This is a genomic window from Streptomyces sp. NPDC088147 (assembly GCF_044741565.1).
GTDB lineage: Bacteria > Actinomycetota > Actinomycetes > Streptomycetales > Streptomycetaceae > Streptomyces.
In genome coordinates, this window is sequence record NZ_JBIUSY010000015.1 from 57,672 (window position 1) to 115,342 (window position 57,671).

The 57,671-nt window shown below is 71.0% G+C and carries 16 protein-coding genes (2 of these 16 cut by a window edge); all 16 read right to left on the reverse strand.

Annotated features, from left to right (window positions below; genetic code table 11):
- Positions 1–11,589, reverse strand: partial view of an SDR family NAD(P)-dependent oxidoreductase gene (locus ACIOGX_RS36570; protein WP_401919051.1) — the 5' portion only. The gene continues 342 nt to the left of window position 1, outside the view; the window shows 11,589 of its 11,931 coding nt (coding positions 1–11,589); the start codon lies at positions 11,587–11,589; the stop codon falls past the left edge of the window.
- Positions 11,586–22,442 (reverse strand): SDR family NAD(P)-dependent oxidoreductase, encoded by a 10,857-nt coding sequence (locus ACIOGX_RS36575; protein ID WP_401919080.1) that lies wholly within the window; start codon positions 22,440–22,442, stop codon positions 11,586–11,588. Before ACIOGX_RS36575 ends, ACIOGX_RS36570 begins: the two co-directional genes overlap by 4 nt.
- Positions 22,443–22,693: 251 nt before the next feature.
- Positions 22,694–34,342, reverse strand: coding sequence for an SDR family NAD(P)-dependent oxidoreductase (locus ACIOGX_RS36580; protein ID WP_401919053.1), 11,649 nt, complete (start codon positions 34,340–34,342; stop codon positions 22,694–22,696).
- A 96-nt stretch (positions 34,343–34,438) separates the two neighbouring features.
- Entirely contained in the window at positions 34,439–36,076 is a 1,638-nt protein-coding gene (locus ACIOGX_RS36585; RefSeq protein WP_356517885.1) for a family 1 glycosylhydrolase, read from the reverse strand.
- Positions 36,077–36,294: 218 nt separating this feature from the next.
- Positions 36,295–37,485: a macrolide family glycosyltransferase gene (locus ACIOGX_RS36590; RefSeq protein ID WP_356517883.1), complete on the reverse strand. Its 1,191-nt coding sequence runs from the start codon at positions 37,483–37,485 to the stop codon at positions 36,295–36,297.
- A gap of 98 nt (positions 37,486–37,583) precedes the next feature.
- Entirely contained in the window at positions 37,584–38,123 is a 540-nt protein-coding gene (locus ACIOGX_RS36595) for a DinB family protein (RefSeq protein WP_356517881.1), read from the reverse strand.
- Positions 38,120–38,626, reverse strand: coding sequence for a hypothetical protein (locus tag ACIOGX_RS36600; RefSeq protein ID WP_356517879.1), 507 nt, complete (start codon positions 38,624–38,626; stop codon positions 38,120–38,122). The genes ACIOGX_RS36595 and ACIOGX_RS36600 overlap by 4 nt, the downstream gene beginning before the upstream one ends.
- Complete coding sequence (locus ACIOGX_RS36605) at positions 38,623–39,924, reverse strand: cytochrome P450 (protein ID WP_356517877.1); 1,302 nt, start codon at positions 39,922–39,924, stop codon at positions 38,623–38,625. Before ACIOGX_RS36605 ends, ACIOGX_RS36600 begins: the two co-directional genes overlap by 4 nt.
- A gap of 17 nt (positions 39,925–39,941) precedes the next feature.
- Positions 39,942–40,823, reverse strand: a complete 882-nt coding sequence (locus ACIOGX_RS36610; protein ID WP_401919057.1) for an alpha/beta fold hydrolase — start codon at positions 40,821–40,823, stop codon at positions 39,942–39,944.
- Entirely contained in the window at positions 40,816–51,087 is a 10,272-nt protein-coding gene (locus tag ACIOGX_RS36615) for an amino acid adenylation domain-containing protein (RefSeq protein WP_401919059.1), read from the reverse strand. Before ACIOGX_RS36615 ends, ACIOGX_RS36610 begins: the two co-directional genes overlap by 8 nt.
- A gap of 61 nt (positions 51,088–51,148) precedes the next feature.
- Positions 51,149–52,189 (reverse strand): HAD-IIIC family phosphatase, encoded by a 1,041-nt coding sequence (locus tag ACIOGX_RS36620; RefSeq protein ID WP_401919061.1) that lies wholly within the window; start codon positions 52,187–52,189, stop codon positions 51,149–51,151.
- On the reverse strand, positions 52,186–53,337 hold the full coding sequence (locus tag ACIOGX_RS36625; protein WP_356517869.1) for an acyl-CoA dehydrogenase family protein: 1,152 nt from the start codon (positions 53,335–53,337) through the stop codon (positions 52,186–52,188). The genes ACIOGX_RS36620 and ACIOGX_RS36625 overlap by 4 nt, the downstream gene beginning before the upstream one ends.
- A gap of 20 nt (positions 53,338–53,357) precedes the next feature.
- A complete protein-coding gene (locus ACIOGX_RS36630; protein ID WP_356517867.1) occupies positions 53,358–53,612 on the reverse strand; it encodes a phosphopantetheine-binding protein in 255 nt (84 codons plus the stop codon).
- A gap of 49 nt (positions 53,613–53,661) precedes the next feature.
- Positions 53,662–54,513, reverse strand: a complete 852-nt coding sequence (locus tag ACIOGX_RS36635) for a 3-hydroxyacyl-CoA dehydrogenase family protein (RefSeq protein WP_401919064.1) — start codon at positions 54,511–54,513, stop codon at positions 53,662–53,664.
- Between the two features lie 16 nt (positions 54,514–54,529).
- Positions 54,530–56,998 (reverse strand): FkbM family methyltransferase, encoded by a 2,469-nt coding sequence (locus ACIOGX_RS36640; RefSeq protein WP_383972762.1) that lies wholly within the window; start codon positions 56,996–56,998, stop codon positions 54,530–54,532.
- 214 nt (positions 56,999–57,212) lie between these two features.
- Positions 57,213–57,671: the end of an aromatase/cyclase gene (locus ACIOGX_RS36645; protein ID WP_356517861.1), read on the reverse strand. The gene runs 498 nt beyond the window's last position; the window shows 459 of its 957 coding nt (coding positions 499–957); the start codon falls outside the window, past its right edge; it ends in the stop codon at positions 57,213–57,215.

Consider the following 57,671-nt stretch of genomic DNA (forward strand, 5'->3'; position numbering starts at 1 on the left):
GGAGAGACGGTTGCGCAGTTCCACCGCCATCAGCGAGTCCCAGCCGAAGTCCCGCAGCGACTTGTCCGCGGGGACCGCGTCCGCGCCCCCCAGACCGAGTACGCCGGACACCTCCTGGCGGACCGAACGCAGCAGTGCGGCGACCTGGTCCTCCGCGGACAGCCCGGCCAGCCGGTCGTGGAACGACTCGGTCCGTGCGACGGCCTCCTGGGCCCGCCGCAGTCGCGGCCGTACCAACGCCCCGAAGAGCGGGGAGGCTTCGTCGCCGGAGCCGTACCGCAGGCCGGCCACATCGAGTTTGATCGGTATCAGCCGGGTCTCCGGGCGTCCCAGCGCGACGTCCAGCAGCCGCATTCCCTCCTGCGCGGACAGGGCCTGCGAGCCCCGCCTGCGCAGCCGGGCGAGCTCTGCCTCGCCCAGGCGGGCGGTCATACCGACGCCCGTCTGCTCCCACAGGCCCCAGGCCAGGCTCACCGCGGAGAGCCCGCGCTTGCGCCGGTACGCCGCGAGCGTGTCGAGGAACACGTTGGCCGCCGCGTAGTTGCTCTGTCCCGGCGCTCCGAGCGTGCCGGCCGCCGAGGAGAAGAGCACGAACGCGGCCAGGTCCAGCCCGGCCGTGAGCTCGTGCAGATGCAGCGCGCCCGAGACCTTGGGGGCGAGCACCCGCGTGAACCGCTCCGCGCTCTGGTTGCGTACGACGCCGTCGTCGAGCACGGCCGCCAGGTGGAAGACCCCGGTCAGCGGGTGCTCCGTACCGATCTCGGCCAGGACGTGCGCGACCTCCGCACGCTTCGACACGTCGCAGGCGAGCACACGGACGCTTTCGGCGCCCGCCTCGGTCAGTTCCGTCACGATGTCCTCGGTACCCGGCGCGTCGGGACCGCGGCGGGAGGTCAGGACCAGGTGCCGTGCACCGTGCTCCACGACCAGACGCCGGGCGACCAGCCTGCCGAGTTCGCCGGTGCCTCCGGTCAGCAGGACCGTGCCCGCACCGTCCAGGGCCTGCGGAACCGTGAGGACCAGCTTGCCCGTCGTACGGCCCTGGGCCATGATCCGGAAGGCGCTGGGAGCCTCCCGCACGTCGAACGCCGCGTACTGGAGCGGTGTGACGGCCCCCTGTCCCAGGAGGGCGACCAGTTCGCACAGCATTTCCTGGATGCGATCAGCACCGCTCTCGACCAGGTCGAAGGCGCGGTAGCGGACTCCGGGGTGCTCCGCGGCGACCTCATCGGCGTCCCGCACATCCGTCTTGCCCATCTCCAGGAACTGACCGCCCCTGGGCAGCAGCCGCAGCGACGCGTCGACGAACTCCCCGGTGAGGGCGTTGAGCACCACGTCGACACCGGCACCGTCCGTGGCTGCCAGCCACTTGTCCTCGAACTCGGTGTTCCGCGAGGACGCGATACGGCCGTCGGTCAGACCGAGCTGCCGGAGTGTGTCCCACTTGCCGGTGCTCGCCGTGCCGTAGACCTCGCAGCCCGCGTGGCGGGCGAGCTGCATGGCGGCCTGCCCCACACCGCCGGCCGCCGCGTGGACGAGAACCTTGTCCCCCGGCTTCAGCGTCCCGAGATCCGTGAAGGCGTAGTGCGCGGTGAGGTAGGCCAGCGGGACGGTCGCCGCCTCGACGAACGTGAGCGAGTCCGGAATGCGGACCATCCAGCGGGCGTCCACGCGCACCTCGGACCCGAAGGTGCCCACCGCCAGGCCCATCACCCGGTCGCCCACGCGCAGGTGGCCGACCCCGGGCCCGGTCTCCAGGACGACACCCGCACATTCCAGGCCCAGCTTCGGGGCATGCACCATGTCGAGTGCGTTGAGCACGTCACGGAAGTTCATCCCGGCGGCCCGCACGCCCACCCGGACCTCACCGTCGGCCAGCGGTTCGCTCCGGTCGACGGGCCGGAAGAAGAACGTGTCCAGCCTGCCCTTCTCCTGGATGTCCAGGTGCCAGGGCTGCTCCCCCGTTTCCGGGACGAGCGTGTCCGGCGAGCCGGTCTTCCGCACCCGCACCAGACGGGGGGCCAGCACGCCTTCCCCCCGGACGACCAGTTCGGGCTCGGTGTCCGTGGCGAGGACCCGGCGCAGCAGCTCCTCGTCCGGCAGGTCGGCACCGATGTCGACCAGCCGGAGTCCCCGTTCGGGGTGCTCGGCCCGAGCCACTCGGACCAGCCCCCACAGCGGCGCGTGCGCCAGGGACCCGATCGTGTCGACCGGGCCGGCCGAGACCGCCTCCCGGGTCACCCAGACGACATCGGTGCCCTCGGAACGAGGATCGTCCAGGAAGGTCTGCAGCCACTCCAGCACTCCGGTGACCACGCTCTGGGCTCGCAGGTCCACGGCCTCCCCGCCGTCACCGGACGCGTCCGGCGCGGTCAGGTCGACGATCACCGTACGGGGACGGCCCTCGCCGAACTCGGGAAGGGCGCCGGCGGGCGCGACGGCATCGGTCCCCAGCGTCTTCGCGACGATGCCGCCCGGTCCGATCACCAGCAGGCCATCGGACTCCTCCGAAGAGGACCGGGGCTCCTCGGGGAGCGTCTGCGGCTGGAACTCGACACGGTAGAGGTGCTCGGTGTCGTGGGTGCCGGCGTTCTTGAGCTGTGCGGCGCCGGCGCGCTTGAGTTCAAGGCCGACTGCGCTCGCCACGGGTTCCCCCGTGGCATCGGAGGCCAGGATCGTCGCAGTCGAATCGCCGGTGAGCTCGATACGGACCCGGAGTTCCCTGCCGCTGATGGCCGACAGCTCCACCCCCGACCACATGAACGGCAGCAGGACCCCGTCGGTGTCCTCCCCGTCGGCTCCGAGGCCCGTTGCCGCGAAGGCGTGAAGGGCCGCGTCGAGAAGCGCCGGATGGATCGCGAAACCGTCGGTATCGGAACTCGCCTCGTCCGGGAGCCGGACGAGGCCGTACGCCGTGCCGCCCTTGCGCCACAGCTCGGTGAGACCCTGGAACGTCGTTCCGTACTGCAGGCCTTGTGCGAACAGCCCCTCGTAGAAGCCGTCGAGGCTCACCCGCTCCGCACCGGCCACCGGCCACTCGCGCAGTTCGGCCACCGCCGTCTCCTGCACCGCGCCGGGCGACGTGCCGGTCAGCGAACCCGTGGCGTGCTTGGTCCAGGGAGCCGAGTGGGACGAACCACCCGGCCGGCTGTAGATCTCCACCGGCCGGCTGTTCCCGTCGGAGGCGGAGCCGACCCGTACCTGAAGGCGGAGCTCCTCGTCGTCGAGCACCAGCGGCTGGGCCAGGGTCAGTTCGGCGACTCCGGCGGCGCCGACGTGGTGTGCGACGGTGAGCGCGAGTTCGAGGAGACCGGTGCCGGGGACCAGGACGGTCCCGAAGACGGTGTGGTCCTTCAGCCAGGGCTGGTCGGTGAGCGAGAGCCGGCCGGTGAACACATGGCCTTCGCCATCGGCGAGTTCGGTCACCGCGCCCAGCCAGGGATGCGGCGAGGTCTCCAGGCCGAGCGATCCGGCGTCGCCGGTGGCCTTCGGGACCGGGAGCCAGTAGTGCTCGCGCTGGAAGGCGTACGTGGGCAGGTTCAGCACAGAACCCTCACCCGCTTCGAGGCCGAGAGCCCGGTCCCAGTCGATGCCGTGCCCCTGGACATGCAGCAGACCGAGGTTGCGCAGCAGTTGGGCGGCGGTGCCGTGGTCACGGGCGAGGGAGCCGACGACAACACCGCCACGTTCCGCACTGCCGTCGGTCAACGGCATCGACAGGACCGGGTGCGCGGAAATCTCCACGAACACCGTGTGGCCGTCGTCCAGGAGCCGGGTGAGGGCACGGTCGAAACGGACCGGTTCCCGCAGGTTGCGGCACCAGTAGCCGCCGTCCAGCTCCGGACCCTCGGTGACCTGGCCGGTGACGGTGGAGTAGAAGGGGATGTCCGCCCGCCCCGGCACGATTCCTTCGAACCCGGATGCCAGATCAGGCAGCAACGGGTCCATCTGCGCGTTGTGGGAGGCGTAATCCACGTTGATCTTGCGGGCGTACACCCCCTGGTCCTGCAATTCCGTGACGATCCGGGCGATCGCGTCCGCCTGGCCCGAAATGATCGTGGAACCGGCCGTGTTGACCGCCGCCACCGACAGGGCCTCCCCGTACGGGGCGAGGGATTCCTCGACCTCGGCGACGGGGCGCTCGATCAGGGCCATCCCGCCCTGTCCGGCGCAGACGAGGACGGCCCGGGAGCGCTGGGCGACGATCTGCGCGCCCTGTTCCAGCGACAGTGCGCCGCTGACCACCGCGGCGACGACCTCGCCCTGTGAATGACCCACGACCGCCGACGGCTCCACACCCAGGGAGCGCCAGAGGGCGGAGAGAGCGACGCCCATCGCGAACAGGGCCGGCTGGACCACATCGACCCGGTCGAACGGCGGGTGCTCTCCCTCCTCCCCCGCCAGTACTTCACGCACCGACCAGCCCGTGAACGGCCTCAGCGCCGCATCGCACGCATCGACCGACTCGGCGAACACCGCACTGGTGGTGAGGAGTTCACGGCCCATGCCGATCCACTGGCTGCCCTGGCCGGGGTAGACGAAGACGACCTTCCCGCGGCGCTCCGCGGAGCCCGTGACCACCGACTCGTGCGTACCACCCTCGGCCAGCGCCGTGAGGCCCTCGACCAACCCAGCGGAATCGGCCGCCACCACACTCGCCCGCGACTCGAAATGCGAACGATGACGAGCAGCCGTCACCGCCACATCCGCCAGCCGGACGTCCTCACGCTCGGACAGCCAGGACGCCCAGCGTCCGGCCTGTTCCCGCAGCGCGGCCTCGTCACGCCCCGACACCACCACCGGCAACGGCCCGCCAGGGACGTCCACCATCTCCGCCGTTTCGACGACCGGCGGCTCCTCCACGATGACATGCGCGTTCGTACCACTCAGCCCGAACGACGACACACCCGCACGACGCGGACGCGCCGTATCCCGTGCCCAGGGCCGTGCTTCCTGCAACAGGGCGAGACCGCTGCCCTCCCACTCCACCAGCGGACTCGGCTCACCGGCATGCAACGTCTTCGGCAGCGAACCATGCTGCAAAGCGAGCACCATCTTGATCACACCGACCACACCGGCAGCCGCCTGCGCATGCCCGATGTTCGACTTCGACGACCCCAGCCACACCGGCCGGTCCGTCCCACGCCCCGGACCGAACACCTCCGCCAGCGCACCCGCCTCGATCGGATCACCCAACGACGTACCCGTCCCATGCGCCTCGATCGCGTCGATATCAGCGGGCGTGAGACGCGCAGCCTCCAACGCGTCTTGAATCACCCGCTGCTGCGAAGGGCCGTTCGGCGCCGTCAGCCCCTGACTGCGGCCGTCCTGGTTCACCGCACTGCCCCGGATGACGGCCAGGACCCGGTCGCCGTCACGCTCGGCGGCCGACAGCCGCTTCAGGACCAGGATGCCTGCGCCCTCGGCCCAGACCGCACCGTCCGCGGCGGCCGAGAACGACTTGCAACGCCCGTCCGCGGCCAGGCCGTTGAGGCGGGAGAACTCCACGAACGGGGTGGGGGTGGACATCACCGTGACACCACCGGCCAGCGCGACTTCGCACTCGCCCTGCCGCAGTGCGGAGGCGGCGAGGTGCATGGCGACGAGGGAGGAGGAGCACGCCGTGTCGATCGTGATCGCCGGACCCTGCAACCCCAGCGCGTATGCCACCCGGCCCGACACCACGCTGCTCGCGTTGCCGGTACCGACGTATCCGTCGAGTTCCTCCAGGCCGCGGCCCTGCTGGCTGCTGTAGTCGGAACCCATCGTGCCGAGGTAGACACCGGTACGGCTCTCGGCCAGTGCGTCGGGCCGGATGCCGGCCCGTTCCAGCGCCTCCCACGACGCCTCCAGCACCAACCGCTGCTGCGGGTCCATCGACACCGCCTCACGCGGCGAGATCCCGAAGAACGAGGCGTCGAACCGCTCGACACCGTCGATGAAGCCACCCTCACGGATGCAGCTCTTGCCGACGGCGTCCGGGTCGGGGTCGTACACGTCCAGGGCGTCCCAGCGCTCCGGGAACGTCCCTATCGCATCGCGCCCGCCCGCCAGGAGCTCCCAGAAGCCTTCCGGGGTGTCGACGCCGCCCGGCAGCCGGCACGCCATCGACACCACCGCGATCGGCTCGTCGGCCGTCCGGTCGGTGTCCGCCGGCCGGGCCGCGGGGACCGCGGCGGGAGACAGCGACAGCCGGTCCAGGAGCAGTCCGGCCACCGCCACGGGAGTGGGGTAGTCGAAGGCCAGTGTGGGCGGCAGCTGAACACCCGTGGCGGTGGACAGACGGCGGCGGAATTCGACCGCGATCATCGAGTCCATGCCCAGCTTCTGGAACACCTCCTGATCGCCGATGCTCTCCGGCCGCATGCCTCCCAGTACGACGGCGGCCTCCTGCCTCACGAGCGCCACGAGTGCCGTGAGCCGCTCCCGCTCCGGGAGCGCGGCCAGCTGGTCACGCAGGTGCAAGCCGAATTCGGGCGCCGAGTCCGTGCGGTGGCGCCGGGTACGCACGAGGCCCCGCAGAAGTGCCTGGACTTCACCGTTCCGGTCCGCCTCGCGCTGGACCGCGGCGAGCAGGAGCCGTACGGGCACCAGGTGTGCCCGGTCCCCGGCCAGGGCTTCGTCGAGTGCCCGCAGCCCCTGGCGTTCGGTCAGTGCGCCGACGCCCTGTCGGCGCATACGGGCGATGTCCGCCTGGCCGAGCCGGGCGGTCATGCCGCTTCCGTTCTGCTCCCACATCCCCCACGACAGGCTGACGGCGGCCCGGCCCTCGTTCCTGAGACGTGTCGCCAGGGCGTCGAGCCAGGAGTTCGCGGCGGCGTAGTTGCTCTGTCCGGGACCGCCCAGGACCCCGGACACGGACGAGAAGAGGACGAAGGCGGACAGGTCCAGGCCGTGTGTCAGCTCCGCCAGGTGTGTGGCGCCCGCGACCTTGGACGCCATGACCCGGTGGAGGCGTTCCTGGTCCTGGTCGGCGAGCAGCGCGTCGTCGGTGACGCCGGCCAGGTGGAACACGCCGGTCCACGGGTGCTCCGGGGCGATGTCCGACAGCAGTGCGGCTGTCTGCTCCCGGTCGGACACGTCGCACGGAACGACGCGGACGGTCTCGGCGCCGGCCTGGGTCAGATCGCGCACCAGGTCGTCGGCTCCGGGCGTCTCCGGGCCGCGCCGGGAGGTCAGCACCAAGTGCCGCACGCCGTGCGCGCGTACGAGGTGGTGGGCCACGAGGTGCCCGAGTTCGCCGACACCTCCGGTGACGAGTACGGAACCCCGCGGGTCGAACAGCGGCTCCCGGCCGTCCGCGGCTGTGGCCGTGGCGGTCCCGGGAACGAGTCGTGGCGTCAGCACATCGTTCTGGCGTACGGCGATCTCCGGCTCGTCGGTCATGGCCAGCGCACGGGCGATTGCTCCGGGGTCGACGTCCTGGCCGCCGAGATCGACGAGGCGTATCGAGCGGTCGGGGTGCTCGGCGCGCACGGCGCGGACGAGTCCCCACACCGTGGCGTTCGCCAGTCCGTCCAGGCGGTCGGTGGCCGAGGCCGCGACGCTGTCACGGGTGACCCAGACGAGCTCGGCGGACCGCAGCCGCTCGTCGGCGAGCAGGCGCTGGGCGGTGCTCAGCGCGCTCAGCGCCGACTTCCGGGCGGCGGTGTACGACGCTTCGGGTGTTCCGTGTTCCGTCGCGTCGACGAGGACGGTGCCGGGGGCGGGCCGGCCCTCGTCGAGGTGGGCCGTCAGGGCATCGATGCCGGTGCAGTGGTCCACCGCCGAACCGTCGACGGGCCCGTCGAGGATCGGGGCGAGCGTGCCCCGGCCGTCGTCCAGCACCCAGGCCGGTCCGGCCGGGGCCGACCGGTTCGGGTGCCGGGGCGGCTGGAACGCGATTCCGTAGACGTGCTCCACCGGCTCGGCGGCGCCGATCTGTTCGGCCGTCGCCTCGCGCAGCCGCAGCGCGTCGACCTTGAGAAGGGGGCGGCCCTCGGCGTCCGCTGCCCGCAGTGTGGCTGTGGAGGTCGTACGGTCGAGATCCACCCGCACCCGCAGTACGTCGCTCCGTACGGCCGGGCACTCGACGCCGCTCCATGCGAAGGGCAGCAGGACGCCACGGTCCCCGTCCTTGTCGTCCGGGCCCGCCTGCGCCCGCAGTGCCGCCAGGCCGTGCAGTGCCGCGTCCAGCAGGGCGGGGTGGATCCCGTACTCCCCTGCCCGCAACTCGTCGGGCAGGCGCACCAGTGCGTAGACGGTGTCGTCTTTGCGCCACAGCTCGGTCAGGCCCTGGAACGCCGGCCCGTACTCCAGTCCCAGCCCGTCGAACTTCTCGTAGTAGCCGTCCAGTTGTATGTTCTCGGCGCCCGGGACCGGCCACTGCCGCAGCTCTTGGCCGTCGTCGTCGGCCCGCTCGGTGCCGTGCTCCAGCAGGTCGCCCGAGGCGTGCTGTCGCCAGACTCCGTCGACGGCTTCCTCGGAGTGGCTGTAGATCTCGACGGTGCGCCCGGAGTCCTCTCGCGCGGGGCCGACCACGACCTGCAGACGGACTGTGCCGCGCAGGACGAGCGGTTCGAGCAGGGTCAGTTCACCGACGCCGGCCGCTCCTGTCCGGTGCGCCGCCGCGAGGGCCAGTTCCAGCAGGCCGGTGCCCGGCATGAGCACGGTGCCGTGGACGACATGGTCCTTGAGCCAGGGGTGCTCGTTCGGCGACAGCTTGCCGGAGAAGAGGTGGCCTTCCCCGTTGGCCAGCACCGCGGTCGCGCCCAGCCAGGAATGCTCGGAGTGCTCCAGACCCACGTCGGTGAGGTCGCCGAGAGCGGATGCCGGCTCCAGCCAGTAGTGCTCGCGCTGGAAGGGGTACGTGGGGGCGGTCAGAGGTGCGGCGCCGGGGCCCGGGGCGACCTGGTCCCAGACGATGTCCTGCCCGGAGACATGGAGGGTTCCGAGCGCCTGTGCGAGCGTGCGGACCTCGTCCGCTGGTCGGCCGTCCCTGGCGTCCGCCCGCTGGGAGGCGATGAAGGTGCTGTCCCGCTCGGAGCAGGCCGCGCCCATCGCGGACAGCACTGCGGCCGGACCGCACTCCAGGTAGCGGGCGACACCCGCCCGGTCGAGTTCACGTACGACGTCCAGGAACCGGACCGCGTCGCGGGCCTGGCGTACCCAGTAGCGCGCCGAGCGCACTCCCTCGCCCGGTGCCAGGCTCTCGTCGGCCCATTCGCCGGTCACCGACGAGACGAGGGGAATGGCCGGAGCCGCGAACCGGCAGCTCTCGGCCACTGTTTCGTACTCGGCGAGCATCGCGTCCATGTGCGGTGAGTGGAACGCGTGCGACACCTCCAGCCGGCGTGTGCGTCTGCTCTGCTCGGCGAAGTGGCCCTCCACCGCCGCCACCGCGGCCCCGTCACCGCTGACCACCGTCTGGGCGGGGCCGTTCAGGCCGGCGATCGAGATCCGGCCCTCGATGCCCCGGAGTACCTCGGCCACCTCGGACTCGGACGCCTCCACCGATGCCATCGCGCCGCCGCGTTCGCACGCCTGCATCAGACGGCCGCGCGCCGCCACCAGCCGTGCCGCATCGGGAAGTTCGAGCACTCCTGCCACATGGGCGGCCGTCAGTTCGCCGATCGAGTGACCGGCCACCGCGGCGGGCTGAACCCCCCAGGCCTGCCACTGCCGGAACAGGGCCACCTCGAACGCGAACAGGGCGGGCTGGGTGAACTCCGTTTCGTGTACGAGCGCCGCGTCCGCGCTGTCGTCGGCGGCGAAGAGCACCTCGGTCAGGGGGCGTGTCAGGTGTGGGTCGAGGGCCGCGCACACCTCGTCGAACGCTTCCCTGAAGGCAGGCAGGGCGGTGTGGAGGGCGCGTCCCATTCCTGCCCGCTGGCTGCCCTGTCCGGTGAAGAGCACCGCCGAGTCGCCCGCACCGGCGTCCCCCTCGGTGACCGCCGGATGTGCCTGTCCCCCGGCGAGGGCGTTCAGCGCCGCCACGAGTTCCGTGGTGTCGGCGGCGACCGCGCTCGCCCGGTGCTTGAAGTGCGTGCGGTGGGCTCCGGCTGTGCGGACCACCTCGGCCAGGCGGATGTCCTCGCGCTCGGACAGCCAGGACGCCCAGCGTCCGGCCTGTTCCCGCAGCGCGGCCTCGTCACGCCCCGACACCACCACCGGCAGCGGCCCGCCAGGGGCGTCCACCGTCTCCGGCGTTTCGATGACCGGCGGCTCCTCCATGATGACGTGGGCGTTCGTTCCGCTCAGGCCGAACGAGGAGACGCCCGCACGCCGCACATGGCCCTCTTCCCGCTCCCACGGACGGGCGTCCCGCAACAGTTCAAGGCCACTGGTCTCCCAGTCGACCAGCGCACTGGGCTCCTCGGCATGGAGCGTCTTCGGCAGGATCCCGTGCTCCAGCGCGAGGACCATCTTCATCACACCGATGACACCCGCGGCCGCCTGCGCGTGCCCGATGTTGGATTTCGACGAACCCAGCCACACCGGCCGGTCCGTCCCGCGCCCGGGGCCGAACACCTCGGCCAGCGCACCCGCCTCGATCGGGTCACCCAACGACGTGCCTGTGCCATGCGCTTCGATCGCGTCGATGTCCGCGGGTGTGAGGCGCGCGGCCTCCAGGGCGTCTTGAATCACCCGCTGCTGCGAGGGGCCGTTCGGTGCCGTCAGTCCCTGACTGCGGCCGTCCTGGTTCACCGCGCTGCCCCGGAGGACGGCCAGGACCCGGTCGCCGTCACGCTCGGCGGCCGACAGCCGTTTCAGCAGCAGGACACCGACACCCTCCGACCAGCCCGCACCGTCCGCACCCGCGGCGAACGACTTGCACCGCCCGTCGGGCGCCATGGCCTTGAGGCGGGAGAATTCGACGAACAGTGACGGGGTGCTCATGACCGTGACGCCACCGGCCAGGGCCAGTTCGCATTCGCCCTGGCGGAGGGCGGAGGCGGCGAGGTGCATCGCGACGAGGGACGAGGAGCACGCCGTGTCGATCGTCATCGCCGGACCCTGCAACCCCAGCGCGTACGACACCCGCCCCGACAGAATGCTCGACGCCTTCCCCGTACCCACATACCCGTCCAGCGCATGCAGATCATGCGCCCGATGATCCCCGTAATCGGAATTCATCGTGCCCAGATACACACCCGTCCGACTCCCCACCAACGACTCCGGACGAACCCCCGCCCGCTCCAACGCCTCCCACGACGCCTCCAGCACCAACCGCTGCTGCGGATCCATCGACACCGCCTCACGCGGCGAAATCCCGAAGAACCCCGCATCAAAACCCTCCACATGCCCATCCGCCAGAAACCCGCCCTCACACCCATAACTCTTCCCCTCCACCTCAGGATCCGGATCAAACAGATCCAGACCCCGCCACCGCCCAGGAAACCCCCCAACCGCATCCCCACCACCCGACAACAACTCCCAGAAACCCTCCGGCGAATCAATGCCACCCGGCAACCGGCACGCCATCGACACCACCGCGATCGGCTCGGTGCGGGCGGCCCGTTCCGAGTCGAGGTCCTTCTCCGCCTTGAGCAACGCAGTCGTGGCACGCCTCAGGTAGGACTCGAGCTTCTCGACGTCGGACGCGCTCATGAACTGACTCCAAACTTGTCGTCAAGGAACTGCAGAAGGTCTTCGGTGTTGTCGGCTTCCAGCTCGACCGTCGTGTCCGGGACGACGACGGTCCTCGCAAGCCCGTCCTTGAGGTCGAGGAAGGCTGATGCCAAGCCCTCCGTTTCCAGTTGCCTGGGCGTCGCTGCCCGCAGCAGTTCCATCAGGACGTCGATCTGTGCCGCTGTCAGGGCGGGCACGGCTCCTGTGCGGGCGGGGGCCCTCCCCGGGGTCTCCGCCGGGGTGAGCCGTGCCAGCAGGAACGTCGCCACGGCGTCGGGCGTCGGATGGTCGAAGGCGAGCGTCGCGGGCAGTGCGACCCCTGTCTCGGCCGACAGGCGGCGTCGCAGCTCGACCGCCATCAAGGAGTCGAGCCCGACTTCCTTGAAGACCTGCTGGGCGTCCACACTCTCCGAGTCCGGCAGGCCGAGCACCACGGAGGCCTCGCGTTGAACCGTCTGGAGCACCGTGCGCCGGCGTTCCTTGTCGGACAGCTGGGCCAGCCTGTCCTTGAGGGCGGCCGCCGGTGCTTCCGAGTCCTGGGCGCGGCGGAGCCGGCCGCGGAGCATGCCTCGTAGCAGCACGGGAACGTCTTCTCCCTTGTCGTTGCCCCGCTGTAGTGCGTCCAGTTCCAGTCTGACCGCCACGAGGTGCGGCTCCGGGTGGGACAGCGCGGCGTCCAGCAGTCGCAGGGCCTGCTCCGCGGTGAGGGCGGAGATGCCCTGGCGTCGCATCCGGGCCAGGTCCGCCTGCCCCAGGTTGTCGGTGGGTCCGTTGCCGGCGGCCTCCCACAGTCCCCAGGAGACGCTGGTGGCGGGCAGTCCCTCGGCACGGCGGCGCGCGGCCAGGGCGTCCAGGAAGGTGTTCGCGGCGGCGTACGTGGACTGGCCCGCGCCGCCGAACACCCCGGCCACGGAGGAGAAGAGCACGAACGCGGCCAGGTCCAGTTCCCGGGTGAGCCGGTGCAGATGGACGGCGCCGGCCGCCTTCGGGCCCAGTACCTTCCACAGCCGCTCCGGGTCCTGTGCTGTCAGCAGTCCGTCGTCCAGTGCGGCCGCCAGGTGCACCACACCTGTCCAGGGGTGTGCGTCCGGCGCCGTGGCCAGGAGCCGCGCGAGCTGTTCCCGGTCCGTCACGTCGCAGGACTCGATCCGGACGGTCGTGGCGCCGGCCGCCTCCAGTTCGTTCACGATGCCGGTCGCGCCCGGGGCCTGCGGGCCACGCCGTGAGGTGAGGACCAGGTGGCGCATCCCGTGTTCGCGGACGAGATGGGCGGCGACCTGGCGGCCCAGTTCGCCGGTGCCCCCGGTGATCAGGACGGTTCCCCGGGGGTCCATGCGGCGAAGCGTTCCGTCGCCTTCGGCCGAACCCCGGACCCGGGCCAGGTGAGCGGCGAGGATCTCCTGGCCGCGGACCACGAGTTCCGGTTCGTCGGCCACCGCCAGTGCCTGTCCCAGAGCCGGTGTGTACGTGTCGATGTCGACAAGGCGGACCGTCCGCTCGGCGAACTCCGTGCGTGCCGAGCGGACCAGGCCCCACAGGCCGGACCGGGTCAGGTCCCGGACGCCGTCCACGGCGGCGTCCTCGGTGTCCCCTGCGTTCACGGCTCCGCGGGTCACCCACACCAGTTCGGCGGCGGCCAACCGGTCATCGGTCAGCAGTCGCCGCAGTGTCGCCAGTGCGTCGGCCGTCAGCCTTCGGACAGCCCCGACGCCGTCGTCGTCCCGGTCCTCCGACGCGTCTCGCGCACCAGCGGGGTCCGAGTCCTCCGTCGCATCAACAACCAGTCGAACGGGTGCTTCCCACCCGTCTGCGACACCGGCAAGAAGAGCATCCACATCAGCCACATGTTCCGTCCCCAATACATTCGAGAGAACACCGTCACCACCAAGGACCAAGGTCCGTACGGCCGCCGAGGGGGCCGTCGGACGCACCGGCCGGAATCCGACCCGGTACAGGTGCTGCACGGGCCGTCCGGACCGGATCTGTTCCGCGCTCGCCTCACGCAGCCGCAGCGTTCCCGCGGTGGCCACGGGCCTGCCCTGCGTGTCCGCCACCCACAGCCGGGCGCTGGACCGCGCGGTGTCCAGGTCGATACGGACCCGGACGGTCGAGCTGCCCTCGGCGTGGAGTTCCACGTCCTCCCACTCGAAGGGCAGCAGCACCCGGCGGTCGGCCTCGTCGAGGTCCCGGACCGCCTGGAGCGTGTGGAGTGCCGCGTCCAGGAGGGCCGGGTGCACCCCGTAGTCCTGTCCCTGCACCCCTTCGGGCAGGGACACCAGGCCGTAGGCCGTGTCGCCGTCGCGCCACAGCTCGGTCAGCCCCTGGAACGCCGGGCCGTACCCCACGCCCTGGGCGGCGAGCCGCTCGTAGAACCCCTCCAGGGAGACCGGTTCCGCGCCGGCCACCGGCCAGGACCGCAGGTCGTCGAAGCCTTCGTCGCCGGTGTCCGCGCCGCCGTCGAGCAGTCTGCCCGTGGCGTGGCATGTCCAGTGTTCCTGTTCCGACTCGGGCCGTCCGTAGATGGCGATGGACCGCTCACCGCTCAAGTCGGCGGCGCCGACCGTCACTTGGATGTGCACTCCGTCGGCGTCCAGGATCAGCGGTTCGGACAGGGTGAGTTCACCGACCCGCCCCGCGCCGCTCTCCCTCGCGGCCACGAGCGCCAGTTCCAGCAGTCCGGTGCCGGGGGCCAGAACGGTGCCGAAGGCGGCGTGGTCCGTGAGCCACGGGTGGGCGGCGGTCGACAGGCGGCCGGTGAGCAGGTGTCCTTCGCCGTTGGCCATCCCGGTGACGGCCCCCAGCCAGGGGTGCCGTGTCGGGGCGAGGCCCATCGAGTTCGCGTCGCCGGCGGGCGGGACGGTCTGTGTCCAGTAGCGCTCGTGCTGGAAGGCGTACGTGGGAAGGGGGACGAGGGTGCCGGTGGGTGCGCCCAGGGCGCGGTCCCAGTCGACCTCGTAGCCCTGGACGTGCAGCAGGGCGAGCGTCCCGTGCAGCTCGCCGAGGCCGCCCCGGCCCCGCTGGAGGCTCGGCACCACGAGGCCGTCCGCATCACCGAGACCGTTCGTCAGCGGCATGACCAGGACGGGGTTCGGGCTGACTTCGACGAAGACATCGTGTCCCGCCTCGATCAGCTTCGCCTGGGCCAGGTCGAGGCGTACCGGCTCGCGCAGGTTGCGGCACCAGTAGTCCGCGTCCAGTTCACGGCCGTCGACGAGGTCCCCGGTCACCGTCGAGTAGAACGGCACGTCGGTCTGCCGGGGGCGCAGTACGGCGAACTCCGCCCGCAGTCCGGGCAGGAGCGGGTCCATGTGGGCGCTGTGCGACGCGCAGGCCGCGTTGAGCTTTCCGCACGCGACGTCGGCGTCGTCAAGCTCGATCAGTACGTCCTCGACCGCGGCGGCGTCGCCGGAGATCACGGTCCACCGGTCGGTGTTGACGGCCGCGATCGACAGGGTGTCCCCGTACGGTGCGATGTGTTCGCGCACCTGGGCGAGGGGCAGTTCGATCACGGCCATCTCGCCACCGCCGCCGTCGGACTGGAGGACCCGGCTGCGGAGCGCCACGATGCGGGCGCCCTCGTCGACGGTGAGTGCGCCGGCGACGACGGCCGCGGCCACTTCTCCCTGGCTGTGGCCGACCACGGCGGAGGGTTCGAGTCCCAGTTCCCGCCAGGCCGCGGCCAGGCCGACGTACATGGCGAACAGGACGGGCTGGACGACGTCCAGTCGCTCGAAGGGAAGGCTTTCCCGGTTTTCGCCGCGCAGCCGGTCGAGGACCGACCAGCCGGTGTGGGGCCGCAGTGCCGTGTCGCACGCGCTGACCGCTTCGCGGAATGCGGGGCTCTGGTCCAGCAGGTCCCGGCCCATGCCTTCCCAGTCGGTGCCCTGTCCCGGGAAGACGAACACGGTCCTGGTCCGTTCGGCGGCCCGCCCCTGGACGAGAGCGGGGTCCGGGGCGCCGTCGGCGAGGGCGCGGAGTGCTCGCACGGCGCGGTCGAGGGTCGGGGCGGTGACGGCGGCCCGGGAGGCGAAGTGTGTACGGTGGCGGGCCGCCGTCACCGCCACATCCGCCAGGCGGATGTCCTCGCGCTCGGACAGCCAGGACGCCCAGCGTCCGGCCTGTTCCCGCAGCGCGGCCTCGTCACGCCCCGACACCACCACCGGCAGCGGCCCGCCAGGGACGTCCACCGTCTCCGCCGTTTCGATGACCGGCGGCTCCTCCATGATGACGTGCGCGTTGGTGCCGCTGAGGCCGAACGACGAGATGCCCGCACGACGCGGACGCGCCGTATCCCGTGCCCAGGGCCGTGCTTCCTGTAGCAGGGCGAGACCGCTGCCCTCCCACTCCACCAGCGGACTCGGCTCACCGGCGTGCAACGTCTTCGGCAGCGAACCGTGCTGCAAGGCGAGCACCATCTTGATCACACCGACCACACCGGCAGCCGCCTGCGCATGCCCGATGTTCGACTTCGACGACCCCAGCCACACCGGCCGGTCCGTCCCACGCCCCGGACCGAACACCTCGGCCAGCGCACCCGCCTCGATCGGATCACCCAACGACGTACCCGTCCCATGCGCCTCGATCGCGTCGATGTCCGCGGGCGTGAGACGCGCAGCCTCCAGGGCGTCTTGAATCACCCGCTGCTGCGAGGGGCCGTTCGGAGCCGTCAGTCCCTGACTGCGGCCGTCCTGGTTCACCGCACTGCCCCGCAACACCGCCAGCACCCGGTCGCCGTCACGCTCAGCCACCGACAACCGCTTCAGCAGCAGAACGCCGACACCCTCCGACCAGCCCGCACCGTCCGCACCCGCGGCGAACGACTTGCACCGCCCGTCGGGCGCCATGGCCTTCAACCGCGAGAACTCCACGAAGATCGCCGGTGTCGACATCACGGTGACACCACCGACCAGGGCCGCTTCGCATTCGCCCTGGCGGAGGGCGGAGGCGGCGAGGTGCATCGCGACGAGAGAGGAGGAGCACGCCGTGTCGACCGTCATCGCCGGACCCTGCAACCCCAGCGCGTACGACACCCGCCCCGACAGAATGCTCGACGCCTTCCCCGTACCCACATACCCGTCCAGCGCATGCAGATCATGCGCCCGATGATCCCCGTAATCGGAATTCATCGTGCCCAGATACACACCCGTCCGACTCCCCACCAACGACTCCGGACGAACCCCCGCCCGCTCCAGCGCCTCCCACGACGCCTCCAGCACCAACCGCTGCTGCGGATCCATCGACACCGCCTCACGCGGCGAAATCCCGAAGAACCCCGCATCAAAACCCTCCACATGCCCATCCGCCAGAAACCCGCCCTCACACCCATAACTCTTCCCCTCCACCTCAGGATCCGGATCAAACAGATCCAGACCCCGCCACCGCCCAGGAAACCCCCCAACCGCATCCCCACCACCCGACAACAACTCCCAGAAACCCTCCGGCGAATCAATGCCACCCGGCAACCGGCACGCCATCGACACCACCGCGATCGGCTCGTCGGAGCCGTGGTTGCGGATCTCGTCCCGGACCGCGCTCGCGGCACGGCCGGCGGTTCCGGTGCCCGCTTCCGGCTGGGAGTCCAACGCCATGCGCTTCAGCAGCAGTTCGGCGATGGCCACCGGGGTGGGGTGGTCGAAGGCGAGGGTGGACGGGAGGGTGAGTCCCGTTCTGGCGGAGAGGCGACGGCGCAGCTCGACTGCCATGAGCGAGTCGAAGCCGAGAACCTTGAAGACCTGCTCCTTGCCGATCGCGCCCGGACCGGACATGCCCAGGATCGTCGCGGCCTCCGTGCGCACCAGGTCCGTGAGCGGGGCCAGCCGGTCGGCCTGCGGCAGTACGAGCAGTCGGCCCCGCAGGTCCGAGGGGGGCGCCTCCGCACGGCCGGCCCGGCGCCGCGGCGCGCGCAGCAGGGAGCGCAGAGCGGCCGGCACGGCCGGCTCCCCTTCACCGTCCAGGGTCCTTTGCAGGCTTGTGAGTTCGAGCTTGACCGGGACGCAGTGGGGGTGGGGGGCGGTAAGGGCGGTGTCGAGGGACGCGAGCGCCTGGGCGGGGGTGAGGGCTCCTATTCCCTGGCGGCGGAGGCGGGCGAGTTCGGCCTGTCCCAGGTTCGCGGTGAGGCCGGTGCCGGCCTGCTGCCACAGGCCCCAGGACAGGCTGGTGGCGGGCAGTCCCCTGGCACGGCGGTGCGCGGCCAGGGCATCGAGGAAGGCGTTGGCCGCGGCGTAGTTGGACTGTCCGGCCCCGCCCAGGACTCCGGCGGCGGAGGAGAACAGCACGAACGCCGTGAGGTCGAGAGCGAGTTCTTCGGAGAGGTCGTGCAGGTGCTGGGCGCCATCGGCCTTGGGAGCCCATACGGAGGCGAGGCGTTCAGGGGTCTGGGCGGTGAGCAGTCCGTCGTCCAGGACCGCGGCGAGGTGGAAGATCCCGGTCCAGGGGCGGGCGCCGGTGGCGGTGAGCAGGGTGCGGACCTGGTCGCGGTCGGCGACATCGCAGGCCCGGATGTCGACGCTCCGGGCCCCGGCATCGGTCAGGGCCTCGATCAGGCTCTGGGCGCCGGGGGCGTCGGGGCCGCTGCGGGAGGTGAGGACCAGGTGGCGGACTCCGTGGGCGCGGACGAGGTGGGTGGCCAGGGCGGTGCCCAGCTCGCCGGTGCCGCCGGTGATCAGGGCCCGGCCGCCGGGGGCGAACGCGAGCGTGTTGGTGCCGCCGGCGGCGCGGGTCAGCCGTGCCGCCCGGATCTCGCCGTCGCGTACCGCGATCTCCGGTTCGTCGGCGACGAACGGCGCATCGGCTGCTTCCCCGGCATGGAGGTCGACCAGGTGAACGGAGCGTTCGGGGTGTTCGGCACGGGCGGTGCGCAGCAGACCCCACAGGGGGGCGTGGACCAGGTCGCCGACTCCGTCGCCGGTGTCCACGGCGTTGCGGGTGACCCACACGAACTCGGCGTTCTCCAGCCGTGGTTCACCCAGCAGCCGCTGGACCAGGGACAGCGCGTCCGCCGTCACCGCCCTCGGGTCCGCGGCCGTCGCCGTGGCATCCACCACCACGCGTTCCGGCACCCCCGCACCCGTGTCCAGCCGTACCAGCAGCTTGTCGAATCCGTCCGGGTCCGCGAGCTCCAGGACGTGGACGGTGCCGGCGGGCTGAGCGGTGAGTCCGGGCAGGGCGCGGAAGTCCATCCGGTAGAGGTGCTCGGCGGCGGATCCGGCGGTACGGATCTGCTCCACGTCGGCCTCACGCAGTTGCAGGTCCGCCCGGACGACGGGCTGTCCGGCGGGGTCGGCCGCCCAGAGCCGCAGGACGCTCTCCCCGTCCAGGTCGATCCGGACGCGCAGCTCGGTGCTGCCCGCGGCGTGCAACTCCGCGCCCGCCCATTCGAAGGGAAGCGGTACGTGTCCCTCGGCTCCTGTCCCGTCCTGCACCGCCGCCATCGCGTGCAGGGCGGAGTCCAGGAGGGCGGGGTGAATACCGAAGGTGTCGGCGTCGAGGCCGTCGGGGAGGCGGACGGTCCCGTACGCGGTGTTGCCCTTGCGCCACAGTTCGGTCAGGCCCTGGAAGGCGGGGCCGTACTCCAGACCGCGCGCCCGGAACGCGTCGTAGAACCCGTCGAGATCGACCGGCTCGGCGCCGGGGACGGGCCAATGGGCCAGTTCGTCGAAGCCGGTGGTCGCGGACTCCGTGGTGGTGCCGGTCAGCTCACCGCTCGCGTGGTGCCGCCAGGGCGCGTCGTCGGAGGCGTCCTCGGAGCGGCTGTACAGGGCGATCGTCCGGCGGCTGTCACCGGACGGGCCGGCCACCACGGCCTGGACGCGGACGCCCGTCTCCTGCGTGATGACGAGGGGTTCGAGGAGGGTCAGTTCACCGACTCCGGCGGCGCCGATGTGGTGTGCGACGGTGAGGGCCATGTCGAGGAGGCCGGTGCCGGGGACCAGGACGGTCCCGAAGACGGTGTGGTCCTTCAGCCAGGGCTGGTCGGTGAGCGAGAGCCGGCCGGTGAACAGGCTCCCCTCGTCGTCGGCCGTCACCGTGACGGCACCCAGCCATGGATGCCCGGCCCCGTCCAGACCGACGGCCCGGATGTCCCCCGTGGACTCTTCGGTCCGGAGCCAGTAGTGCTCGCGCTGGAAGGCGTACGTGGGCAGGTTCAGCAGGGATCCTTCGCCCGGTTCGAGGCCGAGAGCCCGGTCCCAGTCGATGCCGTGCCCCTGGACATGCAGCAGACCGAGGTTGCGCAGGAGTTGAGTGACAGCGCCGTGGCCGCGGGCGAGGGAGCCGACGACAACACCGCCACGTTCCGCACTGCCGTCGGTCAACGGCATCGACAGCACCGGGTGCGCGGAAATCTCCACGAACACGGTGTGACCGTCGTCCAGGAGCCGGGTGAGGGCACGGTCGAAACGGACCGGTTCCCGCAGGTTGCGGCACCAGTAGCCGCCGTCCAGACCTGTCCCGTCGGACACCTCGCCGGTCACCGTGGAGTAGAACGCGATGCCCGCACGCCGCGGCACCAGGCCCTCGAACTCCGAGGCGAGGCCCGGCAGGAGCGGATCCATCTGGGCATTGTGAGAGGCGTAGTCCACATTGATCTTACGGGCGTAGACGTCCCGCTCCTGGAGCTCCGAGACGATCTGGGCGATCGCGTCCGCCTGGCCCGAGATGATCGTGGAACCGGCCGTGTTGACCGCCGCCACCGACAGGGCCTCCCCGTACGGGGCGAGGAACTCCTCCACCACCGCGACCGGACGTTCCACGAGCGCCATCCCGCCCTGTCCGGCGCAGACGAGGACGGCCCGGGAGCGCTGGGCGACGATCTGCGCGCCCTGTTCCAGCGACAGTGCGCCGCTGACCACCGCGGCGACGACCTCGCCCTGTGAATGACCCACGACCGCCGACGGCTCCACACCCAGGGAACGCCAGAGGGCGGAGAGAGCGACGCCCATCGCGAACAGGGCCGGCTGGACCACATCGACCCGGTCGAACGGCGGATGCTCCCCTTCCTCCCCCGCCAGTACTTCACGCACCGACCAGCCCGTGAACGGCCTCAGCGCCACATCACACGCATCCACCGCCTCGGCGAACACCGCACTGGTGGCGAGGAGTTCACGCCCCATACCGACCCACTGCGAACCCTGGCCCGGGTAGACGAAGACGACCTTCCCACGCCGCTCCGCCGAGCCTGTGACCACCGACTCGTGCACGTCGCCCTCGGCCAGCGCCGTGAGGCCCTCGACCAACCCAGCGGAATCGGCCGCCACCACACTCGCCCGCGACTCGAAATGCGAACGATGACGAGCAGCCGTCACCGCCACATCCGCCAGCCGGACGTCCTCACGCTCGGACAGCCAGGACGCCCAGCGCCCCGCCTGCTCGTGCAGGGCCGCTTCGCTCTGCCCGGACAGCACCACCGGGAACGGCCGGCCGTCCGCGGCCACCGTCCCGGCCGGCTCGGCGACCGGCGGCTCCTCCACGACAACGTGCGCGTTGGTGCCGCTGAGGCCGAACGACGAGATGCCCGCACGACGCGGACGCGCCGTATCCCGTGCCCAGGGCCGTGCTTCCTGCAACAGGGCGAGACCGCTGCCCTCCCACTCCACCAGCGGACTCGGCTCACCGGCATGCAACGTCTTCGGCAGCGAACCGTGCTGCAAGGCGAGCACCATCTTGATCACACCGACCACACCGGCAGCCGCCTGCGCATGCCCGATGTTCGACTTCGACGAACCCAGCCACACCGGCCGGTCCGTCCCACGCCCCGGACCGAACACCTCCGCCAGCGCACCCGCCTCGATCGGGTCACCCAACGACGTGCCTGTGCCATGCGCTTCGATCGCGTCGATGTCCGCGGGCGTGAGACGCGCCGCCTCCAGGGCGTCCCGTACCACTCGCTGCTGCGAGGGGCCGTTCGGAGCCGTCAGCCCCTGGCTACGGCCGTCCTGGTTCACCGCACTGCCCCGCAACACCGCCAGCACCCGGTCGCCGTCACGCTCGGCGGCCGACAGCCGCTTCAGGACCAGGATGCCGACCCCGTCGGACCAGCCGGCGCCGTCGGCCTGCGCGGAGAACGACTTGCACCGTCCGTCCGGGGCCATGCCCTTGAGCCGCGAAAACTCCACGAACAGGGACGGCGCGCTCATCACGGTCACGCCGCCGGCGAGGGCGAGTTCGCACTCGCCCGATCGCAGGGCCTGTACGGCCAGGTGCACCGACACCAGCGATGAGGAGCATGCCGTGTCCACGGTGATCGCCGGGCCCTGGAGGCCCAGTGTGTATGCCACGCGGCCCGACACCACGCTCGATGCTTTTCCGGTGCTGACGTATCCGTCGAGAGCGTCCAGATCGCGGCCCAGGTCTCCGTAGTCGGAGCTCATGGCGCCGAGGTAGACGCCGGTACGGCTCTCGCCCAGCGAGTCGGGCCGGATTCCGGCGCGTTCCAGCGCTTCCCATGACGCCTCGAGGACGAGCCGCTGCTGCGGGTCCATCGACAGTGCTTCGCGCGGTGAGATCCCGAAGAAGGAGGCGTCGAAGCCTTCGATTCCCTCGATGAACCCGCCCTGGCTCGAGTAGCTCTTGCCGACGGAGTCGGGGTCGGGGTCGTAGAGATCGAGCCCCCGCCAGCGCTCCGGGAGACCGCCGACCGCGTCACCGCCCGAGGCGAGCAGTTCCCAGAACGCCTCAGGGGTGTCGATGCCGCCCGGGAGCCGGCAGGCCATCGATACCACGGCGATCGGTTCATGCTGCCGCGCCTGGCGCGCCTCGAGATCTGCCGCGCGCTTCTGCAGCGCGCGAATCGCGGGCAGCGCGGCTTCCATCCGGTCCTGGCTTGAATTCGACACCATCGAGCCTCTCTGCATGGCCACCGCGAGCAACAGCGTCCCGGAGCGAAAGATCGGGGACTCTGTCACCCAATCCGTCGCCACTTGAGCCGCGGTCGACGGTTCCTGGACGGCCCGGCACGTGCCGGGCCTGCTGCCGCCTGTCATCGCGCGGAGGGCCCCGGCGATCAGGTGATCGCCGGGGCCCTCCGTGCCTCTCATGGGCTCGACAGGTGGTCTGTCCGCGGCCGTTCGCCGTGGCCGGGAGGGGGTCAGTCGAGGTCCAGCCCTGATGCCTCCAGCAGTGCGTTCAGCTCGGCGTTGATGGCGTCCACCGAACGCTCCTCCTCGGCCGGTGCGATCGGCATCGTGGCGACCGCCGCGGTGCCGGGGGCTTCCTGCCGGGCCAGTTCGACGAGCTGTTCCAGCAGTCCGCTGCTGTGGATCCGGTCGGCGGAGAGCTGTTCCAGGACCCAGCCGAGCACGGACTCGGGGGCCTCGGTCCCGGACGCGCCGGTCGCGGGTGCCTCCGTCGGCAGGTCCATCCGGCCGAGGATCAGCCGGGCGATGTGGTCGGGGGTCGGATAGTCGAAGGCGAGCGTCGCGGGCAGGGAGATGCCGCTCTCGGCCGACAGGCGGCGTCGCAGCTCGACCGCCATCAGGGAGTCGAGGCCCAGGTCCTTGAGGACCTGCTGTGGCGAGAGCGAACCGCCCCCGCTCACGCCGAGCACGGTGGCGACCTCGCGCAGCACCATTTCCGTCACGCGTTCCGGGCGCTGGTCCTCGGGCGCGGCCAGCAGTTGTTCGCGCAGGCCGGCCGGGCTCGTCGCCGTGGCGGCGGAGGGCGCGCGGCGCAGTCGCGGCCGTACGAGTGTGCGGAACAGGGCGGGGACGTCGTGGCCCTGCTCCGCCGCCCGCTGTACCGCCCGCAGGTCGAGTTTCACGGGGACGTGGTTGTCGGCGGGGCGGGCGAGCGCCACGTCGAGGAGGGCCAGGCCCTGCTCGAAGGGGAGCGGGGCGATGCCCTGGCGGCGCATGCGGTCCAGTTCCACCGCGCCCAGGTGCGAGGTCATGCCCACGCCTGCCTGGTGCCACAGCCCCCAGGCGAGAGCGGTGACCGGCCGCCCCTCCGCCCGTCGCCGGGCGGCGAAGGCGTCGAGATAGGTGTTGGCCGCGCCGTAGATGCTCTGGCCCGCCGTGCCGACGGTGCCGGCCGCGGAGGAGAAGAGGACGAAGGCGGCAAGGCCGAGGTCCTGGGTGAGTTCGTCCAGGTGAAGGGCGCCCTTCACCTTCGGGGCCATTACGCGGGAGAGTCTCTCCGCGTCCTGGCCGAGAAGAACGCCATCGTCCAGAATTCCCGCGAGGTGCAGGACAGCCGTCCAGGGCCGGTCCTTCTCAGCAAGACCGAGCACCTGCGCCACGTCATCTCGCCGAGTGACATCACAGGCCACCACACGTACGCATTCCGCACCTTCTTCTTCGAGATCGTGGATGAGTTCGGCGGCCCCGGGGGCTTCGGCGCCGCGTCGGGAGGTCAGCACCAGGTGGCGGACGCCGTGGTGGCGTACGAGGTGCCGGGCGGTCTCGCGGCCGAGTTCGCCCAGGCCGCCGGTGATCAGTACGGTGCCCTCGGGGTCGAGCGGCCGTGCGATGGCCGCGTCGTCCGTGGCGGCTTCGCGCACCAGACGGGCGGCGAGCACCTCACCGTCTCGGACCGCGAGTTCGGGTTCGCCGGTGACGGCGAGGGCGCGGGCGAGCGCGTCCCGGTCCGCGTCGTCCGGGCCGAGGTCGATCAGGCGGAGGCCACGCTCGGGGTGTTCGGCGCGGGCAGTCCTGATGAGTCCCCACAGCGGCGCGTACGGCAGCCCGTCGAGCCGGTCGCCCGGGGCCGCGGCAACGCTGCCCCGGGTGATCCAGACGAGTTCCGTCGATGCGAGCCGCTCCTCGGACAGCAGTTCCTGGAGCTGTGCGAGGACGTACTCGGTCGCCTTGTAGGCGGCCTCGGGCTCGCTGGAGAAGGGGGGCCGGCCGGTCGTGTCGACGACGACCCGGGCGGGTGGCTGCGGGCCGGAGCCGAGCCGGGCGGTCAGTGCGTCGAGGTCGGGCAGGGTGGGTACGCCGAGGAGTTCGGCGAGTTCGCCGGAGCCGGTCAGTACGGCGTCCGCGACCGCGCCCTGCGGGGCGGGGGCCGTCACCGGCTGGAACTCCAGGCGGTGGAGGCCGTCGGCGCCGGCGGTCCGCGCCGAGCGGAGCTGTTCTGCTGTCGCCCGGCGCAGATGCAGGGCGCCGATCCGTACGACGGGCTCGCCCGTCGTGTCGGAGGCCCATACCCGGATCTCCTGGCCGGTCTCGGTCGGCTCGACGTCGACACGGACCCGTAGTTCGCCGCTGCCCGCCGCGTACAGCTCGACGTCCGTCCACTCGAAGGGCAGCAGGGCGCCTTCCGGTTCCTGCTCGCCGTTGGGGGCGGTGACGCCCTTCATGATGTGCAGGGCTGTGTCGAGGAGTGCCGGGTGAAGGTGGTAGTCCGCGCTCGCGGTGGTCTCCGGCAGGCGTACGACGCCGTATGCGGTGCTGCCCTTGCGCCACAGCTCGGTCAGCCCCTGGAAGACGGGGCCGTAGTCGATGCCCTGGGCGCCGAACCGGTCGTAGAAGCCATCGAGTTCGACCCGCTCGGCCCCGGTCACCGGCCATCGGCGCAGTTCCGCGAAGGTGTCTGCCGTGGTGTCCGCGGTCTCTTGCCTCAGTGTGCCGGTGGCGTGGCGGGTCCAGTCGCCCTGTGTGTTCTCGGGGCGTGCGTGGATGGTGACCGGGCGGCGGCCGTCCGGGCCGGGGGCACCGACGGTGATCTGGATCCGTACGGCGTCGTCGATGACCAGTGGTTCGGCCAGGGTCAGTTCGGCGACTCCGTCCGCGCCGGCCTCGTGGGCGGCCGCGGTGGCCAGTTCGAGCAGGCCTGTGCCGGGGACGATGGCCGAGCCGAAGACGGTGTGGTCCTTGAGCCATGGGTGGTCGGTGAGGGACAGGCGGCCGGTGAGGAGGTGTCCTTCGCCGTCGGCCAGCGGGGTCAGTGCGCCCAGCCAGGGATGCGGTGAGGCTTCGAGGCCGAGGGACGCGGCGTCACCTGTGGTCTTCGGGACGGGCAGCCAGTAGTGCTCGCGCTGGAAGGCGTAGGTGGGGAGGTCCAGCAGTGAGCCGGTGTCGGTACCCAGGGCGTGGTCCCAGTCGAGTGGGTGTCCCTGGACGTGGAGCAGGCTCAGGTTGCGTAGCAACTGGGCGGCGGTGCCGTGGTCACGGGCGAGCGAGCCGACGACGATGCCGCCCTGCCCGGCGCTGCCGTCGGTGAGCGGCATCGACAGGACGGGGTGCGCGGAGATCTCGACGAAGACACCGTGGCCGTCGTCCAGCAGTCTGGTCAGTGCCCGGTCGAAACGGACCGGCTCCCGCAGATTCCGGCACCAGTACCCCCCGTCCAGCTCCGCCCCGTCGGCGATCTGTCCGGTGACGGTGGAGTAGAAGGGGATGTCCGCCCGCCCCGGCACGATTCCTTCGAACCCGGATGCCAGATCAGGCAGCAGCGGATCCATCTGCGCGTTGTGGGAGGCGTAATCCACGTTGATCTTGCGGGCGTACACCCCCTGGTCCTGCAATTCCGTGACGATCCGGGCGATCGCGTCCGCCTGGCCCGAGATCACGGTCGACCCCGTCGTGTTGACCGCCGCCACCGACAGGGCCTCCCCGTACGGGGCGAGGGATTCCTCGACCTCGGCGACGGGACGCTCGATCAGGGCCATACCGCCCTGGCCCGCGCACGCCAGTACCGCCCGGGAGCGCTGGGCGACGATCTGCGCGCCCTGTTCCAGAGTGAGAGCGCCGCTGACCACCGCGGCGACGACCTCGCCCTGCGAATGGCCCACGACCGCCGACGGCTCCACACCCAACGAACGCCAGAGGGCGGAGAGCGCGACACCCATCGCGAACAGGGCCGGCTGAACTACGTCCACCCGGTCGAACGGCGGATGCTCCCCCTCCTCCCCCGCCAGCACCTCACGCACCGACCAGCCCGTGAACGGCCTCAGCGCCGCATCACATGCATCGACTGCCTCGGCGAACACCGCACTGGTGGCGAGGAGTTCACGCCCCATACCGACCCACTGCGAACCCTGGCCGGGGTAGACGAAGACGACCTTCCCGCGACGCTCCGCGGAGCCCGTGACCACCGACTCATGCGCACCGCCCGCGGCCAGCGCCGTGAGGCCCTCGACCAACCCAGCGGAATCGGCCGCCACCACACTCGCCCGCGACTCGAAATGCGAACGATGACGAGCCGCCGTCACCGCCACATCCGCCAGCCGGACGTCCTCACGACCGGACAGCCAGGACGCCCAGCGCCCCGCCTGCTCTCTTACCGCGCTCTCGTTCCGGCCGGACAGCACCACGGGGAACGGCCGGCTGTCCGTGGCCGCCGCTTCGGTCGGCTCGGCGAGCGGCGGCTCCTCGACGATGACGTGCGCGTTGGTGCCGCTGAGGCCGAAGGACGATACGCCCGCACGACGTGGGCGCGCCGTATCCCGTGCCCAGGGGGTGAGTTCGTCGACCACTCGTACCGGCAGGTCGTCCCAGGCGATGTTCGGGTTGCGCGGTGAGCTGTGCCGTGTGCCGGGCAGTGCGTCCTTCTTGAAGGAGGCGAGCATCTTGCAGATGCCGGCGATGCCTGCCGCCGATTCCAGGTGTCCGATGACGCTCTTCGCCGTGCCGAGTCCGAGTTCCCGCCTCGGCTCGCGGCCCTCCCCGTATACGGCGGCCAGTGCCTGTACCTCGATGGGGTCGCCCAGTGGTGTGCCGGTGCCGTGGCACTCGACGTAGTCGATGTCCCCGGCGGACAGTCCGGCCGAGCGGAGGGCCGCGCGGATGACTTTCTGCTGGGAGGAGCCGTTGGGAGCGGTGATGCCGCTGCTGGCGCCGTCGTGGTTGATGGCTGTGGCGCGGATGACGCCCAGGACCGTGCGGTGGTGTGCGAGTGCGTCGGAGAGCCGCATGACGGCGATCACGCCGACGCCTTCGCCGCGCCCGTACCCGTCGGCGTCGGCGGAGAAGGCCTTGCTGCGGCCGTCCGAGGAGAGGGCGTGCGAGCGGCTGAGTGCGACGAACGCGCCGGGGTCCGCGAGGAGTTGGACGCCGCCCGCGAGTGCCAGTTCGCATTCGTCGTTGCGCAGTGCCTCACAGGCCAGATGCAGTGCGACCAGTGACGAGGAGCACGCGGTGTCGACGGACAGTGCGGGGCCCTGGAGTCCGAGGTGGTAGGAGAGGCGGCCCGCGTTGAAGCTGGGCAGGGTGCCGGTCAGGGTGTAGGTGTCGGGGGTGGTGTTCTGGCGGTACTTGCCGTATTCGCCGACGCCGGCGCCCACGAAGACACCGGTGCGGGTGTCGCGCAGTTCGCGCGGGCGGATGCCCGCGTTCTCCAGGGAGTTCCAGGCCGTTTCGAGGAGCAGTCGGTGCTGGGGGTCCATCGGTTCGGCTTCGCGCGGGCTGATGCCGAAGAAGGAGGCGTCGAAGTGGGCCACGTCGCCGAGGAAGGAGGCGTGGCGGGCGTATGTCCTGCCCTCGGCGTCCGGGTCCGGGTCGTAGAAGGCGTCGATGTCAAAGCGGTCGGCCGGGACCTCGCTGACCGTGTCGCGGCCTTCGGCGAGGACGTCCCAGAGGCTGTCCAGGTCGTGGGCGTCGCCCGGCATGCGCAGTCCGACGCCGACGATGGCGAGGGGTTCGTCGGTGCGGTGTGTGGTGGGGGTGTCGGAGGTGTCCGTGAGGGCGGGGGCGAGTTCGCCGAGGAGCCATTGTGCGGCGGCTGCCAGGTTCGGGTGGTCGAAGATCAGGGTCTTGGGGGTGATGACTCCGGTGCGTTTCTGTACGCGGGCGCTGAGGTCGACGGCCATCATCGAGTCGAAGCCGAGGTCCCTGAACCCGCGTTCGGGGTCGAGTGATGCGGGTTCGGCCACGCCGAGTACCGCTGCGGCCTCGGTCGCGAGGAGGGCGCGCAGATGGTCCTCGCGGGCGTCCTCGGCGAGTCCGAGCAGGGTGGTGCGCAGTGGGTTGTCCTGGTCGGGCGGGGTGTCGGCGGTGGCGGCGCGTGCTTCGGGGATGTCCCGCAGGAGGGGTCGGCCGCCGTTCTCGGTGTAGGCGGTGGCCGCCCGCGTCCAGTCGATTTTGGCGATCACGGTGGTGCCGCCGTGGGCGAGGGCCGTGTCGAGGGCGTCCAGGGCGCGCTCGGCGCGCATCGGTTCGAGGCCGATGCGGCGCAGTTGGTTCTCGGCGGCGCCGTGGGTCATGCCGCCGTCGGCCCAGGGGCCCCAGCCGATGGAGACGGCGGGCAGGCCTTCGGCTCTGCGCTGTGCGGCGAGGGCGTCCAGGGCCGCGTTGGCCATGGCGTAGTTGGCCTGGCCGATGTTGCCGAGGACGCCGATGACCGAGGTGTACAGGACGAAGGCGTCGAGGTCGCGGTCGCGGGTGAGGTCGTGCAGGTGGGTGGCGGCGGTGAGTTTGGGGGCGGCGGCGGTGGCGAGGGCTTCGGTGTCCAGGCGGTCGAGGAGGCGGTCGTCGAGGATGCCCGCGGTGTGGAAGACGGCGCGCAGGGGTGCCTCGTCGTGGTCGAGGGCGGTGAGGAGTTCGCTGAGCCGGCGCCGGTCGGTGACGTCGCAGGAGACGAGGGTGACGCGGGCGCCCGCGGCCTGGAGTGCGGTGGTGAGTGCGGGGGCTCCTTCGGCTTCGGGTCCGCGGCGGGATACCAGGACGAGGTGTTCGGCGCCGCGTTCGGCGAGGCGTCGGGCGAGGTGAGCGGCGAGGGCGCCGCTGCCTCCGGTGATCAGGATGGTGCCGCGTGGTGTCCAGGGGTGTGCGGTGGCGGTGGGTGGGGTGCGGCGGAGCCTGCGGACGAGACGTCCGGTGGTGCGCAGCGCCACGTGCTCTTCGGCGTCCGGGGTGCCGTGGGCGGCGAGGGTGGCCAGGAGCCGGCGGGTGGTCGCCGTGTCGGGTTCGGCGGGCAGGTCGAGGAGTCCGCCCCAGCGGTTCGGGTACTCGAGGGCGATGACGTGGCCCAGTCCCCAGATGAGGGCGTGGGCGGGGCTGGGGGCGGGGTCGGTGTCGTGGGTGTGGACGGCGCCCTGGGTCACGAACCAGAGGGGGGCTCGTACCGAGGCGTCGCCCAGTGCCTGGACGAGCGCGAGGCTCCGGGCGGCGCCCGTGGTCACGGTGGGGTGGCCGGGGTGGGGGGTGGTGTCGGCGGCGGTGAGGGCGAGGATGCCGCGCAGTGGCTGGTCGCCGAGTTCCGCGGTCAGGTCGCCGATCGACGCGGCGTACGTGGCACGGACGGCACCGGCGCCGGTGTCTGTGTCGGTGTCGGCGGTCAGGAGGTGCGGGGATGCGCCCGCGCCGGTCAGTGCCCCGGCCAGTTGTCCGGCGAGGTGCTGTGCGGCGGCGGGGGCGACGATCAGCCAGTGGCCGCGCGGCAGTGGCGCGGTGCGTGCCACCGGGGAGGGCTGCCAGGTCTCCTGGTAGCTCCAGTCGGCGACTTCGCCGGCCCTGGTCTGCTGTTCGCGCCAGGTGGCGAGGTAGGGCAGGAGGGTGGCGGCGGCGGAGTTGTCGGGCACTCCGAGGAGTTCGGAGAGGCGTTCGCTCTCTCCGCTGCCGACGGCCTGCCACAGGGCGTCGTCGGCGTGCGGGTGTCCGTGGCCGGTGTTCCTCCCGGCGTTCTTCCCGGCCTTCGGTTCGATCCAGTGGTTCTTGCGCCGGAAGGCGTAGGTGGGCAGGTCCACGGGTGTTCCGCCGGACAGGACCCGGTCCCAGGCGATGTGCTGGCCCGAGACGTGGACCGCGCCCAGTGCCAGGAGCAGGGAGCGGACTTCGTCGACCGGTTCGTCCGTGCCGCGGGCGGCACGCTGCGAGGCGGTGAACACCGCCTCGCGTTCCACACATCCCGCGCCCATCGCGGACAGCACGCCCGCCGGGCCGCACTCCAGGTAACGCGATATCCCGGCCCGTTCCAGGGACCGTATCGCGTCCAGGAAACGCACCCCGTCACGGACCTGGCGCACCCAGTAGCCGGGGTCGGACAGCTCCTCCCCCGACACCGGCCCGCCCGTCACGGTCGATACGAACGTGATCCGCGGGGCGGCGAACGCGCAGGTCTCCACGACCTCCCGGTACGCGTCGAGCATCGTGTCCATGTGCGGCGAGTGGAAGGCGTGCGACACCTCCAGCCTCCGGGTGCGCCTGCCCAGTCCCGCGAAGTGCTCCACCACCGCCGTCACCGCGGCCGTGTCACCGCTGACGACCGTCTGCGCCGGGCCGTTCAGTCCCGCCACCGACACCCGTCCCGCGGCACCCGCGAGGACGTCCAGGACCTCCGGCTCCGGCGCCTCCACCGACGCCATGGCGCCACCGCGCTCGCAGTCCTGCATCAGCCGGCCGCGTGCGGCCACCAGCCGCGCCGCGTCCGCGAGGTCCAGCACCCCCGCCACATGGGCGGCGGCCAGTTCGCCCACCGAGTGGCCGGCCACCGCGCCCGGCACGACACCCCAGGACTCCCACAGCCGGAACAGCGCCACCTCGACCGCGAACAGTCCTGGCTGCGTGAACTCCGTCTCGTGTACGAGCACCGCGTCCGCGCTGTCCTCGGGGGCGAACACCACCGCGGCCAGCGGCATCCGCAGATGCGGTTCCAGCGCCGCGCAGACCTCGTCGAACGCTTCCCGGAACACCGGGAGCGCCCCGTACAGCTGACGGCCCATCGCGATGCGCTGGCTGCCCTGTCCCGTGAACAGCACCGCCAGATCACCGCCGGCGGAGGAACCCTCGACGACGTCACGGTGCGCCCGGCCCTCCGCCAGCGCCAGCAGGGCTTCCCGTGCCTGGGCGGTGGTGTTCGCCACGGCGCTCGCCCGGTGCTCCAGGTGGGCGCGGTGGTGCGCGGCGCTGTAGGCGATGTCGAGCAGTTCCGGATCGGGTCTGCCCGCCAGGTGGCCGGCGAGCCTCGCGGCGTTCTCGGCCCGTGCCTCCTGGGACTTGCCGGACACCGTGAGGACGACGGGTGTCGTGGGTGCGGGCCGGTCGGAGCGGCCGTGGACGGCCGTCCAGTCGATGTCGTGGCCCTCGCACCACAGGCGGGCGGCCAGGTCCTCCAGGCTCCGGCGGGCGGGCCGGTCGCGCCGGCAGGTGGCGAGGGCGGCGTGGCGGGTGTCGTCGAGCGTGGCGAGTGTCCGCTCGAAGGAGTGCTGGGCGACGGGGTGCGGGGCGATCTCGACGATGCGCAGTCCGCGCGCGGCGGCGGGCTCGGTCCGGGCGAGTGCGGTGACCGCCTCGGCCACCAGCATGGGCCGGCACATGTTGCGTGCCCAGTACTCGGTGCCGAGCGCGGTGCCGTCGACGAAGCCGTCGTCGACGGTCGACCAGAAGGGGACGGACGCGACGCCGGTGCGCAGGGTGCCGAGCCGGTGGACGAGTTCGGGTGCGAGGTCCTCCAGCTGTGCGCTGTGGGACGCGTAGTCGATGTTGACGCGTGCGGTGTGTACGCCGTTCTCGGACAGTTCCCGTTCCACGGCGGCGACGGCGTCCGTGGGCCCGGACAGGCAGACCTGGTCCGGTGCGAGGTGTCCGGCGACGGAGAGCCCGCGGTCGTCGGCGGCCGGCCGGGCGGCCTCGTCGGCGGTGAGGTCGCAGACGAGGAGGGCGCCGTGTCCGGAGGCGCGTTCGGCGATCAGCGCGGACCAGGTGGTGATGAGCCGGGCGCCCTCGTCCAGGGGGAGGGCGCCCGCGACGACGGCGGCGGCCACCTCTCCGATGCTCTGGCCGAAGACGGTGTCGGGCTCCATGCCCCAGGCGGCGAGGGTGCGGGCGAGGGCGACCTGGACGGAGAAGAGGACGGGCTGGACGACATCGGTGCGGTCGAGCCGCGAGCGGCTGCCGCCGGCGAGGAGTTCGCCGGTCACCGACCAGCCGGTATGTGCGGCGACCGCCCGGTCGCAGGCGTCGAGGGCGGCGCGGAAGGCGCGTTCGGAGAGCAGGTCTCGGCCCATGCCGATCCACTGTGCGCCGTGGCCGGAGAAGAAGAAGGCGAGCGGGGGCCGCTCGGTGGAGCGGCCGGGGCCGGCGATGAGTCCGGCACCGCCGGCCGGGGTCAGGGCGGCGACCGCCCGGTGGGTTCCGGCGTCGTGGGCCGGTGTCGCGTACGGGCCGGTGGCGGTGTCGTCCCGGGCGCCGAGGCCGGCGACGGCGTCGTGCAGCGCGCTCTCGCTCGCGGCGGTGACGGGGACGAGGCGGCGACGGCTGTAGGGGGCCTCTTCGAGGGCGATATGGGCGTTGGTGCCGCCGAAGCCGAAGCCGCTGACGCCGGCGTAGCGGCGGCGGACGGCGGGCCAGGGCCGGTGTTCGGTGACGACCTGGAGTTTGTTGCCGTCGAAGTCGATGTGCGGGTTGGGTACGTCGAAGTGCAGGCTGGCGGGCAGTTCGCCGTGGTAGAGGGACAGGGCGGTCTTGAGGAGTCCGGTGACGCCGGCCGCGGGCTCCAGGTGGCCGAAGTTCGTCTTGGCGGAGCCCAGGTGCAGTGGCTGGTCCCGGCCTTCGGCGAATACGGTGCCCAGTGCGTCGGCCTCGATGGGGTCGCCGAGGAGGGTGCCGGTGCCGTGTGCCTCCACGTAGGAGACGTCCTTGGGGTCGATGTCCGCGTCCTGCCAGGCGGTGCGCAGGACGTCGACCTGGGCCAGCGGGTTGGGGGCGGTGAGTCCGTTGGAGGCGCCGTCGTTGTTGACGGCGGTGCCGCGGATCACCGCGTACACGCGGTCGCCCGCGGCCAGGGCGTCGGAGAGTCTGCGCAGGACGACGACGCCGCATCCTTCGCCTCGTACGTAGCCGTTGGCGCCGGCGTCGAAGGCGCGGCACTGGCCGTCCGGGTTCATGCCGCCGAACTTGGTCATGGCGACGGTGGTGTTGGGGTGCAGCATGACGTTGACGCCGCCGGCCAGGGCGAGGTCGGTCTCGCCGCGGCGCAGGCTCTGCACGGCGAGGTGGGTGGCGGTGAGGGAGGAGCTGCACGCGGTCGCGACGGCCATGGCGGGGCCGTGGAGGCCCAGGGTGTAGGCGATGCGTGCCGGGATGATGGAGTTGTCCCAGCCGGCGGCGGAGTGGGTCCCGATGGTGTCGGCGTCGGCGCCGGTGGCCAGGTGGTATTCCTGTGCCATGGTGCCGAAGTAGATGCCGGTGCGGGTGCCGGAGAGGTCCGAGGCGACGATGCGGGCGTCTTCGAAGGCGGCCCAGGCGACTTCGAGGGCCATGCGCTGCTGGGGGTCCATGTGCTTCGCCTCGGCGGGCGAGATCCGGAACAGTTCGGCGTCGAACCCGGCGATGTCGTCGAGGAAGCCTCCCCAGCGGGTGTTCATCCTGCCGGGTGCGCGGGGGTCGGGGTCGAGCCAGTCGTGGGCGTTCCAGCGGTCGGCCGGGACCTCGCGGATCGCGTCGAGTCCGTCGCGCAGGCTCTCCCAGAGCGCCTCGGGGGTCTCGATGCCGCCGGGCAGGCGGCAGCCGAGGCCGACGATGGCGATGGCCTCGTCCGCGGCGGTGTGTCCCCGGCCGGCCGGTGGTGCGGCGGCGGGGGGTGTGGTGTGCCCTGTGAGGTGGGCGGAGAGTGCGGCGATGGTGGGGTACTGCCACACCGTCCAGCCGGGCACGGGGCGTCCGAGGTGTTCCGACAGTGCCGTCACGAGGGACAGGATCCGGACGGAGTCCAGTCCGAGGTCGCGCAGGGGCCGGTCGGTATCGACGGTTTCCGGCCGCACGTCGAGGGCTGTCGCGACGATGTCGCGCAGGAAGCCGGCGATGTCCTCGGCCCCCGGCTGGGAGGCGGCTGCACCACTGTTCAGCTGGGCAAAGCTCATCTGCTCTTCCTTGCTCGTCGAACCGGACTTCCGGCGCGGAGGGGGACACGGGGAGCCGTCCCGGACGGAGCGGCCCCCCGGTGTGTTCGTGCGGCGTCAGCGGGCGGTGCTGCCCGCTGTCTCCGGGGCAAGCGGCCCCGAACCACCGAATTCCTGCCTGGTCTGCGGGGACAGGGAACGCGACCGGGCGATCTCCCGGTAGAGCGGCACCGAGCTCGTCGGGATGCGTTCCATGGTGGTGCGGTCCACCTGGTAGAGCCCGAAGCGTGCCGAGTAGCCCGAGAGCCACTCGAAGTTGTCGAGCAGGCTCCAGTGGTAGTACCCGCGGACGTCGACCCCGGCGGCACGTGCCTGGGAGATCTGCTCCAGGGTGCGCACGATGTGCTGGGACCGGCGTGCGCCGTTCTCCGTCGCGATGCCGGACTCGCTCACCAGGAGCGGCAGCCCGCGGTAGCGGTTGCCGTACTCCTTCAGCACCCCGGCCAGGCCCTGCGTGGACGCCTCGTAGTTCATCGCCGGCACGAAGTAGGACGGGTCCTTGTAGGGGAGGCAGGGCGAGGTGGTGCACAGGTCCACGTCGAGGACGGGGTAGCTCGGGTCGCCGCCGCCGGACGCGCCGGGCGCGGAGACGCCGATGCGGGCGTACAGCTGGGGGCCGAGCCAGTCGAGGGTGCCTGTCCACTCGGGGTGCCGCTCGTCGGCGGTGCCGTCCAGGTCGCTGTCGAACGTGCCGCGCCACAGGGCGTCGACGAAGCCGTAATCGGTGTACTGGCGGTAGCGGTCACGGGCCGCGATGTCGCGGGGGTCGTTGCTGACCTTGCCGCCGCGGATCGGCACGTACTCCTGGGCGCCGACGGTCAGACCGACGCTGGACGCCGCGCCGTCACGGTCGGCGTCGACCCGGTCGGCGGACTTGATGGCCTTGTACATCGCCACGTGAGCCATGAGGTAACGCCGCTGCGCCATGGTGAACTTGCTCAGGTTCGCGGTGTTCAGGTTGGCCTTGCCGGGCGGACCGGCGCCGAAGGCGTGCGCGAAGGTCATGTAGACCATCGGCTCGTTCAGGGTGACCCACTCGTCGACGCGGTCGCCGAATCGTTCGGCGATGAGCTTGGCGAACTCGGCCATCTCCTTGACGACGAGCTCGCCGCCCTGCGGGTGGTCCAGGCCGCACAGGTTGGTGTCGCTCGGACCGTTCTTGCAGCCGGGGTCCCGCGGGTCGTCGACCCAGACGGGGTTGGCGAAGTGGTGCAGCGTGATCATCGGGCGGATGCCCTTGGCGGCGAGCGCGTCGAGCTGCTTGCCGTAGTGGTCGAGCGCCGCCTGGGAGATCTTGTTGCGCTGGGGCTCGACCCTGGACCACTCGATACCGAACCGGTACGAGTCCACGTTGAGGTCCTTGATGAGGCCGACATCGTCGAGCGCCCGGGTGTAACCGCCCACGCCGTCGCCGACGAACGGGCTCTTGCCGAGGCCCTCGGGGGCCGGCTTGCTCCAGAGGTACCAGTCGTTGTTCTCGTTCCGGTCCTCGATCTGCGTCGCGGAACTCGAGACGCCGAACCGGAAACTTCCCTTGCCCGAGGGCTGTGAGAGCGAGCCGGTGCCCGGGAAGGACACCGCCTCGCCCCGGCTCCCGCCCTCGTCCGCCGTCGTTGTGCCCTGGGCACTCGCACCGGGTGTGAGGACCACGGCGAGCAGGGTCGCGGCCAGAGTTGTGCCTATCAGTCGTTTCACGCTGTCTTCCTCGTTGCGGAGACGGATTGATGTGGCGAGCCGCCGGCTCCCCGGCGTTCGACCCGGCGGACAGAAAAAACCGGCCACGTCATCCCGCGCGGGTTGACGTGGCCGGTGTTGTGACGGGAATACGCCCTGGTCGGATCAACAGCGGCTGACGGAATTCGCGGGATGCCACACCGACATCATCGCGCCGCCTGCTTGAGCGTGCCTCGAACTCAGCCGGTGCCCTCGGCCAGGTACGACTCGACGGCGTCCGCAGCGACGGCGGGGCCGTCGACCTTGCGCATCGTCTCGCCCATCGCCCGTGTGCGGTCGGCGACGGACTTGTCCGCGGACACCTCGTCGATCGCCTTGCGCAGGGTTTCGAGGCTGAAGTCGTCGCGGGTGAGGAGCCGGCCGAAACCGAGCTCCTCGACGCGGAGCCCGTTGGCGTGCTGCTCGCTCATCAGCGGGTTCACGATCATCGGGACGCCGTTGTAGAGCGACTCCATGACGCTGTTCATTCCGCCGTGCGTGATGAACAACTCGGCGTGGCGGAGCACGTCCAGCTGGGGAACGCTGCGTCGTACGTCGAAGTTCGCGGGCAGGTCGCCGAGTTCGGCCGGGTTCATGTTGTCGCCGACGGCCATCATCACGTCCCAGCGGGAGTTCGCGAGGGCCTCGACGCAGGTCCTGAAGAACTCCGGCCAGCCGGTCGCGGCGGTGCCGAGGGAGATGAGGAGTACCGGACGGTCCTGCGACGGGGGCTGCCACGTGCCCTGGAAGGCCGACCGGTCACCGAGACACGGTCCCGCGAACACGAACCGCTCGTCGAAGGTGTGCCCGTCGTAGTGGAAGTCCCGCGGGAGGAAGATGATGCCGCGCTTCGGCAGCTCCATCAGGAACTCCATGGAGGTCATGCCCGGGAACCCGAGCCCGGGAAGCATCCCGTCGAGCTTGGTGACCATCTCCATGACCTTGGGGTCGGTCATCTCGGCCATCGGGAACTTGGCCTGGAGGGAGAAGTGCTCGTTCACTCCGTACGACGGGAACAGCCGCACCGTCGGAATGTTCTGCTGTGCCGCGTAGAAGCGGGCTCCCCACGCCATGAAGTCATGGAGGATCACATCGGGCCGGTTGTCCCCGTAGAACCCCTCCACCTGGCTCACCAGGGACGTCGCCTCTTCGAGCGTCCGCAGCCCTTCGCCCGAAATGGCTTCGGGCGTGAAGGGGTTCGTGTAGTACTGGCCGAACACTGAGGTGTAACGGACCGGTTCCGCACCCAGCGCCTCGATGGCCGGGGCGAAGTGATCCGTGGTGGTGCAGCTGACCCGATGACCACGTCGAACGAGTTCTTCCACGACTCCTAGAGTCGGATTCAGATGTCCGAATGCGGGAAAGTTGAAGAACGCGATATGAGATGTCATCGAACACCTTCTCTGAAGACGACACGAATTTCGTTGACGGCAATCCGGCACTGTACCAGCGGCCCAGTGCCGGCGCTTCCGTCAACAACTGGCCTCCCTCAGAAGGGAACAGTCATTCCGAGGGCTCCACGCAGACTTCCTAGCTGACCGCCGTGGTAGGCGTCATGCATCTGTACCAGGGAGAGCGCGGACCCGAGCTTCCCGAGACGCTTCTTCCAGTAATCGTCAAGCGGGGCTTGAATCTCGACCGGGCACTCGCGGTGCAGGTCCTCCGCGCCCAGTGTGGCGACGAGTTCACGCAGCCGCGCGTGGATCCGCTTGTAGAGGCCGAGCATTTCGTCCAGGGAGGGCGCCCCCTCCCAGTCGACCTTGTCGCAGTCGCCCGCCCATTTGTCGTAGAATTCGAGGGAAAGGGATATGCCGCCCTCCTGATAAAGCCCCGAGACATAGTCCTTCGAGCACATCAGGTGGCCGAGGAACCACAAGGCGGGCATGTGGCCTTCCGGCGCGGTGCGCGCGGTCTCGTTGTCGAAACCGTCGATGAGTTCCAGGATCATCTCGTAGGCGAGATCGAACTCCTGAAGCAAATGCGCGACCAGTGCATCCGTTTTTACGGGCGCCGTCTCGGTAATCGTCACTTGTTCCTCCTCTGCTGGGCCAGCCTGGCCCGTACCTCGTCGAAAGTGGGAAGGGCCGGCGAGCTGCTCGCCCAGCGCGTCCCTTCCCATCCGTACGCGAGCTGCTTCGTCTTGCGCACCGCGTTCATGTGCCCCTCGGACTGCAGGAAGCCCATCAGCGCCTCCTCGTCCGTCCACACGGCCAGGGCGCGCGAACTCATCCAGCACTTCTGGGAGATGGCGAACGTCGCCGCGAGCAGGCCCTCCCGCTTCCACAGCTCCTCCAGGAGGACCCGGTTCAGCTCGGTGGCGATCTCGATCGCGCCGGGCTTGGGCCAGCCGCCGGAGGTGGCCACGACGTAGGAGTCGGGCAGCGGCCCCTTCAGCGCACCGGTTTCCGGGTCGATGGCCGGCCCGGTCCAGGGCACCTGGATCTCGAGGTCGGACTCGTCGCACGCGGCGAATTCCTCGATGGTGGCGGGCACCGGCCGGGTTTCCGTTCCGAGGCTCTGTTCCACCGTCATGCCAGGCCCTCCTTGCGGCGGACCGGGAGCTGCACGAACTCGGAGATGAGCAGGCGCAGCACCAGCATCTTCGAGTCGCCGTGGAGTTCCAGGGTCGGCAGCACGGGCAGCAGGGCACGGAACATGGCGCGCAGCTCGGTCCTCGCCAGGGCGGCCCCGATGCAGCGGTGTTCCCCGTTGCCGCCGAAGGCGATGTGCCGGTTCGGGCTGCGGGTGATGTCGAAGCGGTACGGGTCGGGGAAGGCGTCCGGGTCGCGGTTGGCCGCCGGGAAGAACATGGCCACGGTCTCGCCCTTGCGGATCTTCTGGCCGCGGATCTCGGTGTCCTTCATGGCGGTGCGTGCCATCACCACGGCGACCGAGGTCCAGCGCAGGATCTCGTCCACGGCGCCGTCGAGCAGTGTGGGGTCGTCGATCAGCTTCTGCAGCTGGTCGGGGTTCTCCAGCAGCACCTTGATCCCGCCGGCGATGGCGTTGCGTGTGGTTCCGTTGCCCGCCTGCACCAGGTTGAACAGCTGGTAGGACATGTCGTGGAACCCGAGGGGGTTGCCGAGCACGGTGGCCTTGGCCAGTCGGCTCAGCACGTCGGTCCCGTTGCTGCCGCCCTCCTCCATGCGCTTCTTCGCGAGACCGGACATGTACTGGTCCAGCTCGATCATGGCGCGCATGAAGCGGGCCTGTGCCTCCTCGCCCTCTTCCTGCTTGTAGCCCTTGTGGAAGGCGGAGGCGGTGTCCTGGTGGACGCGGAAGAGGTGGTCCCAGTCCTCGCCGGGCACCCCCAGCAGTTCGAAGATGGCGGCCAGCGGGAGCCGGGCGGCGAGGTCGTGTGCCACATCCGCGGTGCCGTGCTCGTCCAGCCGCTTCACGAAGTCGGCGACGTAGGAGGTGGAGAGCTCGAGGAAGCGCTCCTCCATCGCCGCCATGGCCTTGGGGGTGAAGCAGGGGTACATGGCCTGCCGGACCTGGCGGTGCAGCGGCGCGTCCATGAACCCCAGGCCGGCGGGGTAGTCGGCCACGTGGCCGTAGACCTGGCCGCGGCGCTCGCGCTCCGTCTCCCACGGCTCGATCTCGTCCGGGGTCTCGATCGCCGTGCGCTCGCGGCAGGAGAAGACGTCGGTGCTGCGGGCGACCCAGGAGATGTCCTCGTGTCTGGTCAGGGCCCAGAACGGCTCGTAACCGGGGCGGTGGTACCAGTGGACGGGGGACTCCTCCCGCAGCCGGTCCCACTCCTGCCACGGGTAGCCGTTCTCGTCGTAGAACTGCTCACTCGTGATATCGATCTCTGCGAGCGATTGCATGGCGTGCTTACCTTCCTTCAGCTCGGGTTGTTCTTCAGCAGGAACTCGACGATCGATGCCACGGTCTTCGCACGCCGCTCGGGTGCGGCGAAGCCCGGATCGAGGAGGGTCGCCTCGGGGGCCTCCAGGGCGATCCGCCCGGCCAGGGCCTCGGGACGGTGCAGGCAGCTGCCCGGCAGTACCAGCAGCGGGGCGGGGAACTCGCCGATCCACTCGTCGGGGACGGAGAAGTGGTCACGGCCGTCCGGGAAGATCGCGTCACGGAACCGCACCAGCAGCGTGACGTACTTCTCGCGCCGGAAGGCGAGGATCTCCTTCCGGAATGCGCTGTCGTCGTGCAGCCGCTGTGCGAACGGTCCGGCCTCCGGGTTCCGGTCGAAGACGCCGTCCCGGGCGGCGGCCTCGAAGACCGCGCCGAGACCTTCCGTCTCCGGGTCGTCGAAACCGGCCGCGCGCGGAAGCCTCATCGCCGGGTCGAAGAGGCCGAAGAAGTCCCCCAGGGTGTTGGTGCCGTCGCGGCCCGCCGGTTCCTGGGCCACCACCGACCGCACCCGGTCCGGCGCGTCGTGTGCCAGCCGCCAGGCGTGCACACAGCCGAACCCGGCGGCCACCACGTGTGCCTGCCCGGCCCCGACCTCGTCGAGCACGGCGAGCTGGTCGGCGACCGTCTGCTCGTACGAGAAGGGGACGGCGGGCGCGGCGCTGCGGCCGGCGTGGCGCTGGTCCATCGCGATCACCTTGAAGTGCCGCGACAGTTCACGTACCGGGTGGAAGAAGTTCTCCTCCCACGACTCGATCCGGCTGCCCACTGCATCGGGGGCCAGCAGCAGCACGGGAAAGCCTTCGCCGTGCACCTCGTAGTGGATCCGTGCACCGTCCGGCCGGACTGCCTCAGACATTCTTCTCTCCCATGCCTTTCTGTATCGCCGCCACGAGTTCTGCGGCCATCGCTTCGCTGTTCTCGATCGGAGCCGCGTGGCTGCCGTCGATGACGTGGTGCGCGAACTCCCCGTCCGTCAGGTTCTGCCAGCCCTGTGTCGTCCCCTCGGGAAGCACGGGATCGTCCTTCGCGGCGACGGCGACGACAGGGATGCGGAGACGGGCCCGGCCGTCACCGACCAGTGAGTCCCGATGATTCATCGACAGGGTCGCGTCGTGGTGGAGCGCGGTGCTGTACGTGGTGAGGAGCTCGGCGTTCGCCAGGATGTCGTCGGGCAGGATTCCCTTGAAGGCGACGGCCAGTTCATCGGTGGTGGCCTGGTCGAGGGTCTTGGCCAGTTCCTCCATCCGCTGCATCGCCGGCGGCATCTCCACGAAGGGCGGCAGCGCACACGCCGGTACGAACGTGACCGGGGGCGGTTCCGGCAGGGCCGAGAGGGCGTGTGCCAGTTCCCAGGCCATCCACGACCCCTGGCTGTGGCCGTAGACGACGGTCGGCACGGGTGCGCGGTTGGTCAGTTCGGCGGTGATCGCCGCCACCACGTCCCGCATGGAGGTCGCGGGGGCCTCGGCCGCCCGGCTCTCCCGGCCCGGCATCTGCACGCCGAGCAGTTCGACGCCGTCCGGGATGTGCCGGATCAGGGGCACATGGCCGGCGGTCGTTCCGCCGCCTCCGGCGACGCAGACGATCCGGGCGGTCGGCTCGGCGGCGGGCTTCAGGGTCCGCAGCCAGCGTCCCTGCCCCTCTCCGCCGGTCGCGTCCCGGTCCCCGGCCAGACCGTCGGCCAGGTGCTCGGCGATGCCCTGGCAGCCCGTCTCGCCCAGGATGACCTGTACGGGGACGGTCAGACCGGTCGCGCGGGCGATACGGCTGCGCAGGCCGACCGCGACCAGCGAGTCCACTCCGAGCTGGAACAGGGGTTGACCGGTGATGATGTCATCGCTCGGCACGCCGATGGCCGAGGCCGCCTCCTGGACGACCAGTTCGAGCATCGCCGCCGGCCGGTCGTGCCCGGCGATCGTGGCCAGCCGCTCGCGCAGGCCGGTCCGGCGGCCCCTGGACGCGGTCCCCTGCCGTTGCGCGTCGGTGTTCTCCGTGTGCTTCCTGAACCAGTCCTCCAGGAGCGGGAGGACGTCCGCGACGCTGTCCTTGAGGTTCTCGGGGGCGCGCAGCGCTTCCATGACCTCGGTGACGTCGCCGGTGCCGACGGCGTTGCGCAGTGCCTCGCCCGCCTCGGTGCCGAAGGTCCGCGTCGACCGCCGTGCCTCCTTCCAGTAGTGCTCGCGCTGGAAGGCGTACGTGGGCAGGTTCAGCAGGGATCCTTCGCCCGGTTCGAGGCCGAGAGCCCGGTCCCAGTCGATGTCGTGGCCCTGGGCGTGCAGCAGGCCGAGGTTGTGCAGGAGCTGGGTGGTGGTGCCGTGGTCGCGGGTGAGGGAGCCGACGACGATGCCGCCACGCTCCGCGCTGCCGTCGGTGAGCGGTATGGCCAGCACCGGGTGCGCGGAGATCTCGACGAAGACGGTGTGGCCGTCGTCCAGGAGCCGGTTGAGGGCGCGGTCGAAGCGGACGGGCTCGCGCAGGTTGCGGCACCAGTAGCCGCCGTCCAGTTCCGTCCCGTCGGATACCTCGCCGGTCACCGTGGAGTAGAACGCGATGTCCGCGCGCCGCGGCACCAGGCCCTCGAACTTCGAGGCGAGGTCCGGCAGGATCGGGTCCATCTGGGCGCTGTGGGAGGCGTAGCCGGCTTTGATCCTGCGGGCGTAGACGTCCCGCTCCTGGAGCTCCGAGACGATCTGTTCGATCGCGTCCGACCGGCCCGAGATCACGGTGGATCCCGCGCTGTTGACCGCCGCGATCGACAGGGCGTCGCCGTACGGGGCGAGGAATTCCTCCACCTCCGCGACCGGACGTTCCACGAGCGCCATTCCGCCCTGTCCGTCGCGGACGAGGACGGTCTGGGAGCGCTGGGCGATGATCTGCGCGCCCTGTTCCAGCGACAGTGCGCCGCTGACCACCGCGGCGACGACCTCGCCCTGTGAATGGCCCACGACCGCCGCGGGCTCCACGCCCAGGGAGCGCCAGAGCGCGGACAGGGCCACGCCCATCGTGAACAGGGCCGGCTGGACCACATCGGTCCGGTCGAGCAGCGGGTGGTCGTCTTCGGTTCCGGTGAGGACTTCCCGTACCGACCAGCCCGTGAACGGCCTCAGCGCCGCGTCGCACGCGTCGACCGTCTCGGCGAACACCCCGCTCGTGGCGAGGAGTTCACGGCCCATGCCGGCCCACTGCGAGCCCTGGCCGGGGTAGACGAAGACGACCTTCCCGCGCCGCTCCGCGGAGCCGGTGACGACCGCGTCGTGCGAGCGGCCCCCGGCCAGCGCCTCCAACGCCTCGATCAGCCCGGCGGTGTCGGCCGCCACCACACTCGCCCGCGACTCGAAATGCGAACGGTGGCGGGCAGCCGTCACCGCCACATCCGCCAGGCGGATGTCCTCACGGCCCGACAGCCAGGACGCCCAGCGTCCGGCCTGTTCCCGCAGCGCGGCCTCGTCACGCCCCGACACCACCACCGGCAGCGGCCGTGTGTCCTCGGGCGGGAACGGTTGCGTGTCCTGCGTCACCGGGACCTCTTCGAGGATCACGTGCGCGTTCGTACCGCCGAGGCCGAAGGCGCTGACTCCCGCGCGGCGCGGGCCTTGTGCCTGTGCCCAGTGCTTCAGCTCGGTGTTGACGTAGAGGAGTTCCGGGTCGAGTTCCATCTCGGGGTTCGGCTTGTCGAAGTTCAGGCTCGGCACCAGCTGCCGGTGGTGGAGGGACAACGCGGCCTTGATGAGACCGGCAACTCCCGCTGTCACATCCGTGTGTCCGATGTTGGTCTTCACCGAGCCCAGTGCGCACGGCTCGGTGCGGCCGGCCGCCGCGAGCACCTGTTGCAGGGCCTGGACCTCGATCGGGTCCCCGAGGGTGGTCCCGGTGCCGTGCGCCTCGATGTATCCGATGGTGTCCGCGCTCACGCCCGCGTCGGCCTGGGCGGTCGCGATGACACGTGCCTGGCCGTCAACGCTGGGCGCGGTGAAGCCGACCTTGTTGGACCCGTCGTTGTTGATCGCACTGCCGCGGATGACCGCGTAGACCGTGTCCCCCGAGGCCAGTGCGTCGGAGAGGCGACGCAGCACGACGATTCCGACGCCGTTGCCGAGAACCGTGCCCGCCCCGTCGGCGTCGAACGCCCGGCACGTGCCGTCCGGCGAGAACACCAGGCCTTCCTGGTGGAAGTAGCCGTGCTCCAGCGGGTAGGTGAGCGAGGCCCCTCCCGCCAGGGCGATGTCCGACTCGCCGCGCAGCAGGCTCTCCCGGGCCAGGTGCGTGGCCACGAGGCTGGTGGAGCAGGCCGTCTGGACGGTCAGGGCGGGCCCCCGCAGGTTCAGCTTGTGGGCGACCCTCGTGGCCAGGAAGTCGTTCTTCGTGCCGACCATCGTGCGGTAGAAGTCCGACATCTCGGTGGCGTCGTCACTGCTGCGGTATCCGCCCTGGCCGGCACCGGCGAAGACACCGATGGCGCCGTCGAAGTCCTGCGGGACCTGGCCCGCGTGTTCCAGGGCCTGCCAGGCGCATTCCAGGAAGAGCCGGTGCTGCGGGTCCATCGTCTCGGCCTCGGCGGGCGAGCAGTCGAAGAACTCCGCGTCGAAGAGGGCGGCGCCCTCGACGAAGCCCTTGGCCGGTACGTAGTCGGGGTCGGACAGGGTGTCGTCGCCGATCCCGGCCGCCCTGAGCTCCTCGGGGGTGAACCGCCGGATCGACTCCGTGCCGTTCTTGAGGTTGGTCCAGAATGTGTCGGCGTCCGGGGCGCCGGGGAGCCGGCAGGCGAACCCGACGATCGCGACCGCCTCGTCGGCGGCCGGAGCCGGGCGTGCCGCGGCCTGGCCGGGGGCGGTGGCCTGCGACGCGCCGCCCAGGAAGGCGGACAGCTGCCGGACGGTCGGATAGCGGAAGAGCGCGGAGAGGGGGAACTCCCGGCCCAGTCCTTCGCAGATCGTCCTGTGCGCCCGGAGCGCGGTCATCGAACTGGCGCCCAGCTCGAAGAAGCCGCGGTCGCGGTCCACCCGGGCGATGTTGAGCACCTCCGCCCAGGCCCGGGAGACGAGGCTCTCCAGCGAGTCGTCAGCGTCCCGGGGTGCCGGGGCGGCTGCGGGGCCGGGTGCCGGCAGCGCCAGGATGGCCTTGCGGTCCACCTTCTTGTTGGGGGTGTGCGGCAGTTCGTCCATGCCGACGAGCTGCGAGGGCACCATGTAGGACGGCACCCTGGCCAGGAAGTAGCGGAGCAGTTCGTCGTCGTCCACGCCCCCGGCGCTGTCGCCGCGGACCCAGTACAGGCAGAGCCTGGGGTCGCTGTCCTCGTCCCTGCGCACCACGGCCGCGCATTCGGCGACGGCGGGGTGTTCCCCGGCGACCGCCTCGATCTCGCCGAGCTCGATCCGGTGGCCGTACAGCTTGATCTGGGCGTCGCCCCGGCCGCAGTACTCCAGGCTGCCGTCCTCGCGGTAGCGGACGACGTCTCCCGTGCCGTACATGCGGGCGCCGTCCGCCTCGGTGAACGGGTCGTGCACGAATCGCTCCGCCGTGAGCTCCGGGCGGTTCAGGTATCCGCGGGTGACGCCGAGACCGCCGATGAAGAGCTCGCCGCGGCTGCCGCGGGGCACCCGGGCCCCGTTGCGGTCGAGGATGTAGAGGCTGGTGTTGCGCACGGCGTCGCCCAGGGACACCTCGCCGGGCCCGGCGTGCCAGGTGGTGGACCAGACGGTCGTCTCGGAGGGGCCGTAGATGTTCGTGAGTCCGCCCCGGCAGGTGTTCATGAGCCTGGCCGCGAGGCCGCGGTCCAGCGCCTCGCCGCCGACGATCATCCGGTCCAGGCCCCGGAGCAGGCTCCGGCCGGCGGAGTCGGCGAGGAGCATCCGGGCGAGCGAGGGGGTGCACTGGAGGTGCGTGGGCGCGTAGGTGCGGTAGGAGGGCCACTCCCCCACGCTGCCCTGCGCGATCACCACGCGGTAGCCGCGAGTCAGTGTCCAGAGCAGTTCCACGGTCGAGATGTCGAAGGACGGGCTGGTGACGGCGAGCCAGGTGTCACCGGTGCCGCCCCCGATCCGCTCGTCGACCGCGTGGCAGAAGTTGACGAACTGGCTGTGCTCGATCTGCACGCCCTTGGGCCTGCCGGTCGAGCCCGAGGTGTAGATGACGTAGGCCAGGTCGCGGAGCGAGGGAGGGATGATCTCCGGGAGCGCGTCGCCGTCGGGGACGGGCGCGTCGTGGAGGCCGTCGCTGAGCAGGACCCGGGTGGCGGTGCCGGCCAGGTCCGCTTCGGTGCCGGCCCGGGTGATGACCACCTCGATGCCGCTGTCCTCGATGACGTACGCGACCCGTGCCTGCGGGTAGCCGGGGTCCACCGGCAGATAGGCGCCGCCGGCCAGCCAGATGGCGAGGGCCGAGACGACGAGCTGGGAGGACCTGGGCAGATGGACCCCCACAGGGGTCTCGGGGCCGACGCCGGCGGCGCGCAGCTTGTCCGCCAGGGCGGAGGCGTGCCAGGCCATCTGCCGGTAGGTCAGCTCCTGCCCGTCCGAGATCAGCGCCACGGCGTCGGGGGTCCGGCGGACCTGGTCCCAGACCAGTTGCAGGGCGGACACCGTGCCGGGGGCGTGCGGGGTGACGCGGCCACCGCGTTCGACCAGCCAGCGCAGCTCTTCGTCGGCGAGGAGCCGGAGGCGGCTGAGCGGACGGTCCGGCTCCCGGACGGCCGATTCGAGGAGAGTGGTGAAGTTGTCGACCATGCGCTGCGCGGCCGGGCGGTCGATCACATGTCCCTGGTACTCGAACTCGCCCCGCAGCTCGTCCCCGCAGGGGATGAGGGTGATGCCGAGCTCGAACTTGGAGGCGCCCCGGACGTTGCCCGCGAGGCTGCCGGCCGGGGGCAGGTGCCACACGGCGTCGCCCTCGCCCACGGTGGGCATGGCGGCGCCGCCGTAGTTGAAGACGGCGCGGAAGAGCGGGTTCTCGTCGCCGGTGCGTGGACCGGCGACCGCGCGGACGACCTCGGTCAGGGGAACGTTCTGGTGCTCGAACACGCCCCTGACGCGGGGGGACATCGAGGCCAGCAGTTCTTCGAACCGCGGGTCCCCCGACAGGTCGCAGCGCAGCGGCAGGGTGTTGGCGAGGAAGCCGAAGGTCCCGCTCAGGCCGGGGAGTTGACGGTTCGACCAGACGGTGCCGACGGCGAAGTCGTACTGGTCGGTGGAGCGTGCGAGCAGGGTGGCGAAGGCACTGACCAGCACGGTGTACGGAGTGACCGAGGTGCGGGCGGCGAGCGCCTCCAGTTCGGCCCGGAGGCCGGCCGGGACGGTGAAGTAGAGGGTGTCGCCGCCTTCGGCGCCCTCGGCAACGCTGTCCGGGCCGGGCGGGAACTCCAGCCGCTCCACGCCCGCCATCTCGGTGCCGAAGAAGTGCAGCGCCTCTTCGAAGCGGCCCTCCGCGATGCTGCGCTGTTCCCAGGCCGCGTAGTCCCCGAGGTGGAACTCGGCCTGCTCCGGGGCGGGTTGACGTCCCGCCAGGAACTCCTCGTAGGCGTGGAAGAGTTCCATCAGGAAGAGCGAGAGCGACCAGCCGTCGGTGACGGCGTGGTGCAGGCTGAAGCACACCACCTGGTCGTCCGCCGCCGGCTCCAGGACACGGCAGCGGAACAGCGAGGTGCCACCGAGGTCGAACGGCTCCTGCTCCTCGTGGTGGATGTGCTCCTCCAGCGTGCCGGCGCCGGGGTCGCGCAGGTCCTCGAAGACGACGGGGGCCGGCACGTGCGTGTGCACGACCTGGACGAGCTCGTCGTCCCGCATCTCCAGACCGGTGCGCAGCGCCTCGTGCCGGGCGACGATCCATTCGAGTGAACGGGTCAGGGTGGCGTGGTCGAGCGGCCTGGCGGTCCGGATCCGCATCGCCACCTTGTACTGGGCCGATCCGGGGTTCATCCGTTCCAGGAACCACAGACGGCGCTGTCCTTCGGTGGCCGGGTGGACGTCACGGGCCTCGGCCCGCTCCAGAGGCGGTAGGGCCGATTCGTCGCCGGCCGCGGCGAGGACGTCCGACAGCAGATGGGCGGCGAGGTCTTCGGCCGTGGGATGCGTGAAGGCGAGATTCGTCGCGAGCATGCTGCCCGTCAGGTCGCACAGGCGGTTGCGCAGCTGGAGGCCCATGATCGAGTCCAGGCCGAGTTCTTGGAGGCGCTTGTCCGCGGGTACGGGTTCGGTGGCGCCGAGCACCGTCGCGGCCTCGCGCCGGATGACGTCGGTCAGGACGCCGAGCTGTTCGTGGTCCGCGAGTGCGGCGAGCCGCCCGCGCAGCCCGGCGGGTTTGCGGGGCCGGGCACCGTCTCGTGCCATGTCGCGTTTGGGTGTCCCGGCGGCCGGGCGCGGGCCGGACACCGCGGGCGGCAGGTCGGCCCAGTGGTACTGGCGCTGGAACGCGTACGTCGGCAGGTCCGCCGCGACGGCGGCCGGAACGCCGCCCAGGGCGCGGCTCCAGTCGACCGGGTACCCCTGGACGTGCAGGGCGCCCAGTGAGCGCAGGAGCTGGGACAGTCCGCCGCGGTCACGGTGGAGGCTGCCGGCGACCGCGCCGCGCGTGTCCGCGGTCGCGCCGGCCAGTGCCATGCCGAGGACCGGGTGCGGGCTGATCTCGATGAAGACGTCGTGGCCGCCGTCCACCAGTTCGCGCAGCGCCAGGTCCATGCGGACGGTGTCGCGGACGTTGCGGCACCAGTAGGCGGCGTCGAGTTCCGCCCCGTCGAGCAGGCCGCCCGTGACCGTGGAGAAGAAGGGGACGGCCGAGGGGCGCGCCTCCAGGTCCCGGAGCTGCTCGGCCAGCCAGGGCAGGACCGGGTCCACGTGGGTGCTGTGCCCTGCCGTGTCGGACTGGATGCGGCGGCTGAACACGTCGCGGAGCGCCGGCTCCTCCAGGAGCGACTCGACCGCGGCCACGTCGCCGGAGACGACCGTCGAGGTGGGGGTGTTGACCACGGCCACCGAGAGCGTTCCGCCGTACGGGGCGATCAGTTCCTCGACGTCGGCGAGCGGCATCTCGACCAGTGCCATGGCGCCCCGGCCGCTGCATTCCCGCAGCTGGCCCTGGGAGCGCAGCGCCGTGAGGCGTGCGCCGTCCTCCAGGGACAGCGCGCCGGCGATCACCGCGGCCGGGACCTCGCCCTGGCTGGAGCCCACCACGGCGGCGGGCTTCACGCCCAGCGACGCCCAGAGCTCGGCCAGGCCGATCATGACCGCGAACAGTGCGGGCTGGAGCACGTCGATCCGGTCCGGGGACGGCAGGTCCTCGTCCGTCTCCCCGCGCAGCAGGTCCAGCACCGACCAGCCGGTCCACGGCTTCAGTGCGGCGTCGCAGTTCTCCACCGCCTGCCGGAACACCTCGGACTCGGCGAGCAGTGCCCGGCCCATGCCGGCCCACTGGCTGCCCTGGCCCGGGAAGACGAACACGGCCTTGCCGCGCTCCCGTGCCGTGGCGGTGACCGTGTCGGCGTTCGGGAACCCCTGCGCCAGTGCCCGCAGCGCGTCGGCGGCGTCCTCGTGGCCGGAGACGAGCAGGGAGGCCCGGGTCTCCAGGTGCGAGCGCTGCAGGGCCGCCGTGCGCACCACGTCGGCGAGCGGCACGTCGCGGTGCTCCGTCAGCCACGCGGCCCAGCGTTCGGCCTGTGCGCCCAGTGCCTGCTCGTCGTGGCCCGACAGCACCAGGGGCAGCGCGGCCGGCAGGCCGTCCCGGGGTTCGTGCCGCGGTTCGGGTGCCGTGTCCTCGGGCGGTGGGGCCTCTTCCAGCACCACGTGCGCGTTGGTGCCGCTGATACCGAAGGCCGATACGCCCGCGCGGCGGGTGCGCTCGCCCCGGCGCCAGGGGCGTGCCTCCTGGAGGAGTTCGAGACCGCTGCCCTCCCAGGCGATGTGCGGGCTCGGCTGCTCGGCGTGCAGGGTTCTGGGCAGGGTGTCGTTCTGGAGCGCGAGCACCATCTTCATGACGCCGGTGACACCGGCGGCGGCCTGGCTGTGCCCGATGTTGGACTTCGAGGATCCGAGGTACACCGGTGTTCCCGCGGTACGCCCCGGGCCGAACACCTCCGCGAGCGCACCCGCCTCGATCGGGTCGCCCAGGGGGGTGCCCGTGCCGTGTGCCTCGATCGCGTCGATGTCGGACGGTGTGAGCCGGCCGGCGGCGAGCGCGTCCTGGATGACCCGCTGTTGTGCCGGGCCGTTGGGGGCGGTGAGTCCCTGGCTGCGGCCGTCCTGGTTCACCGCGCTGCCGCGGATCACCGCGAGCACCCGGTCGCCGTCCCGCTGCGCGGCCGAGAGCCGCTTCAGGACGAGGATGCCCGCGCCCTCGGACCAGCCGCCGCCGTCGGCGCCGGCCGAGAAGCTCTTGCACCGCCCGTCGGGGGACATCGCTCCGAGCCGGCTGGACTCCACGAACATCCCGGGAGAGCTCATGACCGTCACGCCTCCGGCGAGGGCCATGTCGCATTCGTCGTTGCGCAGCGCCGTGACGGCCAGGTGGATCGCGACCAGCGACGACGAGCACGCGGTGTCCACCGTCACCGCGGGGCCCTGCAGGCCCAGGGCGTACGAGACGCGGCCGGAGATGACGCTGCCCGATACGCCGGTGCCCTGGTAGCCGTCGAGCAGTTCCAGGTCGGTGCGGATCGTCTCGTAGTCGGGGCGCATCGCGCCTATGTAGACGCCGGTGCGGCTTCCCTTGAACTGGTCGCCCCGCAGTCCGGCCCGCTCCATCGCTTCCCAGGACGTCTCCAGGACGACCCTCTGCTGGGGCTCCATCGACTGCGCCTCGCGCGGCGATATGCCGAAGAACCCCGCGTCGAACTGCTCGATGCCGTCGAGGAATCCGCCCTCGCGCGCGTAACTCTTGCCCAGGGCAGCGGGATTGGGGTCGTACAGGTCGAAGGCTTCCCAGCGTGAGGGCAGGGGGCCGATCGCGTCCCGTTCCCCGGCGAGGAGGTCCCAGTAGTCCTGCGGAGTGGTGACCCCGCCCGGCAGCCGGCAGGCCATGGCCACGATGGCGACCGGCTCGTGGCGCTGGTTCTCGATTTCCGCGTTGCGTTGTTGGAGTTGCAGGACGGCAGCCATGGCCCGCCGCAGTCGCTCCTCGTTGGCTTGGGCGTTCATCTCTGCTTTCCGTCCCTCTCCGGCAGTGCGGTGGCGGTGTGTCGGGTGTGCGGGTCCGTGGTCAGTGCTCGACCGTGACGTCCATGTACGGCGGGAAGTCCTGCACGTGGGTGCCGTCGTGTTCGAGGACGGACACGTCACCGTTCCTGGCGGTCTCGCGGAAGCCGGAGAATTTGTAGGTGACGAACATGGTGCGGTTGCGGCTGGTGGGCACGAACTCGGCGCGCAGCCGCACGCCCGCGTCGTGGGCGCTGCGGATGAGGTGGTTGAGCAGGACGGAGCCGACGCCCCGTGACATGACCCGGCAGGACATGAGGAGGAGCTTCACGGTCCAGGCGTCGTCGCCGCGTTCGACGAGGGCGAGGCCGATCTTGCCGTAGGTGCCGTAGGTGTCCTCCAGTCCGGCCACGAGCAGGTCGTGGCCGGGTGAGCGGCGGAAGGCGTCGAGCTCCTCGTAGGAGTAGGTGTAGCCGGTGGCGTTGAGCTGGTTGGTGCGTACGGTGAGTTCCTCGGCGCGCTGGAGGTCGCGTTCCTGGGCGGGTGCGATGGTGAAGCGCATGCGCAGGGAGGCGAGGAAGTCCTCGTCGGTGCCCTGGTGGGTGTCCTGGGCCCGCTTGCGCTGTGCGTCGGCGCGGTAGAGGTGGCGGCGTTCGCGGGAGTCGGCGGTGACGAAGCGGGGCCGCATCTCGGGCAGGCCGGGGAGGTGCGGGACGTCGAGGGCGTCGATGCACAGGACCTGTGCGTGGGCGAAGGCGACCTCGTCGCGTTCGAAGGGCTGGTCGTCGACGAAGGCCAGGGTGTCGATGCCGATGTTGAACGCCTCGGCGACGGCTTGGACGGAGTCCGACTTGCTGCCCCAGTGGATCTGCGGGTGGAGGAAGTATTCGGCGATGCCGAACTCCTCCAGTTTGGCCAGGGCCGTGTCGTGGTCGTTGCGGCTGGCGATCGAGTGGAGGATGCCGCGCTCGTCGAGTGTGCGGATCACCTCCACGACGGCGGGGCGCAGTGTGACGTCGCCGTCCTCGAGGAGCACCCCGTCCCATACGGTGTTGTCGAGGTCCCACACCACGCATTTGACGGTCTTGAGGGTTGTCGTCGTCATCGCTCACTCCTCGGTCCGCGTTCCTGGAACGCGTACTCGGCAAGGCCCACTTGGTGGAGCTGTGCGCTGCCCTCGATGATCTCCATGACCCGGGAGTCGCCGAGGTAGCGCTGGACGGGGTAGTCGGAGCTGCAGCCGTTGGCGCCGTGGATCTGTACGGCGTCGGCCGCGGCGCGGCCGGCGGCGGTGGCGGCGAAGTACTTGGCCGTCGAGGCCGCGGCGAGCGCGCCGGGGTCGCGCTGGTCGCGCAGCCGTCCGGCCTCCAGGCACAGCAGTCTGGCGGCGCGGGCGTCGGTGTACATGTTGCTGATCATGCGTCGGATGAGCTGGTGGTCCTTGATGGGAGAGCCGAACTGCTCCCGTGTGGAGGCGTAGTCGACGCTCGCCTCCAGGCAGGCGTCGAGGATGCCGACGCAGCCCCAGCCGACGGTGTAGCGGCCGAGGTCGAGGGCGGCGCCGGTCACGTGGGACACCCCGAGACCGGGCCGGGCCAGCAGGTTGCCGGCCGGTATACGGCAGTTGTCGAAGTACACGTGGGCCGTCATGGAGGCCCGGATGCCGATCATGTCCTCGATCAGTTCGGTCCGCAGGCCGGGGGTGTCGCGTTCCACGAGCAGGGCCGTGGGGCCTTCCTCGGAGCGGCCGACGACCAGGAACAGGTCGGCGCTGTGCCCGTATGTCGTCCATGTCTTGTGGCCGTCGGCCACCCAGTGGTCGCCGTCGCGGACGAGCCGGGTGGTCACGGCGGAGGCGTCGCTGCCGGCGCCCGGCTCGGACACGGCCAGTGCGCCGGTCAGCTCGCCGCGGGCCAGCCGGGGCAGCCAGGTCTCTTTCTGGGTGCGGCTGCCCCAGCGGTTGACGGCGTGCGCCACCATGGTGTGGACGGTCAGCAGGCTGCGCAGGGAGGAGCAGGCCCGGCCGAGTTCGCCGGCGAGCAGGCCGAGGGTGACCGCGTCGCTGCCGCCGCCGCCGTACGCCTGGGGAACGGGCAGCCCGAGCAGGCCCTGGTCGGCGAGGAGCCGGATGAACCGCGGCGGGGTGCGCTGGGTGCGGTGGTGCTCGTCGGCGTGGGGGGCGATGTGGCGGTCGGCGAAGGCCCGGAATTCTTTCTGGGCCTGTGCCTGCTGGGCGGTGAGCGCTGCGGTCATCGTCGTCGTGTCCGCTCGTCCTACTGCGGGACCGGGACGGCCAGTTTGCGTGCGACGAACGCGTCGAGGGCGTCGATGGAGCGGAAGTACTCCAGTTCCAGGTCCTCGTTGTCCACCGTGATGCCGAATTCGTGCTCGACGAAGGAGACGAGCTGCATCGCGAACATCGAGCTGACGAAGCCGAGGGCGAAGATGTCGTCGTCGTCCTTGAGGTCCTGGACCGGGAAGAAGCGGGAGAGGTAGGCCGCGATCCTTGCCCTGTTGTCGGTGCTCATGTTGTCTTCCGTCCTGTTGTCGTGGGGTTGGCGCCGGGTGTCTGTCCGGTCAGCGGTACGGGTGGAATCCCTCGCCGCTCTTGCGGCCGAGCAGGCCGGCGGCGACCATCTTCTTGAGCAGCGGGGCGGGCCGGTACTTGCTGTCGTTGAAGCTCTCGTAGAGCACCTCGACGGATTTCAGAATGGTGTCGAGGCCGATCAGGTCGGCCGTCTCCAGCGGGCCCATCGTGTGGCCGAAGCAGCTTTTGAAGATCCGGTCGATGTCGGCCGCGGGTGCCACACCGTCCTGGACCAGGAAGGCGGCCTCGTTGATGGTGAGCATCAGGACGCGGTTGGAGACGAAGCCGGGCACGTCCTCGACGACGATGCACTCCTTGCCCATGCCGGCGAGGAAGCGGCGGGCGGTGTCGATGGTTTCGGGTGTGGTGTGGTGGCCGCGGATGACCTCGACCATCGGTTTCATCGGCACCGGGTTCATGAAGTGCATGCCGACGACCCGCTCGGGGCGCGTGGTCGCCGAGGCGACGCGGGTGATGGAGATCGCCGAGGTGTTGACGGCGAAGACCACGCCGGGGCGCACGATGCGGTCGATCCGCTCGTACACCTGCTGTTTGATGTCCCAGTCCTCGGTGACGTTCTCGACGATGAAGTCGGCCTTGGCGAGGAGTTCGTCGTCGGTGGTGAACTCGATCCTGTCGAAGATCTCCGCCGGGTCGACGGCCGGGCCCCTGTTGAGCAGGGTGTAGGCGCGCAGGCCGTTGCGGAGCTCTTGGCGTGCGCGGTCGAGGACCTCGTCGGAGATGTCGACGAGGACCACCTGGTGGCCGGTCTGCGCGAGATTCTGTGCGACGCCGACGCCCATGACGCCCGCGCCGACGACTCCTGCCGTCGTGAATTCCATGATGTCTGCGACTCCGTTACCGTGCGCCGCGAACGGCGTAGATGTTGTGGATGTCCGTGCCGACGTACAGTTCGTCCTGTTCCGCCCTGACCGTGAAGCCGCGGCCCTCCAGCAGCGCGACCAGGCGGGCGACCTCGCCGTCCGCGTCGTGCGCCTCCAGCACCATCTGCTGGATTTTGGGCCAGTCCTCGTCGGCGATGCCGTCGATGACCTGGCGCTCGCTCTTCTGCACGTCGATCTTGATCAGGTCGATGCGTTCGATGCCCTGCTCGCGGATGACGGCGCTGAGCGGGCGCAGTGTGGCGGTGAAGTCGATCGCCTCGAAGCGGACGTCGAGGAGCTCGTCGGACGAGATGAGTTCGGCGACCTCGGCGTCGGCGCCGGTCTTCTGCTGGTTGGCGATGATGGTGCGCAGGTTGTGCTTCTCCTCCGCGTCGTCGGGGTGGAAGGAGGACATGCCGGAGCTGCGCGGGTAGAAGGTGAGGTTCGCCTCGGCCTCGGTGTCGGAGATGCCGATGTTGAAGAGCCGGGCGTTGACGCCGTGCTCGGCGACATTGCGGCTCAGCAGCTCGAACATCGGGGGCGCGGGCTCGAAGGTGAAGACCCGTACGTCCTTCGCCTCGTAGTGGGCGAAGAGGGTGAACAGGCCGATGTTGCCGCCGACGTCAACGACCGTGGCACCGTCCGGGAGGCGGATGCCGTTCTTGGCGTAGGTGCGGTGCTCGAAGATGTCCTCGTAGAAGTGGCGGGTCTCCGCCTCGTTCTGGTGGGACACCGTCAGGCCGTTGGGCAGGGTGAAGCGGGCCAGGGAGTTGCCGGTGTGCGAGGAGCCCTCCTGGGGCCGGGCCAGCTCGCCGCCCGCGCGCAGGGTGTCGATCGCGGCCGCCATCCGGGACAGGGTGGCCCACTCGTAGACCTGGCGCAGCGACAGTTCGGCGCCGAAGGCCCGCTTGATACGCAGGATCAGCCGGGTGGCGAGCAGCGAGTTGCCGCCGACCTCGAAGAAGCTGGCGTCGCGGGGCAGTTGTTCGGTCTTCAGGAGCCTGGCCCACAGGCCGTGCAGCTCCTGCTCGGTGGCGGTGGAGGTGTGCTCGCCGGTGTCCCGGACGGCCGTCGCGGCGCCGTCGGCCACGATGTCCAGCTCGGAGGCGGGGAAGCCGGCCCAGTCGATGTCGGCGCCGGCGAGCCACAGCCTGCCCAGGGCCTTGAGTGCCACGGCCGAGTCGGACCGGCTCTCCAGCGGGTGGCGCATGGAGGCGACGATGGTGCCGGCCGCGCTGCCGCGGGCCACGGTGGCCATGCTGCTCAGCGTCTGGCCGGGGCCGGTCTCCAGCAGCAGGTCGGCGGCGCCGAGGGCGTTCAGCCCGTCGGCGAAGCGGACCGGGCTGACCAGGTGGCGGGCCCAGTAGCCGGGGTCCGTGGCCTCCTGGTCGGTGATGATCCGGCCGGTGACGTTGGAGATGTACGGGATGCGGGGCGTGTTCAGGGTCAGGGTCCGCGCCAGCTCGGTCACCTCGTCGGCGATGGGCTCCATCATCGAGGAGTGGAAGGCGTGGGTGGACTGCACCCGGCGGTGGACGGCGCCCTGTCCGGTGAGGCCCTGCTCCAGTGCCTCGACGGCGGGCACCGGGCCGGCCACCACGCAGAACTCGGTGCCGTTGACGGCGGAGAGCGAGACGTCGGCGCCGAGCAGCGGGCGGACCCGCTCCTCCGGAAGCATCACGGCGAGCATGGCGCCCTGCGGCAGGGTGTCGATGAGTGCGGCGCGGCGGGCCACCAGGGTCAGCGCGTCCTTCAGGGACAGCACGCCGGCGAGGGTCGCCGCGACGTACTCGCCGAGGCTGTAGCCGATCATGATCGAGGGCCGGGCGCCCCAGGACTCCCAGAGCCTGGCCAGGGCGTACTCGATGACGAAGAGCGCGGGCTGGGCGAAGCGGGTGGCGTTGAGTCTGCGCTCGTTCTCGCTCTGCGGGGCCTCGTCGCGGCCGAGCATGCGGCGCAGGTCGACGACCGGGGCGGTGTGTGTCCCGGGCGTCGGGCCGGGGAAGACGACCTCGCGGATGTCCAGGCCCAGTTCGGGGGCGAGGACGTCGGCGCAGTTGTCGACGGCGTCCCGGAATACCGGGAAGTCGCGGTACAGGTCGCGGCCCATGTCGAGGTAGTGGTCGCCGAGGCCGGGGAACATGAAGGCGACGGACGCGGTGGCCTGGGCGGGTGTCTTGGCGCCCAGTTCCGTCGCTCCGCCCTCACCGGCCAGCACGGCGCCGCGGTGGCCGCCCTGGGCGGTGCCCAGGGTCCGTATCCGCACGGGGACGTCCTCGTGGGCCGGGGAGGCGGTGAACCGGGCCTTGATCCCGGCCAGTCCGGCGTCCAGGGATGTGCTGCTGGCGCCGCTGACCAGGGCGAGGTGCCACAGCACCGGCCCGTCGGACGGCGGGACCGTCCGGTCGTGTGTCTCCTCGGCTGTGATCGTGTTGGGGCTCATGCCTCTCCTAGAGGTCTCTCGGCTGGCCGGAAAGAGTCGAGCGCCCACTGCTGCCGCTCCGTGCCCCTTCGAGGAAGTCCGTCGCAGCAACTTTCACGGCGGCGGCTAGAGCGGGACCGGAGCAGTGGTGGACGCCCGACCATGCCGGGCGTTCCGTGTCGATTCGGCGGAAAAGGTCAGGACGTGGAGGGCTGTTGTGGTGCGAAGGCGCCGGTCACAGGACGCGGATCGCGGACTCCGCGTGCCGCTTGGCCAGGTTGAGGGTGGCCGTGGAGTCCCGGCCGAGTGCCTCGCGCGCATAGCGGCGGGCCCGAGCCAGGTCCGCGCCCTCGCCGAGCACGCTCTCGATGGCCTCCTCGCGCAGCACCACACTGTGCTGGGAGACGACCGTCACGCCGGACTCGTCGGGCAGCACCGACCACTCACCGGTGTGCGCGTCCATCAGCGCGGGGGTGGTGGTCTCCTTGTAGACGATGCGGCCCGCGTGCGGGAAGCAGACCCGTACCGACTCCGTGATGTGGGCCGGGCCGTCCGCGGTGCGGGAGTCCATCGCCATGACCTGGACACCGGGGGTGTCCTCGGTCAGTTCCAGGCGTGCCACGTGCGGGACGAGCGCGGGCCAGTCACTCACCCGGTACAGGAAGTCGTAGACCAGCTCGGCCGGGCCCTTGAC

What these genes read in the sequence shown, in the direction of transcription:
- ACIOGX_RS36580 (WP_401919053.1), bottom strand. Translation starts at nt 34,342, where the DNA reads ATGAGCTTTGCCCAGCTGAACAGTGGTGCAGCCGCCTCCCAGCCGGGG.
- ACIOGX_RS36590 (WP_356517883.1), bottom strand. Translation starts at nt 37,485, where the DNA reads ATGACATCTCATATCGCGTTCTTCAACTTTCCCGCATTCGGACATCTG.
- ACIOGX_RS36600 (WP_356517879.1), bottom strand. Translation starts at nt 38,626, where the DNA reads ATGACGGTGGAACAGAGCCTCGGAACGGAAACCCGGCCGGTGCCCGCC.
- ACIOGX_RS36605 (WP_356517877.1), bottom strand. Translation starts at nt 39,924, where the DNA reads ATGCAATCGCTCGCAGAGATCGATATCACGAGTGAGCAGTTCTACGAC.
- ACIOGX_RS36610 (WP_401919057.1), bottom strand. Translation starts at nt 40,823, where the DNA reads ATGTCTGAGGCAGTCCGGCCGGACGGTGCACGGATCCACTACGAGGTG.
- ACIOGX_RS36615 (WP_401919059.1), bottom strand. Translation starts at nt 51,087, where the DNA reads ATGAACGCCCAAGCCAACGAGGAGCGACTGCGGCGGGCCATGGCTGCC.
- ACIOGX_RS36620 (WP_401919061.1), bottom strand. Translation starts at nt 52,189, where the DNA reads ATGACGACGACAACCCTCAAGACCGTCAAATGCGTGGTGTGGGACCTC.
- ACIOGX_RS36625 (WP_356517869.1), bottom strand. Translation starts at nt 53,337, where the DNA reads ATGACCGCAGCGCTCACCGCCCAGCAGGCACAGGCCCAGAAAGAATTC.
- ACIOGX_RS36630 (WP_356517867.1), bottom strand. Translation starts at nt 53,612, where the DNA reads ATGAGCACCGACAACAGGGCAAGGATCGCGGCCTACCTCTCCCGCTTC.
- ACIOGX_RS36635 (WP_401919064.1), bottom strand. Translation starts at nt 54,513, where the DNA reads ATGGAATTCACGACGGCAGGAGTCGTCGGCGCGGGCGTCATGGGCGTC.
- ACIOGX_RS36640 (WP_383972762.1), bottom strand. Translation starts at nt 56,998, where the DNA reads ATGAGCCCCAACACGATCACAGCCGAGGAGACACACGACCGGACGGTC.